The sequence below is a fragment of the Mycobacterium sp. NGS54 genome, assembly GCF_059812465.1.
This window is the reverse complement of record NZ_JCALCS010000003.1, coordinates 505690-562212: the sequence shown is the minus strand read 5'-3', so window position 1 is coordinate 562212 and position 56523 is coordinate 505690. Positions and strand designations below refer to the sequence as shown.

Here is a 56523-nt window from a genome sequence, read left to right as displayed (position 1 = left end):
CTTCGGGCTCATCGGGCTGTCCACCTTCGCGGTCAGCCTGCTCACTTCGCTGGCGATCGCGGCCGGGACGGACTACGGCATCTTCATCGTCGGCCGCTATCAGGAAGCCCGCCATGCCGGCGAGGACCGGGAATCGGCGTTCTACACCATGTACCGCGGGACGGCCCACGTCATCCTCGGCTCCGGTCTGACCATCGCCGGGGCGATGTTCTGCCTCAGCTTCGCGCGGATGCCGTATTTCCAGACCCTCGGCATTCCGTGTGCGGTGGGGATGCTGCTCGCGGTGCTCGTCGCGCTCACGTTGGGCCCCGCGATCCTCACCGTCGGCAGCCGGTTCGGCATTTTCGACCCCAAGCGCAAGCTCGGGGTCCGGGGCTGGCGCCGGGTCGGCACTGCGGTGGTCCGCTGGCCGCTGCCGATCCTCGCGGTCACGTTCGCCGTCGCCCTCGTCGGTCTGCTGACCCTGCCCGGCTACCGGGCCAACTACAACGACCGCGAGTACCTGCCCAGCACCATCCCCGCCAACGCGGGCCTGACGGCCGCGGATCGCCACTTCTCCCAGGCCCGGATGAAGCCGGAGATCTTGATGATCCAGGCGAACCACGACATGCGTAACCCGACCGACTTCCTGGTGCTGGATAGGTTGGCCAAGGGTATCTTTCGGGTCCCGGGGATCTCCCGCGTCCAGGCGATCACCCGGCCCGACGGGACGACGATGGACCACACGTCGATCCCGTTCCAGATGAGCATGCAGAACGCCGCTCAGACGCAGACCATGAAATACCAGCGCGATCAGATGGACAACATGGTCAAGCAGGCCGACGAGATGACCAAGACGATCGCCAACATGCAGCGGATGTACGACTTGATGACGCAGCTCGTCGGCACCACACACCGCATGGTCGGCGACACCGAACAGATGCAGCAGATCACCAACGAGCTCCGGGACCGCATCTCGGACTTCGACGATTTCTGGCGGCCGATCCGCAGCTACTTCTATTGGGAGAGGCACTGTTTCGACATCCCGATCTGCTGGTCGATTCGCTCGATATTCGACGCGCTGGACGGCCTGGACCAGATCGACGAGAAACTCAACACGTTGGTCGGCGACATCAAAGACCTGGATCGGCTGATGCCGCAGATGGTCGCCCAATTCCCGCCGATGATCCAGACCATGGTGAACATGCGGACCATGATGCTGGACATGCACAGCACCATGTCCGGGATCTTCGACCAGATGGACGAGATGAGCGACAACGCGACGGCGATGGGCCACGCCTTCGACGCCTCCAAGAACGACGACTCCTTCTATCTGCCGCCGGAAGTGTTCAAAAACAAAGACTTTCAGCGCGCCATGAAGAATTTCCTGTCCGCCGATGGGCACGCGGCGCGGATGATCATTCTGCATCGGGGTGATCCCGCGTCGGCCGAGGGCATCGCCAGCATCGACAAGATCCGCACCGCGGCCGAGGAGTCGCTCAAGGGAACCCCGCTGGAGGACGCCAAGATCTACGTGGCCGGAACGGGCGCCGTCTTCAAGGACATCTCCGAGGGCGCCAAGTGGGACCTGGTGATCGCCGGAGTCTCCTCGCTGTGCCTGATTTTCATCATCATGCTGATCCTGACCCGTGCGCTGGTCGCCGCCGCGGTAATCGTTGGCACGGTGGCGGTTTCGCTGGGCGCCTCGTTCGGGCTGTCGGTGCTCGTCTGGCAGCACATCCTCGGCATCGATTTGCACTGGATGGTGCTGGCGATGTCCGTGATCGTCTTGTTGGCCGTGGGCTCCGACTACAACCTGTTGTTGGTCTCCCGGTTCAAGCAGGAAATTCATGCCGGTCTGAACACGGGCATCATCCGGTCGATGGGCGGTACCGGCAAGGTGGTGACCAACGCGGGCCTGGTGTTCGCGTTCACGATGGCGTCCATGGTCGTCAGCGACGTACGGATCGTCGGGCAGGTGGGCACCACCATCGGGCTGGGCCTGATGTTCGACACGCTGATCATCCGCGCGTTCATGACCCCGTCCATCGCCGCGTTGCTGGGCCGCTGGTTCTGGTGGCCGATGCGGGTGCGCTCCCGCCCGCTGCGGTTTCCGTCGCAGCCGGTGCAGCCCCATCCGCCGGACCGCTCCCTGGCCTACAGCGACTGATCCGTAGCCGCATCAGCTCCGAATAACAGCCATGCCCACCGTCGCGTTGATCGGATTCCTCGGCGGCCTGATCACCGGCGTCTCGCCGTGCATCCTGCCGGTGCTTCCGGTGGTGTTCTTCTCCGGGGCCGGCAGCACCCGTGACAGCAGCCCGGCGGCCCGGCCGTACCTGGTGATCGCCGGGCTGGTTTGCAGCTTCAGCGCGGTCACCCTGGCCGGCTCGGCTTTGCTGTCGGCGCTGCACCTGCCGCAGGACGCGATCCGCTGGGCCGCGCTGGTGACGCTGGCACTCATCGGCCTCGGGTTGATCTTCCCGCCGCTGGCGCACCTGATCGAGCGCCCGTTCGCCCGCATCCCGCTGCCTTCGCTCGGCTCGAATAGCCTGAGCCGAAACGGTTTTGGGCTGGGCCTGACGTTGGGCGCGCTGTATGTGCCGTGTGCCGGGCCGGTGCTGGCGGCCATCGTCGTCGCCGGCGGCACCGCGTCCATCGGGCCGCCGGTGCTGCTGTTGACGGCGGCGTTCGCGATCGGCACCGCGCTGCCGCTGCTGGTTTTCGCGCTGGCCGGGCGGCGCCTGGCCGAGCGCGTCGCCGCATTCCGCCGCCGGCAACACGTGATCCGGGTCGCCGGCGGAATCACGATGATCGTGCTGGCCGTGGCGCTGGTCTTCAACCTGCCCGCCGCGCTGCAGCGCGCCGTCCCCGACTACACCACCGCGATGCAAAAAGACATCGGGGCCAACCAGATTCGCCACCAGCTGGGCGGCGCGGTGAAGGGCCAGCTGGCCGACTGCACCGACGGCGCCGCGGCCTTGCAGCAGTGCGGGCCGGCACCCGCCGTCACGGGGATCACCGAGTGGCTCAACACCCCGGGCGGCGCGCCAATCGACCTGGCCTCGCTGCGCGGCAAGGTGGTCCTGATCGACTTCTGGGCGTACTCGTGCATCAACTGCCAGCGCGCCATCCCGCACGCGGTGGGTTGGTACGACCGGTATCGCGACGCCGGTCTGGTCGTCATCGGGGTGCACACACCCGAGTACGCGTTCGAACGGGTTCCCGCCAACGTGGCCAGCGGCGCCGCCGCGCTGCACATCGCCTATCCCGTCGCGCTGGACAACGACTACGCGACGTGGAACGCCTACCAGAACCTGTATTGGCCGGCCGAGTACCTCATCGACGCCAACGGGACGATCCGCCACACCAAGTTCGGCGAGGGCGACTACGACACGACCGAAAAGCTGATCCGCGAATTGCTCAGCGCCGCCAACCCGGACGTCAAATTGCCCGCCCCGACGAACGCGGTGGACGCCACCCCGCGGACCAGGCTCACGCCGGAGACCTACCTGGGCGCCGGCAAGGCCGTCAACTACGGCGGCGCCGGCGACTACCGGGCGGGCACCGCCACGTTTGCCTACCCGGCGACGCTGCCCGACGACCGGTTCGCGCTGCGCGGCCGCTGGACGCTGGACGACCAGGGCGCCACCGCCGAGAGCGACGACGCCGCCATCCGGCTCAACTATACCGGCAAGAGCGTCTACGTCGTCGTCGGCGGCACCGGCACCATCACCGCGACAAGGGGCGGCAAGACGACCGCGACACCGATCGGCGGGCCGCCCACGCTGCATCAGATCGTCTCCGACGACACCGCGCACCGCGACCAGCTGGACATGCGGGTCGCTAAAGGCCTGCAAGTGTTTTCGTTCACATTCGGCTGAGCCCGTCCGGCGCGCCGGTGGCTCCGAATAACGGGTGTGGATCAGCCAGAAAGCCGCTCGGTCGCGGTGATCGGCAGCGGCGTCGCCGGCCTCACCGCCGCCTACGTCCTGTCCGGGCGCGACCGGGTCACCCTGTACGAGGCCGACGCGCGACTCGGCGGCCACGCGCACACCCACTATGTGGACGACGGCGACGGCCGGGTCGTCGCCGTCGACTCGGCGTTCCTGGTGCACAACGACCGGACCTACCCCACGCTGTGCCGATTGTTCACCGAGCTCGGCGTCGCGACCCAGGAGTCTGACATGTCGATGTCGGTGCGCGCCGACGACATCGGGCTCGAATACGCCGGCGCCCTTGGTGTTCGGGGCCTGTTCGCCTGCCGGCAGTCGCTGCGGCCCCGCCATCTGCTGATGCTCGCCGAGATCCTCCGCTTCCACCGCGCCGCGACCGGCCTGCTGCAAGACCCAGCCCAGGACGACCTGGAGACCCTCGCGGCCTTCCTGAACCGGCACCGCTTCTCCCCGCACTTCGTCGACTACTTCATCACCCCGTTGGTGGCGGCGGTGTGGTCCTGCGCCGCGGGCGATGCCCTGCACTATCCGGCCCGATACCTGTTCGTCTTCCTCGCCCACCACGGCATGCTGTCGGTCTTCGGTTCCCCGACGTGGCGGACCGTCACCGGCGGCTCGGCGAATTACGTGCGGGCCATCGCTTCCCGCCTGCATCGGGTGTCTACCGGGACGCCGGTGCACTCGCTGCGCCGGCTGATCCACGGGGTGCTGGTGCGCGCGGGCGGGGAGGCGCCGCGGATCTTCGACGCCGCCGTCGTCGCGGTGCACCCCGATCAGGCGCTGCTGCTGCTCGACGGCGCGACCCCGCGGGAGCGCGCCGTCCTGGGCGCCATCGGTTACTCGACCAACCGGGCGCAGCTGCACACCGACGAGTCGGTGTTGCCCCGCCACCGCCGCGCCCGCGCCTCGTGGAACTACCTGGTGACACCCGGAACGGACCACGTGGTGGTCAGCTATGACATCAGCCGGCTGATGCGGCTGGACGCCAAGCGCCGCTATCTGGTCACCCTGGGTGGCGGAGACCGCGTCGACCCCGCCTCGGTGATCGCCGAGATGACCTATAGCCACCCGCTCTACACGCCGGACTCCGTTGCGGCCCAAGCAAAATTGGCCAGCCTCGACGACGATCGGGTGGTGTTCGCGGGCGCCTACCACGGCTGGGGATTCCACGAGGACGGCGCCGCGTCCGGGCTGCGCGCGGCCCGCCGGCTCGGCGCCGATTGGCCCGCCGCAGCCCGGCGCGGGGCGGTGGCCCCATGTTGACGCCGGCGATCTACCGCACCATCATCACCCATTCGCGGCGGGCGCCGGTGCACCACTCGTTCGAATACCGAAGTTACAGCTGGTATGTCGACATCGACGACCTTCCCCGCCTGCCCTGGTGGCTGCGACCGTTTGCAAGATTCCATGCCGAAGACCACTTTTCGGGCGATTCGAGCGGCTCGCTGCGCGAAAGGCTCGGCGCCTTCTTCGCCGACCACGGGCTGCCGGTGCCCGAAGGCCGCGTCACCGCGCTGCTGCAGGCGCGCGTCTTCGGCTACGTCTTCAACCCGCTGAGCATCTTCTGGTGCCACGACCGGGACGGCCGGTTGTGCCATGTGATCGCCGAGGTGCACAACACCTACGGCGAGCGGCACGCCTACCTGTTGCCGCCGGCCGATCTGCCCGTCGCGACGGCGAAGAACTTTTACGTTTCGCCGTTCAATCAAGTCGACGGCTACTACTTGGTGCGGGCGCCGAGACCGGGCGACGAGGTGGACGTCACCGTGGACCTGCACCGAGACCGCCGCCCGGCGTGCCCGGTCTTCACCGCCAGCCTGCGCGGGCTGCGCCGGCCGGCCACCACGAGACAGGTCGCCGTCATGCAGTTCATCGCGCCGCTGGCACCGCTGACGGTGTCCGCACGGATCCGGATAGAGGGGATCAAGTTGTGGTTGCGTCGAGTTCCGGTGGTATCGCGATGAGCGTCGCGACCGTCGAAACACCTACGGCGGCAATTGATCCGGTCCGCTGGCCCGCGGTCGTGCGCGTGCCGTCGGGCCCGCTTGCCGCGGCGTCGGGCGTCGTCGCCGGCCGGCTGCTGCGGCGCGCCGCGGCCCGCCTGCCGCTGCGCCTGGTCTACCCCGACTCCACGGTCGTCGGCGCGGCCGACCCGACGGCGCCGACCCTGTTCATCCACCGGCCCGCGGCGCTGGCGCGCCGCATCGGGCGGTACGGCCTGGTCGGCTTCGGCGAGTCCTACATGGCCGGCGAATGGTCGTCGAACGACCTCACCGGCGCCCTGGCGGTGTTGGCCGCTTCGGTGGCCGACCTGGTGCCGGCCACCCTGCAGTGGCTGCGGCCGCTCGCTCCCGCGTTCCGGCCCCGTTGGCGCGCCCCCAGCCGGGAGCGGGCCCGGCGCAACGTCGCCGAGCACTACGACCTGTCGAACGAGTTGTTCGCCGAATTCCTCGACGAGACAATGACATACTCGGCCGCGCTGTTCGACCGGCTGCCGGCCGCGCCGGAGGACCTGGCCGCCGCGCAACGCCGCAAGATCGACCGGCTGCTCGACGCGGCCGGGGTGCGACGCGGCAGCCGCGTCCTCGAGATCGGCACCGGCTGGGGCGAGTTGTGCATCCGGGCGGCCGCCCGCGGCGCGCGCGTCCGCTCGGTCACCCTGTCGGTCGAGCAGCAGCGGCTGGCGCGGCTGCGGGTCGCCGCGGCGGGCCTGTCGGACCTGGTGGAGATCGAGCTGTGCGACTACCGCGACGTCACCGGCAGCTACGACGCGGTCGTCTCGGTCGAGATGATCGAGGCTATCGGATACCGTTCGTGGCCAACGTATTTCACCGCGGTCGAGCGTCTGGTGCGGCCCGGCGGGCGCGTCGCGATCCAGGTGATCACGATGCCGCACGACCGGATGCTGGCCACCCGCAACACGCACACCTGGATCCAGAAGTACATCTTTCCCGGCGGGCTGCTGCCGTCCCCGGAGGCGATCTCCGCTATCACCGGGCGGCACACCGGATTACGCACCGTCGAGGCGACCTCGCTGCGCGCGCACTACGCCGAGACGCTGCGGCTCTGGCGAGAACGGTTCGTGATGCGGCGAGATGCGCTGGCGTGCCTGGGTTTCGACGAGGTGTTCGCCCGCATGTGGGAGCTGTACCTGGCGTACTCGGAGGCCGGGTTCCGCTCGGGCTACCTTGATGTGTATCAGTGGACGTTCACCCGGGAGGGCGGCCGATGAGCGCATCGAACCTCGTCAATCTCCTGCAGGTCAGCGCCGCCTCGCTGCTGGCGCTGGCCGCCGTGCACACGGTTGCCTTCGCCGTCGGCCGGCGGATCGGGCGCTACAACGTCGTCGACGTGGCGTGGGGCGTGGGCTTCGTCGCCATCGCGGCCGTTGCCGCCGCGCTCGGCCACGGCGACGCGACCCGGCGGTGGCTGCTGCTGGCGTTGGTGGCGATCTGGGGGCTGCGGTTGAGCTGGCACATCCAGCGCAAGACCGCAGGCAAGGGCGAGGACCCCCGCTACGCCGCCCTGCTCCGCGGCGCCACCCTCGCCCAGATCGTCCGCAAGGTCTTTGTGCTGCAAGCCCTGATCACCTGGTTCGTCTCGGTGCCGCTGCAGCTGTCGTCGGTGACGGCTCCCACGGTGGGACCGTTCAGAGCGGTCATGGCGGCGGGGGTGGCGGTGTGGCTGGTGGGATTCGCGTTCGAAGCCGTCGGCGATCAGCAGCTGCGGACCTTCAAGTCCGACCCGGCGAACCGCGGCGCGGTGATGGACCGCGGCCTGTGGGCCTGGACGCGTCACCCCAACTACTTCGGTGACGCGGCGGTGTGGTGGGGGCTGTGGCTGATCACCGTCAACGGCTGGTTGCCTCTGGTCACGGTCGGCTCGCCGCTGCTCATGACGTACTTCCTGGTGCATGTGAGCGGCGCGCGGCTGACCGAGAAGCTGATGGCCGGGCGCCCCGGATTCGACGAATACCGGGAACGGACGGCGTATTTCTTTCCCCGGCCACCGGGATAGGCGGATCGATGGCGGGCGTTAGGCTACCGATCGATGAGCAACGAGCTGGACGCCCTGCTGCGCCAGGTCGCGCGCGGGGACGGCGCCGCCTTCGCGACGGTCTACGACCTCACCAAAGCTCGGGTGTATGGACTGGTGACGCGGGTGGTGCGTGATCCCGGCTACGGCGAGGAAACCACCCAGGAGGTCTACCTCGAGGTGTGGCGCACCGCCGCGCAGTACGACCCCGCGAAGGGGTCACCCCTGGCCTGGCTGCTGACCATCGCGCACCGGCGGGCCGTGGACCGGGTGCGCGCCGAGCAGGCCGGCAGCAACCGCGAATCCCGCTACGGCGCGGCCAGCGCGGAGCCCGCCGCCGACGTCGTCGCGGACTCGGCGATCGCCGGTGACGAGCGCCGCCGGGTGACCCAATGCCTGGAGGGGTTGAGCGACGCGCAGCGGCAGTGCATCGAGCTGGCCTACTACCAGGGGCTGACGTACAGCGAAGTGTCTCAGCGGCTGGCCGCCAACTTGTCGACGATCAAATCGCGCATCCGCGACGCGCTGCGCGGCCTGCGTAATTGCCTGGACGTGCCATGACCGAACCGACCGAATTCGAGCTGCTCGAGCTGGCCCCGCCGTATGCCCTGCACGCGGTGTCGGAGGCGGAGCGGGCCGAGATCGAGCGCCGGGTCGCCGCGGCGCCGCCGCCGGTGGCCCAGGCCTTCAACGACGAGGTCCGTGCCGTCCGCGAGACGATGGCGGTGGTGTCGGCGGCGACCGCGAACGAACCGCCGCCGCGCCTGCGCGCGACCACCCTGTCGGCCGTCGCACCGGACAATGTCCGCCAGATGCCTTGGCGCAGAACCATATTGGCTTCCGCGGCGGCGGCCGTCGTGGTGGGCGCCGCGGCGTTCGGCGCCGGGGTGCTGATGCGTCCCCCGGCGAAGCACACGGTTGCCGAACAGGTTCTGTCGGCCCCGGACGTCCAGACGGTCTCGCGTCCGCTGGCCAACGGGACCGCGACGGTGATGTTCTCCCGCGACCGCAACGCGGCGGTGCTGGTGATGAACAACGTGCCGCCCCCGTCCCCCGGCACCGTCTATCAGATGTGGCTGATCTCGGCCAACGGCCCGACCTCGGCCGGAACGATGGACGCGGCGGCGGTGTCGCCGTCGACGAAAGACACCCTCACCAACATCGGCGCCTCCACCGAACTCGCGTTCACCGTCGAGCCCGGCAAAGGTTCGCCGCAGCCGACCACCCCGATCCTGGCCGAGCTGCCGCTCAGCTAGGCCTTTCTGGTGAGGCCGCCCAGGATCGCGACGAGCACACCCGCGGCGACCAGCCCGGCGCCGGCGACCAGCGTCAGGTCGAGCCAGTCGCGCAGGCCGGCCTCCGCGTGGGCCACCATCACCTCGGCGATCTGGCGGATGTTCCCGGTGGTGCGATTGAGCGCGTCGTCGACGTAGCGGCCGCCGGCCTCGATGCCCGCCCAGCCCGCCCCGCCGACGAGCAGCGCCGAAACACCCAGGCTGGTCAGGGCCTTGCCGCGGCGGCGCGCGGCGGCCAGCGTCAACAGCGCACACAGGCCGCTCAGGGCCGCCGCCCCGGCGCTGATCCACGGCCCCCACCTGGCCAGCGGGCTCAGCTGCCCCGCCCGCGCCGAGGAGGGCATCGACTCCGTGAGCGGAACGGTCAGGTTGGCCGGCACCGTCACGTGGTGTCGGGCCAGCACCTGTTGCATGGCGGCGTCCTTGAGCATCGGCGCCACGTCGATCGCCCATTGGGCGGACCCGTCGGCCGTGAACAGGTAGCGATGCGCCGCCCGGTTCGCGTCGGCGAACAGCGGCGGGAATCCCGGCCCGGCCGTGAAGGCGGCGGCCACACCGTGCACCTCCGCGCCGTCCACGGGGAAATGCCCCCCGCCGTGCGCCGCGATCAGCGCCATGGCCCGGGTGGTGAGCTCGGCCGCCATGGCCGACTGCAAGGCGGGATCGCCGGCCGCGCGCTGCGCCAGGGCGGCGTAGCCGTCCTCGCTGACGAGGTTGCGCTGCGCCCAGGACGCCGGGATCGCTACGGCCAGGGCGAGCGTGGCGGCCAGCCACAGCACCAGGGTCGCGGCGAATCGCACGCCTAGAACCTACTGAATCCCCCGCACGTAGGCGGCCTGCCCGAGGTGCTGGGCGCAGTCGTCGATGATGCTCACCAGCCGCGCGCTCGCCGTGACCGGCGGGTCCCAGTTGGTGTCGACGACGCGGGACAGCTCGTCGGCGGTCACGCTGGCGATGTATTCCAGGGTCAGCTTGTGCACGGCGTGGTAGTAGCCTCTCAGCAGCTCGGCCGGCGCCTTGACCTTCGCCACCTCGTCGGGGCCGTGCCCGTAGCCGGTGTCGTTGCGCGGTAGGTCCAGCCCGAACCGGTCCACCCAGCCGTCGCGGGTCCACACCTGCTCGACGCCGGCCACGTGGGCGAGCTGGATGTCCTGCACCCGTGCGCTGTGCCAGATCAGCCAGGCGATGCTGTTGGCGTTCGGCGTCGGGCGGTAGTCGGACACCTCGTCGGTCAGCCCGTCGGCGAGCTCGTCGACGTGCTCGATCAACCGGGTGAACGCGTCGCGAAGCAACTCTTGTGTGGCGGCGTCACTTTCAGCTCCCATGCGCCCGACCCTACGCGCCGTGCCAGACCGCCTCGACGTTGTTGCCGTCGGGGTCGCGCACGAAGGCGCCGAAATAGCCGGGGTGATATTCGGGCCACAGCCGCGGCTCGTGCAACGACTCGGCGCCCCGTTCCACGGCCGCCCGGTGGAAGGCGCGCACCGCGTCGTCGTCGGCGGCCTCGAAGGCCAGGTGGACCTCGCGGTTGGGGCCCATGCCCGCCCCGTCCGCGATCCAGAACGACGGCTTGCCGTCCCGGCCGTACCCGATGGCCGGGCCGACGTCCATCTGCCGCGAGAACCCGAGGACCGCCAGCACGTGGTCGTAAAAATCCTGCGATTTCGGATAATCGGCGCAATTGATTCCGAAGTGATCGATCACGGAAGAGATCCTGGCACGACGCACCGACGCGGTCGTAGATTGTTTGAATGACTTACGACCTGATCATCCGCAATGGCACCATCGTCGACGGGCTGGGCGGGGAGCCGTACGTCGGCGACGTGGCGGTGCGCGACGGGGTGATCGCGGCGGTCGGGTCAGTGAACGGGGACGGCGCGACGCGGGAGATCGACGCCGCCGGTCTGCTGGTCACGCCGGGTTTCGTCGACCTGCACACCCACTACGACGGCCAGTCCATCTGGTCGGAGCGGCTGACGCCGTCGTCGGCGCACGGGGTGACCACGGTGGTGATGGGCAACTGCGGGGTCGGCTTCGCGCCGTGCCGCCGGGCGGACCACGACGTGCTCGTCGACGTGATGGCCGGCGTCGAGGACATTCCCGGCGTCGTCATGACCGACGGCCTGCCGTGGAACTGGGAGACCTTCCCCGAGTACATGGACGCGCTGGACGCGGGCAAGCGCGATATCGACGTGGCCGCCTACCTGCCGCACTCCCCGCTGCGGGTGTACGTGATGGGTCAGCGCGGCGCGGACCGCGAGCCGGCCACCGCCGAAGACCTCGCCAGGATGCGGGCGCTGGCCAAGGAGGCGATCGAGGTCGGCGCGCTGGGCTTCGCGTCGTCGCGGCTGACCATCCACAAGACCGAAAGCGGTTCGCCCATACCGAGTTACGACGCCGCCCGCGAGGAGATCGAAGAGATCGCGCGGGGTGTGGTCGACGGCGGCGGCGGGCTGCTCCAGTTCGTGCCGGACATCCCGGCCGGCGGCTACCAGCCCGTGCTGCAGACGGTGTTCGACGTGGCCGAGGACGTCGGGTTGCCGGTCACCTTCACTCTGGTCGTCGCCAACGCCGGCGACCCGACGTGGCCGGACGCCATCACCATGATCGAGAAGGCCAATTCGCGGGTGAGCGGTGATGACCCACAGGTGACCGCGCAGCTGCTGCCGCGCCCGATCGGGCTGATCATCGGGCTGCAACTGTCCGCCAACCCGTTCGTGCTCTACCCCAGCTACCGCGAGATCGCGCACCTGCCGCTGGCCGAGCGGGTCGCCGAGATGCGCAAGCCGGAGGTCCGGGCCCGCATCCTGGCCGACAAGCCCGGCGTCGGTCACCCGATTCTGTACGTGGCCCAGATGTGGGACTGGATCTTCCCGCTGGGCGACGACCCCGACTACGAGCCCGACCCGTCGACAAGCGTCGGGGCGCGCGCCCGGGCCCGCGGGGTCGACCCGATGGAGGAGGCCTACGACCGGCTGCTCGACGACGAGGGCCGCGCCATGCTGTTGGTCGCGACCAGCAACCTGCAGGGCAACACGCTGGACACCGTCGGGGAGCTGCTGCACCGCGACGACGTGGTGCTGGGGCTCGGCGACGGCGGCGCGCATTACGGGATGATCTGCGACGCCAGCTACACGACGTACTTCCTGGCCCACTGGGCGCGCGACCGTAAGTCCGGGCGGTTCACCGTGCCGGAGGCCGTGCGCGAGCTGACCTCCGTGCCGGCCCGCGTCGCCGGGTTGGGTGATCGCGGCCGCATCGCCGTCGGCTACAAGGCCGACCTCAACGTCATCGACCACGCCGCCCTGCGGCTGCACAAGCCCGTCATCCGGTACGACCTACCCGCCGGGGGCCGAAGACTGGACCAGACCGCCGAAGGATATGTGACAACGGTCGTTTCCGGTGAAATAATTGCCGAAAATGGCGTTCCGACCGCCGCGCGGCCAGGGAAGTTGGTCCGGGGCCGAAAGCCCATTCCGGTACCTGGTCGATAACGCCACGAAGGGCCCCCCATCCCGGTTAAGTTGGGTCAGTGACAAGCCCGCATTTTGCGTGGTTGCCGCCAGAAATCAACTCGGCACTTATCTTCGCCGGTCCCGGGGCGGCGCCGCTGCTCGCTGCGGCCGCCGCGTGGGACGGGTTGGCCGAGGATCTGGCGTCTTCGGCTTCGTCATTCTTCTCGGTGACAAACGATCTGGCCAACGGTTCGTGGCAGGGTGCGTCGGCGGCCGCGATGATGACCGTGGCGACGCAGTATGTGAGCTGGCTCAGCGCGGCGGCGGCGCAGGCCGAGGCGGCATCGAGCCAGGCCGCGGCCATCGCGGCCGCGTTCGAGACGGCGGTGGCGGCCACCGTGCAGCCCGCGGTGGTCGCGGCAAACCGCTCCTTGGTGAAGGCCCTGGCGTCCACGAACTGGTTCGGGTTCAACATCCCGGCGATCATGGACACCGAGGCGGCCTACGAGGCGATGTGGGCCGCCGACGTGGCCGCGATGTTCGGCTACCACGCCGACGCGACCGAGGCGGTCGCACAATTGGCGCCCTGGCAGCAGGTCCTGCAGAAGCTCGGTTTCAGCTTCGCCAACGGCCGAATGAGTTTCGGTCCCATAACGATGGGCAATTCGAACCTCGGTTTCGGAAACAGTGGCAGCCTGAATGTCGGCTCCGGAAATTCAGGTAATAACAACTTCGGCCTCGGCAACCTCGGAAATAACAACTTCGGCTTCGGCAACAGCGGCAGCAACGACTTCGGGATCGGGCTGACCGGGAGCAATCAGATCGGCTTCGGCGGCTTCAACTCGGGCAGCGGCAATATCGGGTTGTTCAACTCCGGCACCGGCAACGTCGGCTTTTTCAACTCCGGTAGCGGAAACTTGGGCATCGGGAACTCGGGCGTCTCGAATACCGGTTTCCTGAATTCGGGTTCGGTCAATGCCGGCATTTTGAACAGCGGGAACGCCAATACCGGTTTCTTCCAGGGCGAAGGGCTGAGCAGCGCGGAGGCGGCCAATTCCAGCCATTACATGACGGGCGGCGTCAGCGCGGCCAACCTCAGCTCGGGGCTGCTCAACTCGGTCAGCGCGTCGACCGGCAGCCTGGGTCCGGCCGCGGCAGGATCGAGCCTGCTCAGCAACGCCGGCTTCTCCGCGCCGGCCGACGCCTCCGCCCTTGCCAGCGGCCTCGAAGCGGGCCACGCGAATTCCGCGGTCAGCGCGGCGAGTGGTCCCACCGCCACCCCGCCGGCCCTGCGCACCACGACGGGCGCCCCGTCGGGCTTCTTCGCCGCCGGCAACGGCGAACCCGGCGTCCGCAGCCTGCCCGGCCGCGAGTCGAACATCCCCAGCTCCGGCTTCTTCAACAAGGCCGAGCGCGGCCCCGACGCTCCCGCCCCCGGGACCAGGGAGCCGCTGCTAACCGACTAGCGGCCTATCCTCGAAGCCATGCGCACGAAGAAAAAGGTCGACGTCGAGCGGCTGGCCGCGGCGCTCAGCGACTTCCCGTTCGCGTATCTGATCACCGTCGGCGAGGACTATCGCGTGCACACCGTGACGGTCGAGCCGCGGCTGCGCGACCGCGCCGTCCTCGACGTCGGCCTCATCGGTGGCCGCACGCGCACCAACCTGACCCACCGCCGCGACGTCACCCTGCTGTGGCCCCCGCGCGAGCCCGGGGGCTACTCGCTGATCGTCGACGGCAGCGCGCAGGTGACCGAGTCGGCCGACGACACGGTCCGCCTGGGCGTAGTGCCCGAGCGCGCGCTGCTGCACCGCGAGGCCGACTCCCCCAGCGTGGCCAAAGGCTGCCTGCACGACTGCGTCGTGTTCTCGCTGCCGGCCTGACCTTCAGGCGCCGAGTGTGGGCCCTAGGTACACAAACCGCCCCTTGAACTCGTCCATAGGCCCCACGCTCGACGAGCTTGGCCCTCACGCGCCGGATCAACGCGTCCGGCCGCGACAGCATCTCGGCACTGACTCTGACCACACTCCAGCCGGCCGCCTCCAGCAGGGCGATCCGCTCAATGTCCCACGACCGCTGGTATCGGTCCTCCCAATGCTGGATGCCGTCGTATTCCACGGCGACCTTCCACTCCCGCCATCCCAAGTCGACGCGAATGTGCAGATCCGGAAACTCGATCTGTGTCTCCGGCTTGGGAAGCCCGGCACCTACCAGCAACAGCCGGAGTCTCGTCTCCTGCGGGGATTCGGCCCCGCCGTCGACCAGCTCCAACACGCCCCGCAGCCGCCGGATGCCGCGCGTCCTCGGGTGCCGGTCGGCCACCGCGACGACGTCCTCGGGCTTGATACCCGTCGCATTGAGCAACGCGTCGAGGATCGGCACGGCCGTGGCGACGGGCCGGGTGCGACCGATGTCGAAGGCCGTGCGGGCCGGCGTCGTCGCTCGCATTCCCCAGACCCTTCGCATCTCGTCGTCGCCGAGACGGTAGCTGTGGACGACCATCCCAGGCTGACCGTGCCGATCGCCGCGCACGATCTCCGCCGGCGCGCCGGGATCGAGCCACTTCGTGCCGTACACCGCCGCGGCGGAAAGGCCGGCCAACGGCGCACCCGTCGACATCCAGGCCGCGCGTGCTTTGACGGCCGCCGTTAGTTCAGCGCCTTTCGCGATGTAAACATCGCGGAAGACCGCCAGGTATCGAGAGCGCAGTTGATTGCGTGTGACAGCGCCACTTTCGAGCGCTTCGCTGCCCAAAAACGGGTCCATGCCGCCACACTCGCGGACACGAAAAAGCCCGGCCCCCAAAGGGAACCGGGCTTTTTCGTTGACTGCGGACTAGAAGTCCATGCCGCCCATGCCGCCGGTCGGGTCGCCCGCGGGAGCGGCCGCCTTCTCCGGCTTGTCGGCCACGACGGCCTCGGTGGTCAGGAACAGCCCCGCGATGGACGCCGCGTTCTGCAGCGCCGAACGGGTCACCTTCACCGGGTCGGCAACGCCGGCCTTGAGCAGGTCCTCGTACTCGCCGGTGGCGGCGTTCAGCCCCGTACCGGCCTTCGAGTTGCGGACCTTCTCGGCGACAACGCCGGGCTCCAGCCCGGAGTTGAAGGCGATCTGCTTCAACGGAGCCTCCAGCGCCACCTTGACGATGTTGGCACCAGTGGCCTCGTCGCCGGTGAGCTTGAGCTCGTCCAGGGCCGGCGCCGACTGCAGCAGGGCCACGCCGCCACCGGCGACGATGCCCTCCTCGACGGCCGCCTTGGCGTTGCGGACCGCGTCCTCGATGCGGTGCTTGCGCTCCTTGAGCTCCACCTCGGTGGCGGCGCCGGCCTTGATCACCGCAACACCGCCGGCCAGCTTGGCCAGGCGCTCCTGCAGCTTCTCGCGGTCGTAGTCGGAGTCGCTGTTCTCGATCTCGGTGCGGATCTGGGCCACCCGGCCGGCGATGGCGTCCGGGTCACCGGCGCCCTCGACGATGGTGGTCTCGTCCTTGGTGATGACCACCTTGCGGGCCTTGCCCAGCAGCGAGATGTCGGCGGTCTCGAGCGACAGACCGACCTCCTCGCTGATGACCTGACCACCGGTGAGGATGGCCATGTCCTGCAGCATCGCCTTGCGGCGGTCACCGAAGCCGGGGGCCTTGACGGCCACCGACTTGAAGGTGCCGCGGATCTTGTTGACCACCAGGGTGCTCAGGGCCTCGCCCTCGACGTCCTCGGCGATGATCAGCAGCGGCTTCCCGCCCTGGATGACCTTCTCCAGCAGCGGGAGCAGGTCCTTGACGGTCGACACCTTGGAGCTGACCAGCAGGATGTAGGGGTCCTCCAGGACCGCTTCCTGACGCTCGGCGTCGGTGACGAAGTAGCCCGAGATGTAGCCCTTGTCGAACCGCATGCCCTCGGTGAGCTCGAGCTGCAGGCCGAAGGTGTTGGACTCCTCGACGGTGATGACGCCCTCGTTGCCGACCTTGTCCATCGCCTCGGCGATCAGGTCGCCGATCGACTGGTCGCCCGCGGAGATGGCCGCGGTGGCCGCGATCTGCTCCTTGGTCTCGACGTCCTTGGCCGACTTCAGCAAGGTCTCGGTGATCTTCTCGACGGCCTTCTCGATGCCGCGCTTGAGGCCGAGCGGGTTGGCGCCCGCCGCGACGTTACGCAGGCCCTCCTTCACCAGCGCCTGGGCCAGCACCGTGGCCGTCGTCGTGCCGTCACCGGCGACGTCGTCGGTCTTCTTGGCAACTTCCTTGACCAGCTCGGCGCCGATCTTCTCGTACGGGTCCTCCAGCTCGATCTCCTTGGCGATGGACACACCATCGTTGGTGATCGTGGGGGCACCCCACTTCTTCTCCAGGACGACGTTGCGGCCCTTGGGGCCCAACGTCACCTTTACCGCGTCGGCGAGGGCATTGAGGCCCCGCTCGAGGCCGCGACGGGCCTCTTCGTCGTACGCAATTGTCTTGGCCATTGCGAAGTGATTCCTCCGGATTGGGGATGACTACGTTCTGGCCGGGCGCAGTGCCCGCGACGGACGACCAAACTGGTCTCACCGTCCCGACCTAGCACTCACCGGTGGCGAGTGCCAAAGTCATTCTTAGCACTCGCCTATGCCGAGTGCAAGAACGGCCCGGGCGTTATCGCTGCGCGCGTAAACCGTCGACGACGACGTCGGTCACCCGTCCGGCCAGCGCCGGGTCGTAGGCCTCCATCGCCTGGCATCCGACCAGGATCGCCTTCAGATCCCGCATCTCGACGTCCCGGCGCGCGGCGCCCGCTTCCTGCGCGGCGTGCAGCAGCTCGCCGAGCATGGCCTTGAACGCGTCCTCGGCCTCGGGGGCGGCGCAGGCGATGTCGATTCCGTACCCGGCCAGGGCGTCGACCAGTCCGCGGTCGGCCGCGCCCCACTGCAGCACCATGGAGCGCAGGAAGGCGAAGAGCGCTTCCCCCGGGCCCTCGGACTCCAACAGGGCGCGCCCGTCATCGACGAGGCGATGCATCCGGTCCTCGATCACCGCCCGAAACAGCGCCTCCTTCGTGGGGAAGTGCCGGTAGACCGTGCCGGCCCCGACGCCGGCGCGCCGGGCGATCTCGTCGATCGGCACGGTCAGGCCCTCGGCGGCGAACGTGTCGTAGGCGACGTCCAGCACGCGCGCACGGTTGCGCGCCGCATCGGCGCGCAGCGGCCGTGCGGGTTGCGCCACAAGTTCACCTCGGATCGGTTGACAAAGCGGGGCGTGCGTTCCGTATAGTGTGCGTGCAACCGGAGCGCTCGCCCCGTTTACCTTACTAGTTTTAGGAGCTCCCCATGGCCAAGTGGACCGCCGCGGACATTCCCGACCAGACCGGTCGCGTCGCCGTCGTCACCGGGGCCAACACCGGCCTTGGCTACGAGACCGCCCAGGCGCTCGCCGACCACGGCGCCCACGTGGTGCTCGCGGTGCGCAACCTGGAGAAGGGCAAGGACGCCGCGGCCCGGATCGCCGCCAAGAGCCCCCACGCCGACGTCGCGCTGCAGGAGCTGGACCTGACGTCACTGGACTCGGTCCGCGCCGCGGCCGAGCAGCTGCGCTCCGCCCACGACCGCATCGACCTGCTGATCAACAACGCGGGCGTCATGTACACGCCGAAGGAAACCACCGAGGACGGCTTCGAGATGCAGTTCGGCACCAACCACCTCGGCCACTTTGCGCTCACCGGCCTGCTGCTGGACCGGCTGCTGCCCGTCGCCGGCTCCCGGGTCGTCACCGTCAGCAGCATGGGCCATCGCATCCTCGCCGACATCCACTTCGACGACCTGCAGTGGGAGCGGCGCTACAACCGCGTGGCGGCGTACGGACAGGCCAAGCTGGCCAACCTGCTGTTCACCTACGAACTGCAGCGCCGGCTCGCCCCGCATGGCACGACGATCGCCGCCGCCGCCCATCCCGGCGGGTCGAACACCGAGCTGGGCCGCTACACGCCCACGGCGTTCCGGCCGCTCGTCAACGTGTTCTTCAGCGCGATTGCGCAGGACGCGGCCATGGGCGCGCTCCCGACGCTGCGCGCCGCGACCGACCCCGGCGTGCTCGGCGGCCAGTACTACGGCCCCGACGGGTTCGCCGAAACCCGCGGCTACCCGAAAGTCGTCGCGTCCAGCCGGAAGTCGCACGACGCCGAGTTGCAGCGGCGGTTGTGGGAGGTCTCGGAGCGGCTCACCGGCGTGGTCTATCCGCTCGACTGAGGGGGTAACACTGGAGGCATGTCCCTCGCCGTTCCGTCCTACCCACCGCCCCGCTACACCAAGGACGAACCGGAGGTCAGCGCGTGGCTCAAGCGCGCCGACGAGCCGCCCGACCACGAGACCTTCGGGACGAAGTACCACTACCTGGCCAACCAGCAGGCCACCGACGGCGACTACGGCCTGTACCGGGTCGACATCGCCCCGGCCGGCGGCGGCCCGCCGGCGCACTATCACCGGGCGATGTCCGAGGCGTTCTTCGTCCTGTCCGGGACGATGAAGCTGTTCGACGGCAACGAGTGGGTCGACGGCCACCAGGGCGACTTCCTCTACGTCCCACCCGGTGGCGTGCACGGATTCCGCAACGAGGCGGACGCGCCCGCATCGGTCCTGATGCTGTTCGCGCCCGGCGCGCCGCGGGAGGCGTACTTCGAAGGCTTCGCGGCGCTGGCCGACATGACCGACGACGAACGCCGGGAGTGGTTTATCCGCCACGACAACTATTGGGTGCAAGAGCCGGGTTAATGCTCGGCGAACATTCGGTGTCGAGCGGCGAGGACCGGCCGGGCCGCGACGTAGGGTTTGGCCGTGCAGGCCAAGAAGCCGCAGTCGAAGCGGGAAGCGGCGTGGGCGCGGACCAAAATCGAGATGGCGCGCAGCGCCCCGATCAGGGCCGCGGAGCGGGTCAAGCGGGTGAGGCAGGGCAGCCGGCCGCCGGCGCCGAGCGCGTTGGCGCAAGCCGGAATTGGGGCGCCGGCCCGGCACCGGGGCGAGCGAGGCGTGCGGACTCACCGCCACCGGGCCGCGCCGGCCGCTAACCAGCGAATCGGTAATCGCCGTCGACCAGCTCGCGGGTCCGCTCGAAGAACGTCCGGCCGCTGTAGGGCAACTGGGTGACGACTTTTCCGCTGGGGTGCCGGAAGTAGTTGGTGCAGGCGAGCCAGACCTTGCCCGTCATGGCGGCCTGGATCTCGTCGTTGTAGCGGCGCTGCGCCGCGGGCGTGACCTCGATGGTGCGCGCGCCGCGGTCGCCCATGACGTCGAGGATGTGGCGGACGAACGTCGTCTGCGCCTCGTGGATGTACAGGATTGAGTTGACGCCGTTGGTGTTCGGGCCGTACAGCGTGAAGAAGTTCGGATACCCGGCGATCAGCGTGCCGAGGTAGGCCTCGGCGCCCCCGCTCCACTCGTCGCGGAGGTGGCGACCGCCCGACCCGTACACGTCGATGCTCGCCAGGTAGTCGGCGGCCTTGAACCCGGTGCCGTAGATGACGGTGTCGACGCGGTGCTCGACGCCGTCGACGGTGCGCACCCCGCGCTCGGTCAGCTTGGCGATGGCGGTCGTCTCCAGGCTCACGTTGGGCAGGGCGAACGTCGGGTACCACTCGCGCGACATCAGGGGTCGCTTGCAGCCGACGGGGTAGTCCGGCGTCAGCTTCGCGCGCAGCTCGGGATCGGCGACCTTGCGCATCAAATAGCTGCGGGCCAGCTCGGTCGCCTCGCGCGTCTGCGTGGCGTCGACGTCGAAGTCGGACGACTCGTAGGCGTCGAAGGCCTCGTCGCGCAGCTTGCGCGCCATCTCGGGGTGGCGCTCGAACTCCGCGTGCTGCTCGGGCGTGAACGGGAAGTCGAACCGCGGCGCGATCCAGATCGGGGTCCGCTGAAACACGGTGAGGTGCGCGGTCTCTCGCGCGATCGCGGGCACATACTGAATCGCGCTGGCGCCCGTTCCGATGGACGCGACCCGCTCCCCGGCCGTCGGCTTGCTGTGATCCCAACGCGCCGAATGGAATTGGCGTCCGCGGAACCGGCGCGCGCCGGGGATGTCGGGGACGTGCGGCACGTCGAGCATCCCGACGGCGCTGACGACGACGTCGAAGTGGTGCTCGGCGCCGTCGTCGGTGCGCAGCGTCCAGCGCCGCTCCCGGTCCGACCAGCGCACCGTGGCGATCGCGGTGTGGGGGCGCAGCCGCGACGCCAGGCCGTGGTCGGCGGCGACCTTCTCCAGGTAGGCCAGGATCTCGGGCTGGTTGGCGTAGGTCTTGCTCCAGCGCGGGTTGGGCGCGAACGAATACGAGTAGAGGTGCGACGGCACGTCGCAGGCCGCGCCCGGAAACGTGTTGTGCCGCCAGGTCCCGCCGAAGCCGTCGGCCCGGTCGAAGATGGTGAAGTCGTAGCCGCCTTCGGCCAGCTGGATGCCCATCGCGATGCCGCCGGCACCCGCACCGATGATCCCGACGCGCGGCTTCAGCCCCATTGCGCGAAGTACGGTCGCTCGGGGCGGCTCTTTTCCACCAGGATGAACACCACGCCGAAGGGGTCGACGAACCAGGTGGTGCGCACCCGTGCGACGTCGGCGATCCCGCTGACCAGGAAGCGCACCCCTTTGCTCTCCAGTTCGGCGCGGGTGGCGTCGAGGTCCTCGCAGATCAGGCCCACGTGCGAGAGCCCGTGGTCGGTCAGGGCGCGCTCGGCACTCGAGCCGTCGACGTTGAGGTATTCGATGACCTCCAGCACCCGGTCGCCGTCGTCGCCGAACCCGACGATGGCCGCCTTCATGCTCGGGTCGGCGACCAGCTCGCCCATGTCCTCGCGAATGGCGTTACCGCTCATGACGTACGGCGGCGAGAGCACACGCAGGCCCAATACGTCCCGGTAGTACGCCACCGCGGCCTCGCAGTCAGGCACGCACACCCCGGTGTGGGCCAACCCGGTAATCACGTTCTCAACCTTACGTTCCAGGCCGCCGATCGGGGAGGGCCGATAATGGCCGGGTGCGGTCAGTCGAAGAGCATCAGCGAGTCGTAGCGGAGATGATCCGCGCCCGCCCGGCGGTCGCGGTCGCGCTGGCCGAGGCCCAGGGCCTGGTGCTGGCCGGTGACGTCGTGGCGGCGCTGGCGCTGCCGGTGTTCGACAACTCCGCGATGGACGGATACGCGGTGCGCGCCGAGGACGTCGCGGGCGCCACGCCCGAGCACCCGGTGGTGCTGGAAGTGGCCGAGGACATTCCGGCCGGCCGCATCGACGAGCTGGCCCTGCAACCGAAAACCGCGCACCGCATCATGACGGGCGCGCCCCTGCCGGCTGGCGCGACGGCCGTGGTGCCGGTCGAGGACACCGACGGCGGCGTCGAATCGGTGGCGATCCGGGCGCCGCGCCCGGTAGGCGCCCACATCCGGCGGGCCGGCGAGGACGTCGCGCCCGGCACCACCGTCCTGCGCGCGGGCCAGGTGGTCACGCCGGCGGTGCTCGGCCTGGCGTCGGCGCTGGGCATGGCGGAGCTGAAAGTCATTCCGCGCCAACGGGTCCTGGTGATGTCCACCGGCTCGGAGCTGGTGGCGCCGGGGGCGCCGCTGCGGCCCGGGCAGATCTACGAGTCCAACTCGATCATGCTGGCCGGGGCGGTGCGCGAGGCGGGCGCCGAGGTGATCGCCGTCGCGACCGCCGAAGACGATGTCGCGCAGTTCAGTTCGATCCTCGACCGCCACGCGGCCGGCTGCGACCTGATCATCACCAGCGGCGGCGTCAGCGCCGGCGCCTACGAGGTCGTCAAGGACGCGTTCGGGCGGGACGGCGACCAGGGGGTGGAGTTCGTCAAGGTGGCGATGCAGCCGGGCATGCCGCAGGGCATCGGGCGGGTGGCGGGCGCGACGATCGTGACGCTACCCGGCAACCCGGTCAGCGCGCTGGTGTCCTTCGAGGTCTTCATCCGTCCCGCGCTGCGCCGGGCGATGGGCCTGCCCGACCCGGAGCGACCGCACCGGCCCGCGGTCCTGGCCGAATCGCTGACCTCGCCGCGCGGCAAACGCCAGTTCCGGCGGGCGATCCTCGACCGCGAATCCGGCAGCGTCACCAGCTACGGCCCGCCGGCCTCGCACCATCTGCGGTGGCTGGCGTCGGCGAACGCGCTGCTGGACATCCCGGAGGACGTCGTCGAGGTGTCCGCGGGGACCGAGCTCCAGGTCTGGGATCTAAGTTAACCCCCGGGCTCCGTAAGATGGCCGCGTGGCAAGACGCCCCCCCACCGTCGGCCCGACCGCCGAGGACCCGGCCTTCAGCCCGCAGCACGCCCTCGAGTTGATGCGCTCCGCCATTCCGCCGGTTCACCCGGCCGGGCGGCCGTTCATCGCCGCCGGCCTGGGCGCGGCGCTTCTCGGGCGCAACCACCGATGGCTGCGCCGGGCGGGCCTGCTGGCCGCCGGCGCCTGCGCGGGGTTCTTCCGCCATCCCCCGCGGGTGCCGCCCTCGCGGCCCGGCGCCGTCGTCGCCCCGGCCGACGGCGAGATCTGCGTGATCGACGCGGCCGCCCCGCCGGCCGAGCTCGGCATGGGCGACGCGCCGCTGCCGCGGGTCAGCATCTTCCTGTCGCTGCTGGACGCCCACGTGCAGCGCGCCCCGGTGAGCGGCGAGGTGATCGCCGTGCAACACCGGCCGGGCCGATTCGGCTCGGCCGACCTGGCCGCGGCGAGCACCGAGAACGAGCGCACCAGCCTGCGGATCCGGACCGACGCCGGCGCCGACGTGGTGGCGGTCCAGATCGCCGGGCTGCTCGCGCGCCGCATCATCTGCGACGCCCGCGTCGGGGACAAGCTGTCGATCGGCGAGACCTACGGCCTGATCCGGTTCGGCTCCCGGCTGGACACCTACCTCCCGCCCGGGACGGAGCCGCTCGTGAAGGTGGGCCAGCGCGCCGTCGGCGGCGAGACCGTCCTGGCCGAACTGCGATGACCGACAAGCGCCGGGATAGGCGAACCGCGAGCCTGCAACTCTTGCCCAGCGCGATGACGGTGCTGTCCATCTGCGCGGGCATGACGTCGATCAAGTTCGCCCTCGACGGCAAGCCCATACCCGCGATGGCGCTGATCGCCGCGGCGGCGATCCTGGACGCGCTCGACGGACGAGTGGCCCGCATCCTGGGCGCCCAGTCGCGGCTCGGCGCCGAGATCGATTCGCTGGCCGACGCGGTGAACTTCGGGGTGACACCCGCGCTGGTGGTCTACGTGATGCTGCTGTCGAAGTGGCCGGTCGGCTGGGCGGTGGTGCTGCTCTACGCGGTGTGCGTCGTGCTACGACTGGCGCGGTACAACGCGCAGCAGGACGACGAAACCCAGCTCGCCTACCAGCATGAATTCTTCGTCGGGATGCCCGCTCCGGCGGGCGCGGTCTCCATGATCGGCACAATCGGCCTCAAGTTGCAGTTCGGCGAGGGCTGGTGGACGTCGGTGTGGTTCCTCGCGATCTGGATCACCGGGACGTCGATGCTGATGGTCAGCGCGATCCCGATGAAGAAGCTGCACACCGTGGCGATTCCGCCGAACTGGGCGGTTCCCCTGCTGGCGGTGCTCGCGGCCGTCGCGGCGGCCGCGGTGCTGGAGCCCTACATCCTGATCTGGGTGATCATCATCGCCTACCTGTGCCACGTGCCGTTCGCCGTACGCACCAAGCGCTGGCTCGACAAGCACCCGGAGGTCTGGGACGACCAGCCCAAGCAGCGCCGCGCAGTGCGGCGCGCGAACCGCCGGTTGCAGCCGAGCCGCCGGTCGACGACGCGGCTGGGGCTGCGGAAGCCGGGCGGGCGCCTGCGATGATGCCCGACGGCGGCGCCCGTCAGCTCACCCTCACCGCCAGGCTGAACACCTCAGCCGTCGACTCACGCCGCGGCGTCGTCCGCATACACCCGAACGCCGTTGCGGCCCTTGGTATCCGGGAGTGGGACGCGGTTTCGCTGACCGGGTCGCGGACCACCGCGGCCGTCGTCGGCCTCGCCGGCCCGGACACCCCGGTCGGCATCGTGCTGCTCGACGACGTGACGCTGTCCAACGCCGGGCTGCGCGAGGGCACCGCGGTGATCGTCAGCGCGGTCACCGTCTACGGCGCGCGGTCGGTGACACTGTCCGGCTCGTCGATGGCCGCCACCTCGATCACGCCGGTCACCCTGCGCCAGGCATTGCTGGGCAAGGTGATGACCGTCGGCGACGCCGTGTCGCTGCTGCCGCGCGACCTGGGTCCGCCGTTCTCGACCTCCGAGGCCACCCGGGCGCTGGCCTCCTCGGTCGGGATCAGCTGGACCTCGGAACTGCTGACCGTCACCGACGTCGACCCGCAGGGACCGGTCAGCGTGCAGCCGAACTCGTTGGTCAGCTGGGGAACCGGGGTCCCGGCCGTGGCCGGGCCGCGCGAAGAGCTGCCCACCGGCACCCCGGAGATCCTCGTCGAGGAGCTCAAGGGCTCGCAGCCGCAGGCCGCCAAGCTCGCCGAATGGCTGAAGCTCTCACTCGACGAGCCACACCTGCTCGAGAGCCTGGGCGCGACCACCAACCTCGGTGTGCTGGTGTCGGGCCCGGCCGGCGTGGGCAAGGTGACGCTGGTGCGCGCGGTGTGCGACGGCCGCAGGCTGGTCGAGCTCGACGGGCCCGAGGTGGGCGCGCTGGCCGCCGACGACCGGCTGAAAACCGTTGCCGCGGCCGTGAAGAGGGTTCGCGACGGGGGCGGCGTCCTGCTGATCGCCGACGTCGACGCGCTGCTGCCGGCCACCGCCGAGCCGGTGGCCGCCCTGATCCTCGGCGAGCTGCGCGCCGCCGTCGCCACCGGCGGCGTCGCGTTGGTCGCCACCTCCGCGCACCCCGACCAGCTCGACGCCCGGCTGCGCGCCCCCGACCTGTGCGACCGCGAGCTGGGCCTGCCGCTGCCCGACGCCGCCACCCGCGAGGCGCTGGTGGAGGCGCTGCTCAAACCGGTGCCCACCGGCGATCTGAACCTCGACGAGATCGCCGGCCGCACGCCGGGTTTCGTCGTCGCCGACCTCGCCGCGCTGGTGCGTGAGGCCGCGCTGCGGGCGGCCTCGCGGGCCAGCGCCGACGGGCAACCGCCGAAGCTGACCCAGGACGACCTCGTCGGCGCGCTGACCGTCATCCGGCCGCTGTCCCGCTCGGCCAGCGAGGAGCTGACCGTCGGCAACGTGACGCTGGACGACGTCGGCGACATGGCCGAGGCCCGCCAGGCCCTGACCGAAGCGGTGTTGTGGCCGCTGCAGCATCCCGACACCTTCGCCCGGCTCGGCGTGGATCCCCCGCGCGGCGTGCTGCTCTACGGGCCGCCCGGCTGCGGCAAGACGTTCATCGTCCGCGCCCTGGCCAGCACGGGGCAGCTGTCCGTGCACTCGGTCAAGGGTTCCGAGCTGATGGACAAGTGGGTGGGCAGCTCGGAAAAGGCGGTGCGCGAACTGTTTCGGCGGGCCCGCGATTCGGCGCCGTCGCTGGTCTTCCTCGACGAGGTGGACGCGCTGGCGCCCCGGCGCGGGCAGAGCTTCGACTCCGGCGTGACCGACCGGGTGGTGGCCGCGCTGCTGACCGAGCTCGACGGCATCGACCCGCTGCGCGACGTTGTGGTGCTGGGCGCCACCAACCGGCCCGACCTGATCGACCCCGCTCTGCTGCGCCCGGGCCGGCTGGAACGGCTGGTGTTCGTCGAACCGCCCGACCCCGCCGCCCGCGGCGAAATCCTGCGCACCGCGGGCAAATCCATCCCGCTGAGCGACGACGTCGACCTCGACGAGGTGGCCGCCTCGCTCGACGGCTACAGCGCCGCCGACTGCGTCGCGCTGCTGCGGGAGGCCGCCCTGGGCGCGATGCGCCGATCCCTCGACGCCTCCGATGTGACGGCAGCCGACCTCGACGCGGCCCGCAAGACCGTGCGCCCCTCGCTGGACCCCGCGCAGGTGGGGTCCTTACGCGCGTTCGGCAAAACTCTCTAGCACCGCGCGGGCCGACGCCGCGACGTCGGCCTCGAGCCAGGGCGGCATCGGCTCGTCATGCGCGTGGCGACGGACGACGGCATACGGCAGGTCGGCCACCGCGCGCGCGACGGCGTCGACCGATCGCCGGTCGCGTCTTCCGTACAGTTGCTTCGCCAGGACCGAAAGCCGTTCGGTCAGGGGCGCATTCATCGCGGCGAGCGTCTCCCGGAACGCCGCGTCGGGCTCGTCGTCGAGCAGGTCGGTGGGCCGGATGGTCAACAACAGCCGGGCGTCCTCGGGGAGCTCGCGGGCGAAGCCGACGGCGGCCACGGCCATCGCCACCGCCGTGTCGACGGCCGTCTCGCCCTCGGCGCCCAGCGCCCGCGCCTGGAAACGTTCGAGCGCCCGCAGCCACGCCGCTGTCAGGATGCCGTCGCGGTTGCCGAACCGGTGATACAGCGTGCCGGCGGGTGCGCCGCTCGCCTGCGAGATCGCCGCGACGCTCGCCGCCCGCGGTCCCCCGTCGAGCACCAGGGCGCGGGCTGCGTCGAGGATCACATCGGTTTCGTGCTTCCGCGGTGGCGCCATGATCTAGTACATTCCTTCTATATGGAACGATTACCCTATATCGATGAGCATGCCATAACCGTGAACGCGAATCGCGACGACACGTGGTCGGCGCTGCTGCGGGTGATGTGCCGGGACCCGCGCAACCCGTCGACCGTGCCGCCGGGCTTCGTCCTGGACCGGGCGCAGCGCCCGGAGCTGTTCGCGCTCAAGGGCCGCCACCCGTTCGCGGTCTACCGGCTGGTGTTCGAACTGGACGCCGAGTCGGCGGATCGCACCCGGCTGCGCGCGCTGACGTGGGCGGCCTTCCCCGGCATTCACGGCAAGGCCTATCGCGCGCTGGTCATCGGAACCGGCGGACACCGGATCGTAGTGCGCGGGATGCTGAGACGCATCGCGGCGGCGGCGCTCGCCGGGACCGGGGACGACTACACGGACGTCTTCGAAGTCCCCATCCCGCAAGGCGATTCGCGCACCGCCGAACGGGCGCTGCGCGACGCGGTGGGGCGCAAACCGGGCCCGGGTGGAAGCCTGGTGCTGTGGGTCCACCGCCACGTGCTGCGGCTTCGCCTGGGCCCGTACTCCTCGCCGGATCACATCATCGGCTGGCCGATCACCCGCTCGGATGACGACGAGATCGTGCTGACGTCGGGCGGGCCGCTGATACGGGGCCGGCTGACGCTGCGGCGCCGAAATGGTCGCACCATGCTCATCACGGGCGTGCACTACAACCGGACAGCCGCCCGAACGGTGTGGGCCGCGGTCGGCCCGCTGCACCGGGCCGTGGCACCGGGGCTCGTGAAACGCATGGCGGCACACGCGTGAACCGTTCGGCTCGCCGGCTCGTGAGGAACTGCTGTAACCCGGTTGGCTACTAACCAGCATCCGAGATTCGCCGAGCAGAGCAGGACCGGTTTCGTGAAGTTCCCTGATGTCGCCCCGACGACGCGGGTCATGACGGTGGCGATCATGGTCTCGATGGTCGTGTTCCTCGACGGCACCGTCGTGAACCTGGCCTTGCCGGCCACGGAACGCGACATCGGCGGGGGCATGTGCACCCAGCAGTGGGTCGTCGACGGCTACCTGCTGGCCGTGGCGGCCATGGTCCTGCCCGGCGGCGCCATCTCCGACCTGTTCGGGCGGATACCGGTGATGCGCTTCGGGCTGGCGGCCTTCGGGTTGGGCTCGGCGCTGGCGGCGACCGCGGGCACCCCGTCGATGCTGATCACCGGGCGCCTCGTCCAGGGATTGGGCGGCGCCTTCCTGGTGCCCGGTTCGCTGGCCCTGATCAACTCGACGTTCGCGCCCGGCGACCGGGCCGCCGCGATCGGATCCTGGACGGCCTGGACCGGCACCGCCTTCGCGGTGGGGCCGCTGCTGGGCGGGCTGGCCGTCGACTTCCTGGGCTGGCGCTGGATCTACGTCCTGTCGGCGCTCCCCATGGCCGTCGGTTTTGCGCTGACGTATTGGCTGCGCGGGATCCCCGGACCCTCCGGACACGCCCGGCTCGACGTCGTCGGCGCCGCGCTGTCGGCGGTCGGGCTGGCCGCCACGGTGTACGCCCTGATCGAACAGGGCCGGCGGGGCTGGGCCGACGCGCTGGTCCGGGCGGCGCTGGCGGTGGGCATCGCGGCGCTGCTCGCGTTCGTGGCATGGCAGCGCCGCGCGCCCCACCCGATGGTGCCGCTGAGCCTGTTCGCCGCGCGCAATTTCGCCGGGGCCAACCTCGTCACCGCGTTCGTCTACGGCGGCATCACGATGGGTTCGCTGGCGATCGCGCTGTACCTGCAGGAGGTCGCGGGGTACTCGGCCACCGCCTCGGGCCTGATCACGCTGCCCAGCCCGATCATGTCGTTGCTGTTCGCCCGCGGCGTCGGCGGCTTGGCCGCCTGGATCGGCCCGCGCATCTTCCTGATGGCGGGTCCCGCGGTGGCCGGGCTCGGGCTGCTGCTCATCCGCCCCACCGCGCACGGACTGCACGCAATCACCGACGTGTTGCCGGGCCGGATCGTGCTGGCCGTCGGCATGGTCCTTGCCGTCACGCCCCTGACCGTGGTCAATCTGTCCGCCGTCAAGTCCGCGCACAGCGGGATCGCCGCCGCGATCCAGAACGCGACGGGGCGCACCTCCGCGCTGATCGCGGTGGCCTGCGTCGGGGTGATCACCGCCAACCGGCTCACCGATGCCAGCTTTACCCGGCTCATCGTCGTCAGCGCGGCGCTGTTCTTCGTCGGCGCCGCCGTCGGCGGCCTGGCCATCCGCAACGGGCGCGCAGCGGCCGAGCCGCGGGAGGCCGCCCCCGCCGGCCAGCCGCAGCTGGCATCGAGCTAGTTTTTGCAGTAATCTGCAATCTTGCTTATAACTGCATGGTCACGTTAACGTGATCGGGTGACAGCCACCGGAACCACCGCCCAAGCGGTCGACAAATTCATGAACGACCCGATCGAGTTCTTCGGCCAGTCGTACACCCGGATGCACAGCATCGCGCGTTCGGAGCTCGAAGAGCTGCAACGCCAGGCAATGGGCATCCGCTTCCGGGAGCACTACGACTCCATCGAGATGCTGCGCAAACTGGCCGACCGGCTCGGCATCACGGCGCTTAATGAATTCAATGACGTTGTGCCGCTGTTCTTTTCGCACACGGCCTTCAAGTCCTACCCAGCCGCGCTCATCGACAAGAAACGCTTCGACCTGATGACCAAGTGGCTGGACAAGCTGACCAGCTACGACCTGTCCGGCGTAGACACCGCGGGCTGCACCGGGATCGACGACTGGATCGACCGACTCGACGCGCAGACCCCGCTGGAGGTCATCACCTCCAGCGGCACCACCGGCACCATCTCAATCCTGCCCAAAGACAAGCGCGGCGCCCGAAATGGCATGACGTTGTGGAAGATCTGCCTGTTTCAAACCTTCGGCCGAGAACCCACCGAAACAGAACTCAACCCCGTGGTGGACGTGGTGTGGCCCAACTTCGCCAACGGCAAGCTCGGTCATCTGCGCATCGCCAACATGATCAAGCGCGGCTTCACCGGCGGTGACGAAACCAGGTTCCACGCGCTCTACCCCTTCGCGGTCGACACGGATCTGATGTTCCTGGCCTCCAAGATGCGGGCGGCCGCGTCCCGCGGCGAACTGGATCGGCTCGAGATCGATCCCGCACTTGCCGCCCGCAAGGACGAGTTCGTCGCAATGCAGGCGCGCCAGGCCCAGGACATGGATGCGTTCTTCGCCCGCATCACCGAACAACTGCGCGGCAAGCGGGTGTTCATGACCAGCACTTTCCACGTGATGTACGACATCGCCAAGGCCGGCCTGGAGCGCGGGGTGCGCAATGTCTTCGCGCCCGACTCGGCGATCCTCACCGGTGGCGGGATGAAAGGCGTTGCGCTGCCGGACGATTTCATGGACGTCATCAAGGACTTCCTCGGCGTCGACCGGATCCAGATCGGTTACGGCTTCTCCGAGTCGAGCACCTTTCACTGGGGTTGCAGCGAGGGCCGCTACCACGTCGCACCGTGGGTCGTCCCGTTCGTCCTCGATCCCGACACCAGTGAGCCGCTCCCCCGCGCCGGGGTGCAGACCGGCCGCGCGGCCGTCTATGACATCCTGCTGCGCGCGCACTGGGGCGGCGTCATCTCCGGCGACGAGGTGACGATCGACTGGGACCTGCAGTGCCCCTGCGGGCAGGCCAGCGTCGCGTTCGAGAAGGACATCATGCGTTACAGCGAAAAGAAAGGGATCGAAGACGACCGGATCACTTGCGCCGCAACGCAAGAGGTGCACGACGAGGCGGTCAACTTTATGAAGGGCGTGGACCTGTGATCGCCTACACCGTCCCGCTGTTCTTGCGGGGACGCATCATCAACGACGACCTCGTTCCTTTCGACACCCGCCTCGGTGCCGCGCAGTTCCAAGCACCGGACATGAGCAAGTACGTCGAGCAGCTGCCGCTCAAAAGCCCCGCGGAGATGACCGACCTCTACGACGTGGGCTTCGACGAGATCCTCGACGTGCTCGAAGCGCTGGGTGACGCGCTTCACTTCGAGTCGAACCTGCACCTGCAGGAGGCGTACGAAGCGTCGCTGGTGGCCAACGTGTTGCCGGCCGACATGCTGCAGAACAGCTATCGCGTTCTGCGGCCACTCTTTTCCCGCGATAACGTCACCGAAATCGCCGACAGCCAGGTCGGGCTGGACTACCTCAACGGATGGGTCCCGCACAAACTCCACGACGGCCGCGAACTGCGCGTGCGGGCCTTCGGTTCCCGCGTTCTGCACATCCCGGCGGGCAACGGCGGGCTGGTCTCGGCCGTGACGATCCTGCGTTCGGTGATCACCCGGTCCGACGTGATCGTCAAGGCGCCGTCCAACGATCCGTTGACCGCGATCGCGATCGCGCGCACCCTGGCCGACGTCGCGCCGGATCACCCGATCACCCGGCACCTCGTGGTGGGCTATTGGAAGGGCGGCGACGTGGCCGTTGAAGAGGCGCTGTACCACCCGCGCCGCATCGAAAAGATCGTGGCCTGGGGCGGCCTGGCGTCGGTCAAGCACGTAACCCGTTACATTCAGCCCGGTTTGGAGCTCATCGCGCTGGATCCGAAACGCAGCGCCACCATCATCGGCCGCGAAGCGTTCGCCGACCAAGCCACCATGCACGAGGTGGCCCGCCGCGCCGCGACAGACATCGGCGTCGCCAACCAGGAAGGCTGCGCCAACGCCCGGGTCATCTACGTGCTCAGCGGGACGGACGCCGAGGGGCTGGCCAACGCCAACCGGTTCGGCGAATTGGTCTACCGGGAGCTGGTGGCGTTGCCCGCGGTTGTCAGCACCCCGCCGCGGTATCCGAGCCGCGAGCTGCTGGATCACCTGGAGTCCTCGCGCATGGCCGACGATTTCTACCGCGTCATCGGCGGCGAGCGGCGCGAGGGCGCCATCGTCGTCTCGCAGTTCGATCAGCCCGTGGACTACTCGCCGATGCTGTCCGGGCGGGTGGCTAACATCGTCCCGGTGGACAACATCGACCAGGTCACGGCGGCGGTGAACTCCTACACGCAGACGATCGGCATTTACCCGGAGTCCCTCAAGCGTCGGCTGCGAAACACGTTGCCGCTGTTCGGCGCCCAGCGGCTGACCAGCCTGGGCTACGCCTGCAGCGTTGCGGTCGCCGCGCCGCAGGACGCCCTCGAGCCGATCCGGCGGATGTGCAAATGGATCGTCGACGAGGAATGCGACCCGGACGTGGTCATTCCGCTGTGGCGGTTGGCACCGGCATGACGGAACGCCCGACGGCCATGCAGGTCGTCGACGGAATCGACCTGTCGGGCAAGACGTGCATCGTCACCGGCGCGTCCTCGGGGTTGGGCCGCGAGTCAGCGCGCGCGCTGGCCGCCGCCGGCGCGCACGTCGTCCTGGCCGCCCGCAACCGCGATGCCTTGGCGCAGACTTCCCAGTGGATAGCGGCCGAGGTGGCCGACGCCCGGACCTCGACGGTGCAGCTAGACCTGACCGCGCTGGCCAGCGTCCGCGCGGCGGCGGGCGCCATCCGTCAGATCGCTCCGGTGATCGACGTCTTGATGAACAACGCGGGCGTCATGTTCACTCCGTTCGGCCGGACCCGCGACGGCTTCGAAACACAAATCGGCACAAACCATTTCGGCCACTTCGAACTCACCCGGCTGCTCACCCCGCAACTCGCCGCCGCCGGCGGCGCCCGCATCGTCATCCTGTCCTCCGGCGGCCACGTCATGGGCGACGTCGACTTCGACGACCCCCACTGGGAGAGCAGGCAGTACGACAAGTTCGTCGCCTACGGCGCGTCGAAGACAGCGAACATCCTTCATTCGATCGAAGCGGACCGGCGGCTCCGCGAGTCTGGCATCCGCGCCTACGCCGTCCACCCGGGCACCGTGGCCACCTCCCTGGCGCGGTACATGTCCCGTGCGGATTTCTCCGACCTACGCAGAATGGTCTCGGCCAGCGCCGCCGCCCGCGGCGAATCGGCGGAGGGCCGCCTCGACCTCACCACTCCCGAACAGGGTGCGGCCACCCAGGTGTGGGCCGCGGTCAGCCCGGAACTGGCGGACAAGGGGGCGCTGTACCTGGAAGACTGCGGGGTCAGCGACGCGGTCGCGCCCCACGCGCGCGACGAACAGCGCGCGGCGGACTGGTGGATCCTCTCCGAGAAGTTGTGTGACAGAACGTGAACAGACACCAGCGGCGAAAGCTCGAGGTGCGGGACAAAATCCTCTCGGCCGCCTTCGAGCTGTTCCTGCGGAAGGGCGTTGCGGCCACGACCATCGAGGAAATCTGCGAGAGCGCCGACGTCGCCAATCGAACGTTCTTCAACCACTTCGCGACCCGTCAGGACATGATCCGGGCGTTGGCGCAACTGCGACTGGTCAATCTGCACGACGTCGTGTTCGATCGCGGCGATCAGCCGATCCCGGCGCGCCTGGCCGGTGTGTTCGACGACATCGCCACCACGCTGGTCGGGTCGGGTGACACCTACCGCGAGATGATCGGGGAGATGATGGCCGTCAGCGGCTACGGCATCCAGCGCGGCTTCAACCTGCACGACACATTCGTCGAGCTGGTCAAGGAGGGGGTAGCGCGCGGTGAGGTCAATCCGCGGCACGACCCAGAAACCCTGGCCGACATCATCGTTGGCGCCCTGTCCGGGGGCATCGTCAACTGGACGGCCGACCGGACGTATTCGTTGGAGACCAACCTGCACAACCTCGGTGTCGCACTGGCCGAGTTGCTGAGCACCTGACACGAGCTCACGGCTCCGGCAGCGGCGTCCAGTCGGCCGACAGCCGGGAGCTGAACCGCGGCGGCCGCCGATCCAGGAAGGCGCTGACCCCCTCGCGGGCGTCGGCGGTGCCCATCACGCGATGGTGCAGCTGGGTTTCCAGCGACGCCACCTGTCGCGGGGTGTAGTTGTGGATGGCGGCATCCCACAGCAGTCGCTTGCACAACGCCGCGGACATCGGGGCGACGTGGGCCGCGATGTCGCGGGCCATCTCCACCGCGTGGCCGAGCACCCGCTCGGCGGGCAGCGCCCGGTTGGCGACGCCCAGCGCCACCGCCTCGGCGCCCGTGAAGGTGCGCCCCGTCAGCAGCACCTCGGCGGCCACCCCCAGGGTGGCCAGATGCGCCAGCGTCCAGTGCGACATGCAGTCGGGTATCACGCCCCGGCGCACTTGCACCACACCGTATTTGGCGTCCTCGGCAACCAAGCGGATGTCGGCCTGCAGGGCGATCGTCAGGCCGATCCCGATCGCGTGACCGTTGAGCGCGGCGATCACCGGCTTGCGCAACTCGAACGCGGGCGGGTCGATCGGCGACGCCGAGAACGCGCTGGCGTCCGCCGGCGCGTCGAACGGCGAAATGTTGCCCGAGAAATCCGCCCCGACGCAAAAGGCGCTGCCCGCACCGGTTACCACGATGGCGCGGACGTCGTCGTCACCGTCGCAGTCGCGGTACGCCCGGCTGAGCAGGGCGCCCATCTCGGCGGTGTAGGCGTTGAGATGTTCGGGGCGATTCAGCGTCAGCACCGCCACGCCCTCGTCGATGTCGATCGTCACGTCGGCGCTCATCGCCTTGCCCCCCTATTCGGACAGCTGGAACTCGACCAGGTCGGCAAGCGCGTCCACGGCCTCGCGCAGCGCGGTGAAGCGATCGGCGGCCGACGGCGCCGACAGCACGGAGTACCGGTCGGCGGCGCCGATCGGGATGCGAGATGCCAACGCGAACAGGCGTTGTCCGGGATCGGTTTCGCGCGGGCCCAGCAGGACCTCGCGCTCCGGCAGCCGGACATCGCGCGCTTGCGCGATCCGTTCGAACACGGCGATCACCCGATCCTCGAGGTCGAGCAGCTGCGCGCCGGTGACCGGGGCGCCCGGTTCGTCGGGCCAGAGCGCCACGGTCGCACGCGGATACGGGTCGTCGGGCAGCCACTCGCGCACCCGGATCCGCTCGCCGGTGCGACAACGCAGCGCATAGCGGCCGGCGCCGAGGTCGGCGTGTTCGTCGATCCGCGACAGGACGCCGGCGTCGCAACGCGCGTCGCCGCCGCCGACCTCGCGGCCCTGCGCGATCAGCACGACACCGAACGGCTCGTCGCGGTCGAGGCAGCGCCGCACCAACGCGGCGTAGCGCGGCTCGAAGATGCGCAGCGGCAGCTCCTGGCCGGGCAGCTGCGCCGACTCGAGCGGAAACATCGCCCGCTCAAGGGGTTCGGCGTCACCCATCAGATGTCCAGCTCGGCCACCAGCGCGTCGACGACCGCGCGCAGGTCGCCGTCGTGCTCCTCGGCCACCCGTCGCTGCCGCTGATACGACGCGCCGCCGCGGTAGATGTCGGAGACCGCGGCCAGTTCGTCGACGCAGTGCAGCGACTTGGCGATCGGCTCCAGCCGGGTCAGCACGTCGTCGAGGTCCTCGGTGACCAGCCGCTCGTTGCTCTCGGCATCCAGGATGATCACCGCGTCCAGGCCGTATCGCGCTGCGCGCCACTTGTTTTCCTGGACATGCCAGGGCGGCATGATCGGCAGCGAGTCGCCGGCGTCCAGCCGGCGGTCCAGGTCCACCACGAGGCAGTGCGTCAGGGCGACCAGCGCGCCGAGCTCACGCAGGTTGGGCACGCCGTCGCACACCCGCACCTCGAGCGTGCCCAGGTGCGGCGACGGCCTGATGTCCCAACGGATCTCGTCCATGTGGTCGATGATGCCGGTCTTCTTCTGGTCGTAGACGAAGCCTTCGAACTCCGCCCAGGTCTGAAAGTGAAACGGCAGCCCGGCGGTCGGCAGCTGCTGAAACATCATCGCGCGATTGCTGGCGTACCCGGTGTCCTCCCCGGCCCACCACGGCGACGACGCCGACAGCGCCAGCAGGTGCGGGTAGTAGTTGAGCAGCGACGTCATGATCGGCATCACCTTGTTGGCCGACGAGATGCCCACGTGCACATGCACTCCCCAGATCAGCATCTGCCGGCCCCACCACTGGGTCCGCTTGATCAGCTCGGCGTAGCGCGGCGCGTCGGTGAGCTTCTGCGACGACCACTTGGCGAACGGGTGCGTCCCGGCGCAGAACAGCTCCATGCCGCGGTCCCGGACGATCCTGCGGGCGGGCCCCAGGGTCTCGCGCAGGTCCTCCATCGCTTCCCCGGCGCATTCACAGATGCCGCTGACGACCTCCACGGTGTTGCGCAGCAATTCCTTGTGCACGCGCGGGTTCTGGCCGATCTCGGCGATCACCGCGGGGGCCTCGTTGCTCAGGTCACGGGTCTTGGCGTCGATGAGCGCGAACTCCCACTCCACGCCGATCGTCGGCCGCGGCGAGCGGGCGAAATCGATGTGAGCGCGGGCCCTGCTAGCCGGCACCGATGACACCGCACGCCACCCGCTTGCCGGCGTCACCGGTCGTCATCGTCATCTGGTCGGGGCCCGGCGTTCCGTTGGTCTGGTTGTAGCGCTCCGACGGGATGTTGGCGAAGTTGTCGGCGCCGGCGTGTATGACGATCGCGGTCTTCTCGCCGGTCAGCAGGTCCTCCATCGCGAAGGCGTCCGTGGAGGTCACCAGCATGCCGACCCCGTCCTTGCGAACCTGAAGCGAGGTCAGGTCGCCGCTGGCGGGCTCGGTGGAATGCCCGGGCGCCTGGAAGTGCCCGCCGGCGGACAGAAAGTCGCCGGGCGCCCCGCCGGTCGGGGCCGTCGAATTGGCCTCGCACTTGCCGACCTTATGGATGTGCACGCCGTGGAAGCCGGGCGCGAGGTGGCCGGGGCCGCTCGTCGCGATCGTGATGGTGGCGTAGCCGTTGCTGAAATCGAACTTCGCGGTCGCCACCTCGACCCCGTCGGGACCCTTCAGTTGGGTGGTGATGCTCCGCCCGGCGGGCTGCTGCTGCTGATCGCCCTCGGTGCCCGCGCTCGCCGTCGGCGCGCTCGACCCGGTCCACACCGCGGGTGTGGTGCCGGGGACGGTCGAGGCGTGTTGCGGCGATGCGCACCCCGCCACCAATGCGATTGCGGACACGGCGGCGGCAGCGGCATTGCGGTGCTTGGACATAGCGAGCAGCCTATCCCGAGCACTCCCAGATTTCCGAGCAGCGGTCTTCAGCCCGTCACCAGGACGATGACGCCGGGCGGCTGGTCCTTGAGCGCCGGAATCCGCGGCTGAACGGGCGCCCCCAGCTTCTGGCCCACCGCGTCCGCGGTGGCGTGCTCGCCCTCGGCATCGGTGTAGTACACGGTCGTGGCCGTGACGTCGGGGATCGTCAGGTTTCCGACGTCGGTCACCTTGAACCCGGCGCCCGTCAGCTGATCCTTGGTCTTTGCGGCGACGCCCTCTTTGGACGAGATGTTGTAGACGTGCACCTCGGCCTGGTTCGCTGGGGCGGCGCTGGTGGTCGCGGCCGCCGCGCTGGTGGTGCTGGTGACGCTGGTAGCCGCCGACGACGACTCGTCATCGGACTTGCCGGAGGAACTGAGCGCCTGCCACCCGAGCAGCAGGAAGATGACGCCCAGGAACAACAGCACCATCACCATGGCCCGAAGGGGAAGGCCCGTGGAGTCGGGCACACGCTCTTTCATCGAGCCCCACTGTAGCGAGTCAGGTCACCTCGAAGCCGAGTCGGCGGGCGGCCCGCGCCTTTTGCCGGCTCGCGCGCAGCCGCCGCAGCCGCTTCACCAGCATCGGGTCGGCGGCCAGCGCCTCGGGCCGATCGACCAGCGCGTTGAGCACCTGGTAGTACCGCGTCGCCGACATCGAGAACAGCTCCTTGATGGCGTCCTCTTTGACCCCGGCGTATTTCCACCACTGGCGCTCGAACGCCAGGATGTCGTGTTCGCGACGGGTGAGGCCATCGGCGATTTCAGCGTCGTCCCCCGATCGATTTGCCCGCGCCATGGCGCTGTCCATATCCGCTTCCCCTGGACCCTTCCGGCGATTCTCAACGTGCTCGAATGACATGACTTACATAGGCGTTTCAAGGGCATGTTGCGCGCGAATATTGAACCACGCCGCGAACCCTCAAGCCGCAATCCAGACCCGCGAGTCGGCCGATTGGCTGCGATTGCCCGGCTCCCCCGGAGGCCGCGGCGGGTCACGAATAAGCTAGCCGATCATGGCAGTCGTACCCATACGCATCGTCGGAGATCCCGTCCTGCACGCCCCGACGACGCCGGTGGCCGTCGCCGCCGATGGTTCGCTGCCGGCCGACCTGCCCGAGCTGATCGCCACCATGTACGACACGATGGACGCCGCACACGGCGTCGGGCTCGCCGCCAACCAGATCGGCTACGGCCTGCGGCTGTTCGTCTACGACTGCTCCGAGGACCGCGGCCTGACCGACCGCCGCCGCGGCGTCGTCGTCAACCCGGTCCTGGAAACCTCCGAGATTCCCGAGACCATGCCCGACCCGGGCGACGACGACGAGGGCTGCCTGTCGGTTCCGGGCGAGTCATTCCCCACCGGCCGGGCGAAGTGGGCGCGGGTGACCGGACTCGACGCCGACGGCCGCCCGATCACCATCGAGGGCACCGGCCTGTTCGCGCGGATGCTGCAGCACGAAACCGGGCACCTGGACGGCTTCCTGTACCTGGATCACCTCATCGGCCGGCACGCGCGCGCCGCGAAGCGGGCCGTGAAGTCACACGGCTGGGGCGTTCCGGGACTGTCGTGGCTGCCGGGCGAGGGGCCGGACCCGTTCGGTCACTGATGGTCTCGTGGCCGGACCTGGGAACGCGGGTGACGGTTCGCTACCGGCTCCCGGCCGGATCGGTCCCGCCGCTGACCGACGCGGTCGGACACCTGCTGGCGGTCGATCCGCTGGTGCGGGTGCGCACGAAAACGGGCACGGTGGTGCAGTTCGCGCCCGCCGACGTCGTCGCGCTGCGGACGCTGACCGACGCGCCGGTGCGCACCTCCGACATCCGGGCGCTCGAGCATGCGGCCGCGGCGGCCAGGCCCGGCGCCGAACGGGCCTGGGTCGACGGCTGGCTGCTGCGCGCCGAGCCGGGAGCCGGGCTGGACACCAATTCGGCTGTGCCACTCGATATTTCGGCGCACGCTGCCGCCGTCCCAGCGATCGTCGACTGGTATCGGCAGCGGGACCTGACACCCTGGCTCGCGATTCCCGACCGCCTGCTGAGGATCCCGCCCGGGGTGCCCTGCGAACACAGCGACCAAATCCTCGTGCGCGACCTGGCCAGTGTCACGCCGGGACCGCTGCCCGACGGCACCCGGTGGGTGCGCCTGTCGGCCGACGGCCCGGCGCGTCGCGACTGCGAGGTGCTGCGGGTCGGCGACGACGACGCCGACAACCTCGCGCTCGCCGCGTCCCTCGGCTTCCGGCCGCACCACCGCCGTAGCTACATCCGCGCGATCGATACCGTCTAGCCATGCCCGACGGCACGGTGCGGCTGGCCACCTGGAACGTGAATTCGATTCGCACGCGCCTGGACCGCGTCCTCGACTGGCTGGCCCGCGCCGACGTCGACGTGCTCGCGATGCAGGAAACCAAGTGCGCCGACGGCCAGTTCCCCAGCCTGCCGTTCTTCGAACTCGGCTACGAGGTCGCCCACGTCGGCTTCAACCAGTGGAACGGCGTGGCCATCGCCTCACGCGTCGGCCTCGACGACATCGCGATCGGCTTCGACGGCCAGCCCACGTGGACGTCCAAACCGGAGGTGGCCGCCACGGCGGAAGCCCGCGCGCTGGGCGCCACCTGCGGTGGCGTGCGGGTGTGGAGCCTGTACGTGCCCAACGGCCGCGCCGTCGGCGACCCGCATTACACCTACAAGCTGAATTGGCTTGCCGCGCTGCGGGATGCGGCGCAAGGCTGGCTGCGCGACGACCCCGCGGCACCGATCGCGCTGGTCGGCGACTGGAACATCGCCCCGACGGACGAAGACGTGTGGAGCACCGAATACTACGCCGGCGCCACCCACGTCTCCGAGCCGGAGCGCCGCGCGTTCGACGCGATCGTCGACGCGCAATTCACCGACGTGGTAAGGCCTTTCACGCCGGGCCCGGCCGTCTACACCTACTGGGACTACACCCAGCTGCGGTTCCCGAAGAACCGGGGCATGCGCATCGATTTCATCCTCGCGTCGCCGGCGCTGGCCGCCCGCGTGACCGCCGCGCAAATCGTCCGCGACGAACGCAAGGGCAAGGCCCCGAGCGATCACGCGCCGGTGCTGATCGATGTGAGCCAGGTTTAAGATCCGTGTGAGCCCGGTTGAAGAAGTTGCTCGTTGTACGCGCGTTTGTAACGTGGCAGGCTTTCGCCCTATAGATGCAGAGAACAATTTCGTTGTTGCTGTTAACCTCGCGTTCAACGGATACACGGGTTGCCACGCGGTTCCCAGTGAGAGCGATGAGATACCAGGGAGTGATCATGGGTGTCGTCGGTGGGGCAGTACGCAGCGTGGGCAAAACGGTGGGTCGCGCGGCCGACGCGACCACGGCGGCCGCGGGCGCCGTGGGAGGCGCCGCGGTCAACGGAATAGTCGGCGGTGTCACGGGAGCCGCCGAGGGCGTCAAGCGCGGCATCAGCAGCGGTAGTCACTCGACGCCGGCCGCCGCCCTGGCGCTCGGCGCGATCGGCGTCGCCGGTCTGGTCGAGTGGCCGGTGCTGCTGGCCGTCGGGGGCGGGGCGCTCCTGTTGCACCGGATGAATCGCAAGCCCGGCAACGGCGCGGCGACGAAGGCGAACCTCAAGCCGGTGCCCTCCGAGCCGTCGAAAAAGGCGGTGCCGCAAAAGGCCGCCAGCAAGCCCGCGGCCAAGAAGGCGGCCGGGCGTCGCGCCGGTTCCGCCGAATTGCGCAGCACCAACTAAGGATCGTCCGGGGAGCCCTTGAGCATCGTCACGTCGTTACCACGATCGACGCCGCTGCGGGCTCTGACCGGACTGGCACAAGAGGCCCTTCACATCGCGGCGATTCCGCTGCGCGAGGGCGCCAGGGCGCTCACCGGCGATCTTCCCGCCGAAACGCTGAGCCGGCGCTGTTGGCGCGGAAAGGACCGGGCCTGGATCGAGGTGCGCGGCCTCGAAGACGCGAGCTCGGATGAGTTGGGCCGGGCAGTGCTCGACGGCCTGCGCGACCACGCCGGCGTGACGTCGGCCAGCCTGAACCACCCGTTGTCGCGCGTCGTCGTCACCATCGGCGACCCGGACACCTCGCTGCGTGACCTGTGCCGCGTCGTCGACGACGCCGAAAAACGTTGCCGCTCAACCAACAAGGCGCCCGCGACGGCTTTGCCGGGCGACGGCGTGGTGGCGGCGACCCGGGCCGTGACCGTGGCCGCCAACGCGGCCGGGCTCGGCATCGCACTGGCCGGTCGCGCGCTGCACTGGCCACGGTTGCCGATCGGCGTCCAGGCGCCCATCGTGGCGATCGACTACCAGCCCTGGCTGCGGCGCCTGCTCGAGGACCGCATCGGCGGCCCCGCGACGGACACCGTGCTGACGCTGGCCATGGCGGCGGCCGAAACCGTCACCCTCGCACCGGCGTCGCTGTCGGTGGGCCTGCTCATGCAATCGATGAAGGCTGCCGAATGCCGCGCCGAGGCCCGGGCCTGGCGCCGGCACGAACCCGAGCTGGCCCGCCACGCCGACCAGCCGCCCACCGACGCGTCATCGCCGAGGCCACCGCGGGCGCGGGTGGTGGAGCGCGGCGCAGCCGGCCGCTTCGCGCTCGTCCAGGCGCTCGGCGCGGGACTGGTCGCCGTGACCACCCGCAACCCGAACATGGCCGCCACCGCGGTGCTGGTGACCGCCCCCAAGGCCAGCCGCACCACCCCGGAGGCGTTCGCCGCCGCCCTGGGACGCGGGTTGGCCGACCGGCACGCCGTCCTGTCGCTGCGGCCGGACGCGCTGCGCCGCCTCGACCGCGTCGACGCGATCGTCATCGACCCCCGGGTGTTGTGCACCACCGGCATGCGGGTGGCCCGCATCCGCGGCGCCGACGACCGCGAGCTGTCCGCGGCGTGGAACCGCGCCCAGCTGGTGCTGCAGAACAACGGCCAACGGCCCGGCTGGCACCGGGTGCCCGGGATGTCGGCCAGCGAGCCGCACGCGGCGGTCGAGGCGCTTTTCCGCCCCACCCACGACCCGTTGGCGTCGGCCGTGGTCGCCGAGGCGCACCGCACCGGGGCGGACCTGGTGTCGGTCGACGTCGATTCGCTGGGCGAGCTGCGGCCCGCCTTCGACGAAATCACCCCGCTCGGCAACGGCTCGATCGACGACGCCCTCACCCACGCCGTCGCCGAGCTGCAACGGGCGGGTCGCACGGTCGCCGTGCTGTCATCGGCTGGCGCACGGGCGCTTTCGGCCGCGGACGTGGCGCTGGGCGTGCTGCCGCGGCCCGGCGGCGGGGCGCCGCCCTGGTGCGCGGACCTGCTGCTGCCCGACCTGGCGGCCGCCTGGCGGGTCCTGCACGCGCTGCCGGCCGCCAAGGCCGCCACGCAGCGCGGGGTCGGGATATCGGCCGGCGCGACGGCCATGGGATCGCTACTGATGATCCCGGGCGTCCGCGGCCTCGGGCCCGGTCCGGTCACCACCGGCGCCGCGGCCGGCGCGCTGTCCGGCTACCTGCTGGCGCGCGGGATCATGACCGCGGACGCGCCGCGGCCGGCCGCCGTTCACGAATGGCACGCGATGTCGGTCGAGCAGGTGCGCAAGGCCCTGCCACCGCCCCCGTCGGAGGTGGACGCCTCGCCCGCAGGGCAGGCTCCGGCTCCGCCCAACGCGGTCTGGCAGCTCCTCAAGGCCGTCCGCGCCGAGCTGACCGACCCGCTGACCCCGGTGCTGGCGCTGGGGTCGGCGGCCAGCGCGGTGCTCGGGTCGCCAGTCGACGCCGTGCTGGTGTTTTCGGTGCTGACCGGCAACTCCATCCTGGCGGCCAGCCAGCGGCTGCGCGCCGAGAACCGCCTCGACCGCCTGCTGGCGCAGCAGGTCCCGCCGGCCCGCCGGGTCGACACCGGTCCGGACGGCGAGCGGACCTACACCGACGTCATCGCGGCGCAATTGCGCCCCGGCGACGTCATCGAAATCCGGACGCACGAGGTGGTGCCCGCCGACGCCCGGATCCTCGAGGAGGTCGACGTCGAGGTCGACGAGTCGACGCTGACCGGCGAGTCGCTGTCGGTGGAGAAGCAGGTCGACGCCACGCCGGGCGCCGAGCTCGCCGAGCGCCGCTGCATGCTGTACGCCGGGACCACCGTCGTGGCGGGCACCGCGGTCGCCGTGGTGACCGCGGTCGGGGCCGACACCCAGGAGCGCCGGGCCGCCGAGCTGGTGTCCGGCGACACCTCGTCCGACATCGGCCTGCAGCACCAGCTCAGCCAGCTCACCAACCGGGCGTTCCCCGTCAGCGTCACCGGCGGCGCGCTGGTCGGCGGGCTGGGTCTGCTGCGCGGGACGGGCCTGCGCCAGGCGGTGGCCAGCGGCATCGCCATCGCCGTCGCCGCGGTCCCCGAAGGGATGCCGCTGGTGGCGACGCTGGCGCAGTCCGCGTCCGCGCGACGGCTGACCAAGTACGGCGCGCTGGTCCGCGTTCCGCGCTCGGTGGAGGCGCTCGGCCGCATCGACGTGGTCTGCTTCGACAAGACCGGCACGCTGAGCGAGAACCGGCTGCGGGTCGCGGAGGTCCGCCCGGCGCCGGGGCACTCCCCCGAGGAGGTGCTGCGCCACGCCGCGCACGCCGCCCCGGCCGCCAACGGCAGCCCGCACGCGCACGCCACCGACGCCGCCATCGTCGAGGCGGCGCTGCGTTCGCTCGACGGCTCGGCGCCCAGCGGGGAAGCCGACGCGCACCTGCCCTTCCGCTCCGGGCGGTCGTTCTCCGCCTCGGTCACCGGCACCGAACTGACCGTCAAGGGCGCGCCCGAAGTGGTGCTGGCCGCCTGCGAGAACACCGGCTCGAAGATTCAGAAAGTGGTCGGCGAACTGGCCGCCGGCGGCCTGCGGGTGATCGCGGTGGCGCAGCGCCGGCTGACGGCGCAGCAGGCCGAGGCGATCCGGGACGACCCGGACGACATCGCGGACTTCTGCCGCGACGGGCTGACCCTGACCGGCTTCCTCGGCCTGTCCGACACGCCGCGCCCCGAGGCGGTCGGCCTGCTGGCGAACCTGCGCCGGCAGGGGGTCGGCGTCAAGCTGATCACCGGCGACCACCCCATCACCGCGCTGGCGATCGCCCGGGAACTGGGCCTGTCCGTGACCGACGAGCAGGTGATCAGCGGCTCCGAGTGGGACGCGCTGTCGCGCAAGGACCAGGAGCGCGTCGTGACCGAGCGGGTGATCTTCGCGCGGATGACACCCGAGAACAAGGTCCAGGTCGTCCAGACGCTGGAGGGTGCCGGCGTGCTGTGCGCGATGGTCGGCGACGGCTCCAACGACGCCGCCGCCATCCGGGCCGCCACCGTCGGCATCGGCGTCGTGTCCGGCGGCAGCGACCCGGCCCACATGGCGGCCGACGTGGTGCTGGTGGACGCCCGCATCGAGGCACTGGTGCAGGCCATCGAGGAGGGACGCCAGCTCTGGCAGCGGGTGCAGGCGGCGGTGTCCGTGCTGCTCGGCGGCAACGCCGGCGAGGTGCTGTTCGCCGTCATCGGCAGCGCGATCACCGGCACGTCGCCCCTGAACACCCGGCAGCTGCTGCTGGTGAACATGATGACCGATGCGCTGCCGGCCGCCGCCCTGGCGGTCAGCGAGCCGAGCACGCCGATCGATCCGGGCATCCGAGGCCCCGACCAGCCCGCGCTGTGGCGCGCGGTGGCCATCCGCGGCGTCACCACCGCCGCGGCGACGACGGTGGCGTGGGCCATGGCCAGCGTCACCGGGCGCCCGCAGCGGGCCTCGACCGTGGCGCTGGTCGCGCTGGTCGGCGCCGAGTTGGGCCAGACGCTGCTGGATTCTCACGCCCCGCTGGTGGTGCTGACGGCGGTGGGCTCGCTCGGCGCGATGGGAACGCTGATCAGCATCCCGGTGGTCAGCCAGTTGCTCGGCTGCACACCGCTTGGTCCCGTCGGCTGGGGACAGGCTCTGGGGGCAGCCGCCGGGGCGACCGTCGCGATAGCCGTTCTGAACCGGGTTTCGGACGGTTGGGGCAGCCCGCACACGCTGCCACCAGGACCTGACTCGACGAACGGCGAGCCGGCCGATCGGACTGCCGAATCTCAACCACCCCGACCCGCCACAGCAGCGCATAGAGTTGCACCACGGGCACCTTCAGCACCAAAGCGATCGACGAAACCAGGGGGTCGGACACGGAGTCGGTCGTCGACATAGGTCCGACGTTGGTCGCAGTACCCGGCGGGGCGGCAAACCCTTCGTTACCGAAAGGCGAATCATGGCCGAAAAGACAACGCGCAAGGGGACCTCGCAGCGCGAAGCCGTGGAGAAGATCCGCGAGGGCGAAACGTTCGTGGTGAACGTGCCGGTGGTGGGCCAGGTGGAGATCCCGCGCCCGGAGCAACTGGCCTACTACGGCGGCCTGGCCGCCCTGGCGGCATTCGAACTCATCGACTGGCCCGTCGCCCTGGTCATCGCCGCCGGGCACGTGCTGGCGAGCAACCACCACAACCGGCTCCTCGAGGAGCTCGGCGAGGCCATGGAAGAGGCCTAGGCACTCCCCGCGCCGTCGAACTCCAGCGTGACCCGGGTGCCTCCCGGGGTGCGGACGGTGGCGACGCGGTCGGCTAGCCCGCCGATCAGGGTGAGGCCCCGCCCGCGCCGGCGGCTGCGCAGGCTGGCGGACGAATCGCCGACCCAGCTACCGGTATCGCTGACAGTGACCGCGACGGTGTCCCCGTGCACGAAGGCCTCGACGGAGACCGTCCGCCGCGGCTCGCAGCGGCTGCCGTGTTCGATCGCGTTGGTGACCACCTCCCCCGTCGCCAGCAGGATGTCCTCCTCGCGGCCCGGCACCGTGGCGATGCTGTCCAGCCACCCCCGCAGCTGCCGGCGCGCGACTGGGATCTGCGCCGGCACCGCCGGCAGCACCGTGGCGAAGCTGCCCGCGGCCGTGTGGCTCGGGCGCAGGGCGAGCACCACCACGTCGTCGCGATAGCCCGCCGGCGGGGTCATCCGCGCCAGCAGCTCGGCACACACCGATTCGACCGGCAGATCGGCGCAAAGGGCGGCCGCGGCCTTCAGGCGGGCGAACCCCTCGTCGAGCGTCTCGCCGGCGCGTTCGATGAGTCCGTCGGTATAGAGCAGGATCAGGCTGCCCGGCGCCAGCTCGGCCGTCGCGGCGTCGTGGGCGGACGGGTTGTCCGAGCCGTTGTCCGCGACGGCCACCGGGGGCCGCCGACCCGACTCGAGGTAGACCGGATCACCGTCGGGGGGAACGAGCAACGGGTACGGGTGCCCGGCGCAGCTGTAGCTGACGGTGGTGCCGCCCGCGCCGATATCGACCAGTGCGTAGGCCACCGTCGCGCACCGGGCGCCGGTGACGCTGGCGGCGTAGCGGTCCAGCGCGCCCAGCACCGCGACCGGCTCGGCCGCGCTGAGCGCCGAGGCCGCCACCGCGGCGCGCAGCCTGCTCATCACGATCGCGGCGGCCAGGCCGTGCCCGACGACGTCGCCCACCGATATGCCGATCTGGCCGGCGCGGCCCAGCGGCGTGACCGAGTACCAGTCGCCGCCGACGCGCATCGCCTCCCCGGCCGGCTGGTAGACGGCCGCCACGACGGCCGCGGTCGAGCCGCGATCCAAGTCGAGCAGGTGCTCCTGGAAGTCGACGGCGATCCGGTGCTCGCGCGCCATGACGCGCACCCGGTCCACCGCCGACTGGGTGAGCGCGGCCATCCGGCGGAACGTGTCGAGTTCCGCCGCATCGAATTGGCGCGGCGTCGGCCACAGCAGTGCCAGCACGCCGATAACGCGACCTCCGTTGTCCCGCAACGGATGAGCGACGCACGCGCGGACGCTTGCGGCGGTGTCGCGCACCGCGTGCTCATAGCGCGGGGGCAGGTCGAAGGTGTCCATGACGACCATCGGCTCTCCGGTGTTCACCACGTCGACGCCGAGCAGCGGGGCGTCGAGCGCGGCGACGTGGTAGCGGTCCCGCACCTCGGCGGGCACGTCGCCGGCGTACTCGAACCGGACGTGGCGCTCGCCGTCGAACAACCCGATCGTCACGGCGGGGGGATCCGCCGAACCGGGGCCCGCGTCGATCAGCGCGCGCAATATTCCGGCCACCGAGTCGGTCGCCTGCAGCGCGGAGTCGAGCGGCGCCAGGTCGAGCGGCGCCTCGCGCCGCAGGCGATCGCGCTCGCGGGTGACCGCGGACAGCCGCGACGCCACCCGGTCCACCAGCTCCTGCGACCGGAAGGGCTTGGGCAGGTAGTCGTCGGCACCCGCGGCGAAGCCCTCGTCGACGGCCTCCGCGCCGGCCCGCGCCGACAGCATCAGGACCGGCGTCGCCGCCAGGTCCGGATCCGCGCGAAGCGCCGCGACCAGGTCGAAGCCGCTGAGGCCCGGCATCATGATGTCGGTCACGATCGCGTCGGGGCGCAGCTCCCTGGCCGCCGCCAGCGCCGACTGCCCGTCGGCCACCAAAACCGTTTGCCAATGCGGCGATAGCACGCGCTCGAGGTGGGCTCGCATGTCGGCGTTGTCGTCGGCGACAAGCACCAATTGGCGCGGCCCGTCAGGCGCGGCGGCCGCGCCGTCAGGCGCGGCGGCCGCCGCGCCCGGGTCCGCGACGGGGGTCAGCCACTGACGCGCCTCGGCCACGTACGGGTTGCTCGGGTTCGGCGTCCCCCCGGGGGGCTGGGGTGCGCCCGCGACCGATCGCGGCAGCCGGATGGTGACCGTGGTGCCGCGATCCGGTTCGCTCTCGATCTCCACCGTTCCGCGTTGCAGCTCGACCAGGCCGCGCACCAGCGACAGCCCGATGCCGGCGCCCTCCACGCTGCGGCCGCGGATGTTGTCGGCCCTATAGAAGCGTTCGAACAGGCGGTCCAGGTCCTCCGGGCCGATCCCGACCCCGGTGTCCCGCAACGTGATTCGGCAATCCGCCGCCTCCGCGCGCACCTCGACCGTGATCGACCCGCGCAGCGTGTACTTGACGGCGTTGGAAAGCAGGTTGAGCACGATGGTTTCCCACATGCCCGGGTCGACGTCGGCAAGCGCCGGGCCGCAGTCCAACACGAGGTCCAGGCCAGCCCGCTGGCACAGCTCGGTGAACGACAACGCGATGTGCTCGGTGAGCGCGCCGACGTCGGTGCACACCAGTTTCGCGTCCGCCCGGCCCGCCTCGAGGCGCGAGAAATCGAGCAGCGAGTCGACCAGGCGCTGCAGGCGCCGTGCGTTGCGGGCCGCCGTGGTCAGTCGATCCTCCAGCGCGCTTTCCGGCGGCGCATCGGACAGCGCATCCTCCAGCGGACCGAGCAAAAGCGTTAGCGGCGTGCGGAATTCGTGGCTGACGTTGGTCAGAAACGCCGTCTTGGCGCGGTCCAACTCGGCGAGCGCGTCGGCCCGCAGCCGCTGCTGTTCGTAGGAGTTGATCCGCGCGAATGTCGCCGACAGCTGGTCGGCCAGCAGCTGGCAGAAGCCGCGGTACTGCTCGTCGAGCGGGCAGCGCGGGTTGATGCCGACCACCAGCGCCCCGGCGGTGGTGGTCTCGCCCAGCGGCAACACCAGCGCCCGCTCCGGACAGTCGCCACCGAGGATCGCCTCGATCCCGGGAACCGCCGCAGTTACGTTGCCGATCTCCGACTTCGACCCCGAATCGGCCAGCGCCCGAAGCGATCGCGGCAGGACCGGCAGCACCGACGCCGTCGCGCCCCGCAGGGCGAGCTCGCCGTCCGCGTCGGCGACATAGGCGGCGATGAACGGCACGTCCGCGGGCTGGGCCGCACACACCGCGGCGGCCGCGGCCACGGCGTCGTCGATGCTCTGGGTACCCATGGCGGCGGAGGTCACGTCGTTGAGCAGGTGCAGGCGCCGCTCCCCCATCACCCGCTCGGTCGTTTCGTTGACCGCGCAGAAAATCCCGGAGACGTCGCCGCCGTCGCCCATCAGCGGGCCGTAGGTGAAGGTGAAATACCGCTCCAGCCGCCGGCCTTCGACCACCATCGTCAGCAGCAGGTCGTCGGACCAGGTGGCCTTGCCCGTCGCGATGACGCTCGCCAGCATGGGGCTGATCGAATCCCAGATGTCCCACCACACTTCCCGGCCGGGCCGGCCCAGCGCGGACGGGTGTTTGTCGGACAGCGCCGAGATGTACGCGTCGTTGTAAACCAGGAACAGATCCTGCGACCCCAGCCACAGCACGATCGGGAACCGCGACGTCAACGCCGTCACCGTCGCCGCCCGGAACTCGGCCGGCCACCCCTGCGGCGATCCCAAAGGGTGTGCGGCCCAGTCGAACTCGGCAAACCGGCGGCCCATCTCGCCACCCAGGGCGACCGCGGCCGCGAGGTCGGCCGGCAGCGGGTTCATTGCCGGCGTTCGCGTTGCAGCGCGTCGGAAAGCGTCGGATAGACCTCGAGGATGCGATCGAGCTCCGTGACCTGGATCGGCCGCAGAACCTGGTCGTTGTCGGCCACCAATCGCACCGACGTGCCGGCTTCCTTCCCGCCCTCGTGGCAATCGAGCACCGCGTTCAACGCCGCGCTTCCGAAAAACGTCACCGATTGCAGGTCGACGATCACCAACCGGGCCGGGTGCTTCGCGGCCGCCTGCAGCGCGGCGACCAGATGGGGGGTGAGCTGGTCGACGGTGCTGGAATCGACATCGCCTTTGACCCGAACGAGTACGGCGTCCTCCCGGGCCTCGTGGTCAACCGCCAACAGTTCCATGCCTTCCACCACCTCGAGCAAGCCGAAGTCCCTCCCTGGGCGTCACCGCGACGGCCCCGAATCGGCAGCATGCCCAGGAAAGAATGTTTCGAAGCCTAGCGATTACCCGGAAGTCTCCGGCGGAATGCGTTCGTGCACGGTCAGCAGCAGATGGTCGAACTGACTTTGGACGGCGGCGCTGGGGGCGGGCAGCGTCGTGACCTCGGCGAGCAATTGCTTTGCCAGCGAACGCAGCTTCACATTGGTCTCCTGCGAGCGCCACTGCAGCACGCGGAAGGCCTGCTCGGCGCTGACGCGGTACACGTACATCAGCACGCCCTTGGCCTGTTCGATGGCCGCGCGGTTCTCGAACAGGTCCGGCAGCGCCTCGTCGAGCACTTCCTGGCGGGCCTCGTCGAAGGTGTCGGTGAGGTCGATGTAATACCCGGCCGTGCCCACCACGGCGCCGGAATCGTTCAGCATGCGGTCGGCCACCACGATCGCGTCGTGCACGTTGCCCGCGGTGTCGAGGAAGCGGTGGCGGCTGGAAAACGACTCCTCGGACCGCAGGGCGTAGTCCAGCAGGTCCTGGACGTGGGCCCGATCCTCGGGATGCTTGTGCGACAACAGCAGTTCCGTCGTCGGCGCCACTTGGCCGGGTGCGTAACCGTGCATCCTGGCCACCTCGTCGGACCATTCCCAGCGCTGACCGACGAACCAGAAGCGGAAGGCGCCGACGTTCAGGTACCTGGTCGCGGCTTCGATTGCACCGGTCGGCTGCGTCGGGCTCTCGGCGGGTTGCACGTTTGCATCCTCCCACCAGGTGGGTACTCGCGGCTACCGCCAAGGGGGTAACGTCGCGGACGGACCAATCCATTAGACGCGGGAGCGCACGCCGAGTGCGCTGAGAGGACGGCTCGGGGCCGTCGACCGTACGAACCTGACCGGGTAATGCCGGCGTAGGGAGATGAGAATGACCACCACTATCGAGCCGTCCGTCACCACCGGACCCATCTGGGGCAGCAGCAAGGCCTACCGCGAGCTCGACGGCGGCGCGCGGGTGCCCTTCCGCAGGGTCAACCTGTCCACCGGGGACCACTTCGACCTCTACGACACGTCCGGGCCCTACACCGACCCGGACGCGGCGATCGACCTGGCGGCCGGGCTGCCGGCGCGGCCCGGTGTGGTCCGCGACCGCGGCACCCAGCTGCAGCGGGCCCGCGCCGGCGAGATCACGGCCGAGATGGCGTTCATCGCCGCCCGCGAGGGCATGCCCGCCGAACTGGTGCGCGACGAGGTCGCCCGCGGCCGCGCGGTGATCCCGGCCAACCACAACCACCCGGAGAGCGAGCCGATGATCATCGGCAAGGCGTTCGCGGTCAAGGTCAACGCCAACATCGGCAATTCGGCGGTGACGTCGTCGATCGCCGAGGAGGTCGACAAGATGGTGTGGGCCACCCGCTGGGGCGCCGACACCATCATGGACCTGTCCACCGGCAAGAACATTCACGAGACCCGCGAGTGGATCCTGCGCAATTCGCCGGTGCCGGTGGGCACCGTGCCGATCTACCAGGCGCTGGAGAAGGTCAACGGCGATCCGACCGAGCTCACCTGGGAGATCTACCGCGACACCGTGATCGAACAGTGCGAGCAGGGCGTGGACTACATGACCGTGCACGCCGGCGTGCTGCTGCGGTATGTGCCGCTGACCGCCAAGCGCGTCACCGGCATCGTGTCCCGCGGCGGGTCGATCATGGCGGCCTGGTGCCTGGCTCATCACCAGGAATCGTTCCTGTACACCAACTTTGCCGAACTGTGCGACATCTTCGCGCGATACGACGTCACCTTCTCGCTCGGCGACGGGCTGCGGCCGGGCTCCATCGCCGACGCCAACGACGCCGCCCAGTTCGCCGAGCTGCGCACCCTGGGCGAGCTGACCAAGATCGCGAAAGCCCATGGCGCACAGGTGATGATCGAGGGCCCAGGGCACGTCCCGATGCACAAGATCGTCGAGAACGTGCGGCTGGAAGAGGAGCTGTGCGAGGAGGCCCCGTTCTACACGCTGGGCCCGCTGGCCACCGACATCGCGCCGGCCTACGACCACATCACGTCGGCGATCGGCGCGGCGATCATCGCCCAGGCCGGCACCGCGATGCTGTGCTACGTGACGCCCAAGGAGCACCTGGGGCTGCCGGACCGCAAGGACGTCAAGGACGGCGTGATCGCCTACAAGATCGCCGCCCACTCGGCCGACCTGGCCAAGGGGCACCCCCGCGCCCAGGAGCGCGACAACGCTTTGAGCACAGCACGTTTCGAGTTCCGTTGGAACGACCAGTTCGCGCTGTCGCTGGACCCCGACACCGCGCGGGAGTTCCACGACGAGACGCTGCCGGCCGAACCCGCCAAGACCGCGCACTTCTGCTCGATGTGCGGTCCCAAGTTCTGCTCGATGCGCATCACGCAGGATGTCCGCGACTACGCGGCCGCGCACGGCCTCGACAGCGAGGAAGCCATCGAGGCAGCCATGGCCGAAAAGTCGCAGGAGTTCGCCGAGCACGGCAATCGGGTGTATCTGCCGATCACGCAGTGAATTTCCTGCCTTTAGCCGCGCCGGGCGCCACGCCGTTGCGCGTGCTGACCGTCGCCGGCTCGGACTCGGGCGGCGGCGCGGGGATGCAGGCTGATGTGCGCACCTGCACGCTGCTCGGGGTTCATGCGTTGTGTGCGGTGACCGCGGTGACCGTGCAGAACTCGGTGGGCGTCAAGGGTTTTCACAAGGTTCCCGGCGACGTCATCGCCGCCCAGATCGAGGTGGTATGTCACGACATCGGGCTGCAGGCGGCCAAGACCGGCATGCTGGCGTCGGGCGAGATCATCGAATCGGTCGCCGCGGCCTGGCGGCATCACGGCGGCGACGCGCCCCTGGTGGTCGACCCGGTGTGCGCGTCGATGCACGGCGATCCGCTGTTGGATCCCGCGGACCTGGCTTCCCTTCGGGGCGAGCTCTTTCCGTTGGCCACGCTGGTGACACCGAACCTGCACGAGGTGCGACTGCTGCTCGATATCGATGTTGTCGACTCGCAGACTCAGCGGGAGGCGGCTCGCGCGCTGCATGCCCTGGGACCCAAGTGGGCGCTGGTGAAGGGAGGCCACCTGCAGGGTTCGGCGACGAGCACGGATCTTCTGTTCGACGGCACCGACTTTCATGAGTTCACCTCGCCGCGGGTGGACACCATGCACGACCACGGCGCCGGAGACACGTTGGCCGCGGCGACGGCCTGCGCGCTGGCCCACGGCTACACCGTCCCGGGCGCGGTCGCGTTCGCGAAGGGGTGGGTGACCGAATGCCTGCGCGCCTCCTATCCGCTCGGCCACGGCCACGGCCCCGTCTCTCCGTTGTTTCGGCTGAACTTATGAACCTCGAGGCGATCGCGGGCGTGGCGCACGAACCCCCGGGGCCACCGGCCGGTGTCGTGGTGTTGACCCACGGAGCCGGTGGCGACCGGGAATCGCCCCTGCTGCAACAGGTTTGCGATGAGTGGGCCCGGCGCGGCTGGCTCGCGGTGCGCTACAACCTGCCGTACCGCCGGCGCCGGCCCAAGGGCCCTCCGTCCGGTTCGGCGGCCGGCGACCGCGAGGGAATCGTCGAGGCGATCACGTTGTGCCGCGGACTATCCGCCGGCCCGCTGATCGCCGGCGGGCACTCCTACGGCGGCCGGCAGACGTCCATGGTGGTGGCTGCCGGCGAGGCGCCGGTGGACGTCTTGACACTGTTCTCGTATCCGGTCCACCCCCCGGGCAAGCCGGAGCGCCCGCGCACCGAACACCTCCCCGACATTCGGGTGCCCACCGTCTTCACCCACGGGACGTCCGATCCGTTCGGCACGCCCGACGAATTGCGCGCCGCCGCAGCGCTGATCGCCGCGCCGACCGAGGTCGTCGAGGTCACCGGCGCGCGCCACGACCTGCGCTCGAAGACCCTCGACGTGCCCGCGCTCGCGGTCGAGGCCGCGCTGCGGCTGGTTCGCTCAACATGATCTTCGAACCATGACGTGATTTAGACAGTTAAGACTGGACAGTTTTGACTGGCTAATTTAGGATTGGGTCATGGACGGCATCACCGACTCGGCCGTGGCGGCCGCCCGCGATCTGCGGGTGCTGTTCAGCCGGCTGCGGCGCCGGCTGCGGAGTCTGGGGGTCGACGAGGACCTCACGCCGTCCCAGACCGCGGTGCTCACCCGCCTCTGGAAAGAGGGAGCGTCGTCGGCCAGCGCGCTGGCCGGTGCCGAAGGGGTGCGGCCGCAGTCGATGGCCACGATCGTGGCCGCGCTCGAGCAACGCGGGCTCATCGACCGCACGCCCGACCCCGAAGACGGCCGCCGCCAGGTGGTTTCGCTGACCGCCAAGGGCCGGCGGCGCGCCGAGAGCGATCGCCGGTTGCGGGAGGAATGGCTGGCGCGCGCCATGCAGGAGCGGTATTCCGAACGGGAACGCCGCGTCATCCTCGACGCGCTGTCGCTGCTCGAGCGTCTGACCGAGTGACGAGACGAGGAGATACCGCAATGGAATTGGGCGTTCACTTCATCGATTTTCTGCCGGGGGATCCGGCTAAGCTAGGCCCGACGCTGGCCGACGCGGCCAGGGCCGCCGAGCAGGGCGGGGCCACGCTGTTCACTCTGGCCGACCACTTCTTCCAGATGGAAGCCGTTGGGCGAGCGGAGGATCCGTTCCTCGAGGGCTATACGTCGCTGGGATTCCTGGCCGGGCAGACGACGACCATCGGCCTGGCCCTGCTGGTCACCGGGGTCACCTACCGCTACCCGGGCCTGCTGGCCAAGACGGTGACGACGCTGGACGTGCTGTCGGCGGGCCGGTCCATGCTCGGCCTCGGCGCGGCGTGGTACGACCGCGAACACGCCGGCCTCGGGGTTCCGTACCCGCCGCTCGGCGCGCGGTTCGAGATGCTGGAAGAGGCGCTGCAGGTCTGCCTTCAGATGTGGAGCGACAACGATGGGCCCTACAACGGCAAGCATTATCGGCTGGCCGAGACGATCTGTGTGCCGCAACCGATTCGGCGACCGCCGATCCTGATCGGCGGCGACGGCGAGAAGAAGACACTGCGGTTGGTCGCCCAGTACGCCGACGTCTGGAACAGCACGACGAGCGACGTCGAGGCGCTCAAGCACAAGGTCGACGTGCTGAACCGGCACTGCGACGCGGTGGGCAGGGATCCCGGCGAGATCCGCAAGACCGTCGGCTTTTTCGACGATCCCTTCACCGATACCGACGCGTACCTGAAGACGGTCGAGCTTTATGCCTCGCTCGGGGTCGAGATGATCAACACCGGTCCCGTGCCCGGCAACCCCGACCCGGTCGGTTTCATTCGCCGGCTCGGCGACGAGGTGGTTCCCCGGATCGCCGAAATCGCCGGAGCCTAGCCGGGATAGCGCGAGTAGCAGGCGTCCATGTTGCCGGCCACGCCGCCGCGGAACGCCGCGATCCGGGTGAAGCCGGCCGGCACGCTGGTGCCGTCGGCGTCGCTGGCGACCAGGTGGTTGATCAGCAGGCCGGAGACGGCCTCGTCGAGATCGCCGGCCGTCAGCACCAGCTGCTTCTGGGACGGCAGCTCGATGGGTTCGGCCATCTTGCGATGCACGACGCCGGTCAGGCACGCCGTGCGCAGCGCCGTCCACGGGCTCTGCATCGCCAGGCCGCGTTCGTGCTGCACCGCCAGCGCGTACCTCGACATCACCATCGACAGCGCGGTGTCGTCACCCTGCGGCAGGGTGCGCTCGTTCTCGGCGGCGACCTTGCCCGCCTTCGCCAGCCCGGGCAGGTCGATCACGATGGTGTTGGTCGCCGGACAGTACGACGCCGGCGGGCTGGCCTTGGCGTCGGGGCAATCGGCCGGCTTGTAGGACAGCGTCGGCGGGCTCTTGGGGGAGAAGATCTTCCCCAGCAGCTCCATCAGCGTGGACAACGTGTCCTCGTTGATCGGGACCTCCCCGGTCTCGGGGTCGCCGCTGGTGTCGGTCCGCAGGGCGGTCGGCAGGTCGCCGCGGCGCTGTGCGATTTCCTGCTTGTTGATCCCCGCGCACGCCGAGGCGCCGTCGATGAAGCCCATCTGGAAGGCGCTGATCCGGTCCAGGGCCGAACCGTGTTCGTCGTCGTTGGTGGTGTCGGCGTCCAGGACCGGGTCGCGGGTGGTGATGATTCCGGCCAGCACGTGGTCGAGCCCGTCGGCGGTGCTCAGCGTGAAGCGCGGCGACTTGCCGTCGGCCACCCAGAACAGATACACGCCCGCGAAGCAGTCGGCCTGCTGTTCGCGGACGATGGTCGGGTCCGTTCTGGTGACCAATTTCGCCATCTGCTGCAAGGCGTGCCCGAATTCGTGCGCCAACACGCCGTTCACGGACATGTCACCGAAATAGCGTTGCGCGATGGCCATGAACACGCCGCGATCCCAGGCGATCAGGTTGCAGCGCGACGTGAA

General features: G+C 69.9%; 53 protein-coding genes, 2 pseudogenes and 1 riboswitch (2 of these 56 cut by a window edge). Of the genes and pseudogenes, 34 read left to right on the top strand and 21 right to left on the bottom strand.

All coding sequences use genetic code 11. The features are described from left to right. The 8 genes in view from AC5Y5E_RS11585 to AC5Y5E_RS11550 are tightly spaced (at most 36 nt apart) and all read left to right on the top strand, a layout consistent with a single transcriptional unit that may run on beyond the window. A protein-coding gene (locus tag AC5Y5E_RS11585) for an MMPL/RND family transporter (protein ID WP_499903118.1) crosses the window boundary here: on the top strand, positions 1-2149 show its 3' portion. Its footprint begins 740 nt before the window's first position; the window shows 2149 of its 2889 coding nt (coding positions 741-2889); its start codon lies beyond the left edge, outside the window; its stop codon occupies positions 2147-2149. Between the two features lie 31 nt (positions 2150-2180). Continuing rightward, entirely contained in the window at positions 2181-3863 is a 1683-nt protein-coding gene (locus AC5Y5E_RS11580; protein WP_499903117.1) for a cytochrome c biogenesis protein DipZ, read from the top strand. Between the two features lie 36 nt (positions 3864-3899). Next, positions 3900-5198, top strand: coding sequence for an NAD(P)/FAD-dependent oxidoreductase (locus AC5Y5E_RS11575; RefSeq protein WP_499903116.1), 1299 nt, complete (start codon positions 3900-3902; stop codon positions 5196-5198). After that, on the top strand, positions 5192-5899 hold the full coding sequence (locus tag AC5Y5E_RS11570) for a DUF1365 domain-containing protein (protein ID WP_499903115.1): 708 nt from the start codon (positions 5192-5194) through the stop codon (positions 5897-5899). Before AC5Y5E_RS11575 ends, AC5Y5E_RS11570 begins: the two co-directional genes overlap by 7 nt. After that, positions 5896-7167 carry a class I SAM-dependent methyltransferase gene (locus tag AC5Y5E_RS11565; protein ID WP_499903114.1) on the top strand — a complete coding sequence of 424 codons (1272 nt, stop codon included), beginning with the start codon at positions 5896-5898 and terminating at the stop codon, positions 7165-7167. The genes AC5Y5E_RS11570 and AC5Y5E_RS11565 overlap by 4 nt, the downstream gene beginning before the upstream one ends. Next, on the top strand, positions 7164-7952 hold the full coding sequence (locus tag AC5Y5E_RS11560) for a DUF1295 domain-containing protein (RefSeq protein WP_499903113.1): 789 nt from the start codon (positions 7164-7166) through the stop codon (positions 7950-7952). The genes AC5Y5E_RS11565 and AC5Y5E_RS11560 overlap by 4 nt, the downstream gene beginning before the upstream one ends. 33 nt (positions 7953-7985) lie before the next feature. Further along, the gene (locus tag AC5Y5E_RS11555; protein ID WP_499903112.1) at positions 7986-8531 is read left to right on the top strand and encodes a sigma-70 family RNA polymerase sigma factor; all 546 of its coding nucleotides are present in this window, start codon (positions 7986-7988) and stop codon (positions 8529-8531) included. Continuing rightward, complete coding sequence (locus AC5Y5E_RS11550) at positions 8528-9226, top strand: anti-sigma factor (RefSeq protein WP_499903111.1); 699 nt, start codon at positions 8528-8530, stop codon at positions 9224-9226. The genes AC5Y5E_RS11555 and AC5Y5E_RS11550 overlap by 4 nt, the downstream gene beginning before the upstream one ends. Here the strand turns inward: AC5Y5E_RS11550 and AC5Y5E_RS11545 are convergent. Genes AC5Y5E_RS11545 through AC5Y5E_RS11535 form a run of 3 tightly spaced genes read right to left on the bottom strand, consistent with a single transcriptional unit; the run spans position 9223 to position 10969 of the window. Next, the gene (locus AC5Y5E_RS11545) at positions 9223-10065 is read right to left on the bottom strand and encodes a hypothetical protein (protein ID WP_499903110.1); all 843 of its coding nucleotides are present in this window, start codon (positions 10063-10065) and stop codon (positions 9223-9225) included. The two genes, AC5Y5E_RS11550 and AC5Y5E_RS11545, sit on opposite strands and share 4 nt — an antisense overlap. A gap of 9 nt (positions 10066-10074) precedes the next feature. Continuing rightward, the gene (locus tag AC5Y5E_RS11540) at positions 10075-10590 is read right to left on the bottom strand and encodes a mycothiol transferase (protein ID WP_499903109.1); all 516 of its coding nucleotides are present in this window, start codon (positions 10588-10590) and stop codon (positions 10075-10077) included. A gap of 10 nt (positions 10591-10600) precedes the next feature. Continuing rightward, positions 10601-10969, bottom strand: a complete 369-nt coding sequence (locus AC5Y5E_RS11535; RefSeq protein ID WP_499903108.1) for a VOC family protein — start codon at positions 10967-10969, stop codon at positions 10601-10603. 47 nt (positions 10970-11016) lie between these two features. Between AC5Y5E_RS11535 and AC5Y5E_RS11530 the strand changes: the two genes are divergently transcribed. From AC5Y5E_RS11530 to AC5Y5E_RS11520, 3 genes are read left to right on the top strand one after another with little or no spacing between them, the layout of a single operon-like run. Further along, positions 11017-12759, top strand: coding sequence for an N-acyl-D-amino-acid deacylase family protein (locus AC5Y5E_RS11530; protein ID WP_499903107.1), 1743 nt, complete (start codon positions 11017-11019; stop codon positions 12757-12759). 38 nt (positions 12760-12797) lie between these two features. Then, complete coding sequence (locus AC5Y5E_RS11525) at positions 12798-14186, top strand: PPE family protein (protein WP_499903106.1); 1389 nt, start codon at positions 12798-12800, stop codon at positions 14184-14186. 18 nt (positions 14187-14204) lie between these two features. After that, the gene (locus AC5Y5E_RS11520; protein WP_499903105.1) at positions 14205-14603 is read left to right on the top strand and encodes a pyridoxamine 5'-phosphate oxidase family protein; all 399 of its coding nucleotides are present in this window, start codon (positions 14205-14207) and stop codon (positions 14601-14603) included. Positions 14604-14613: 10 nt separating this feature from the next. Here AC5Y5E_RS11520 and AC5Y5E_RS11515 read toward each other — a convergent pair. The 3 genes and pseudogenes from AC5Y5E_RS11515 to AC5Y5E_RS11505 all read right to left on the bottom strand — a co-directional run. After that, positions 14614-15486: pseudogene (locus tag AC5Y5E_RS11515) on the bottom strand (type IV toxin-antitoxin system AbiEi family antitoxin); the annotation flags it as partial. A 69-nt stretch (positions 15487-15555) separates the two neighbouring features. Beyond that, positions 15556-17181 carry a chaperonin GroEL gene (groL, locus tag AC5Y5E_RS11510; RefSeq protein ID WP_499903104.1) on the bottom strand — a complete coding sequence of 542 codons (1626 nt, stop codon included), beginning with the start codon at positions 17179-17181 and terminating at the stop codon, positions 15556-15558. Between the two features lie 166 nt (positions 17182-17347). Beyond that, positions 17348-17914, bottom strand: coding sequence for a TetR/AcrR family transcriptional regulator (locus AC5Y5E_RS11505; protein ID WP_499903103.1), 567 nt, complete (start codon positions 17912-17914; stop codon positions 17348-17350). Between the two features lie 104 nt (positions 17915-18018). Here AC5Y5E_RS11505 and AC5Y5E_RS11500 point away from each other — a divergent pair, with 104 nt between their 5' ends. Both AC5Y5E_RS11500 and AC5Y5E_RS11495 read left to right on the top strand, forming a co-directional pair. Further along, positions 18019-18933, top strand: a complete 915-nt coding sequence (locus AC5Y5E_RS11500; RefSeq protein ID WP_499903102.1) for an SDR family NAD(P)-dependent oxidoreductase — start codon at positions 18019-18021, stop codon at positions 18931-18933. An 18-nt stretch (positions 18934-18951) separates the two neighbouring features. Beyond that, on the top strand, positions 18952-19455 hold the full coding sequence (locus AC5Y5E_RS11495) for a cupin domain-containing protein (protein WP_499903100.1): 504 nt from the start codon (positions 18952-18954) through the stop codon (positions 19453-19455). On the opposite strand, the gene AC5Y5E_RS11490 is transcribed toward AC5Y5E_RS11495, so the two are convergent. From AC5Y5E_RS11490 to AC5Y5E_RS11480, 3 genes are all read right to left on the bottom strand, one after another. Next, complete coding sequence (locus AC5Y5E_RS11490) at positions 19452-19619, bottom strand: hypothetical protein (RefSeq protein ID WP_499903099.1); 168 nt, start codon at positions 19617-19619, stop codon at positions 19452-19454. The two genes, AC5Y5E_RS11495 and AC5Y5E_RS11490, sit on opposite strands and share 4 nt — an antisense overlap. A gap of 125 nt (positions 19620-19744) precedes the next feature. Next, positions 19745-21187, bottom strand: a complete 1443-nt coding sequence (locus AC5Y5E_RS11485; protein ID WP_499903098.1) for a flavin-containing monooxygenase — start codon at positions 21185-21187, stop codon at positions 19745-19747. Continuing rightward, on the bottom strand, positions 21178-21651 hold the full coding sequence (locus AC5Y5E_RS11480; protein ID WP_499878832.1) for a VOC family protein: 474 nt from the start codon (positions 21649-21651) through the stop codon (positions 21178-21180). Before AC5Y5E_RS11480 ends, AC5Y5E_RS11485 begins: the two co-directional genes overlap by 10 nt. 53 nt (positions 21652-21704) lie before the next feature. Between AC5Y5E_RS11480 and moeA the strand changes: the two genes are divergently transcribed. Genes moeA through AC5Y5E_RS11460 form a run of 4 tightly spaced genes read left to right on the top strand, consistent with a single transcriptional unit; the run spans position 21705 to position 26683 of the window. Beyond that, a complete protein-coding gene (moeA, locus tag AC5Y5E_RS11475) occupies positions 21705-22910 on the top strand; it encodes a molybdopterin molybdotransferase MoeA (RefSeq protein WP_499903097.1) in 1206 nt (401 codons plus the stop codon). Between the two features lie 25 nt (positions 22911-22935). Beyond that, positions 22936-23658: a phosphatidylserine decarboxylase gene (locus AC5Y5E_RS11470; RefSeq protein WP_499903096.1), complete on the top strand. Its 723-nt coding sequence runs from the start codon at positions 22936-22938 to the stop codon at positions 23656-23658. Continuing rightward, entirely contained in the window at positions 23655-24518 is an 864-nt protein-coding gene (gene pssA / locus AC5Y5E_RS11465) for a CDP-diacylglycerol--serine O-phosphatidyltransferase (RefSeq protein WP_499903095.1), read from the top strand. Before AC5Y5E_RS11470 ends, pssA begins: the two co-directional genes overlap by 4 nt. Beyond that, positions 24518-26683 (top strand): AAA family ATPase, encoded by a 2166-nt coding sequence (locus AC5Y5E_RS11460; protein WP_499903094.1) that lies wholly within the window; start codon positions 24518-24520, stop codon positions 26681-26683. The genes pssA and AC5Y5E_RS11460 overlap by 1 nt, the downstream gene beginning before the upstream one ends. Here the strand turns inward: AC5Y5E_RS11460 and AC5Y5E_RS11455 are convergent. Further along, positions 26657-27253, bottom strand: coding sequence for a TetR/AcrR family transcriptional regulator (locus tag AC5Y5E_RS11455; protein WP_499903093.1), 597 nt, complete (start codon positions 27251-27253; stop codon positions 26657-26659). The two genes, AC5Y5E_RS11460 and AC5Y5E_RS11455, sit on opposite strands and share 27 nt — an antisense overlap. Positions 27254-27274: 21 nt before the next feature. On the opposite strand from AC5Y5E_RS11455, the gene AC5Y5E_RS11450 reads away from it, so the two are divergent. From AC5Y5E_RS11450 to AC5Y5E_RS11425, 6 genes are all read left to right on the top strand, one after another. Then, on the top strand, positions 27275-28057 hold the full coding sequence (locus AC5Y5E_RS11450; RefSeq protein ID WP_499903092.1) for a DUF2867 domain-containing protein: 783 nt from the start codon (positions 27275-27277) through the stop codon (positions 28055-28057). Between the two features lie 93 nt (positions 28058-28150). Continuing rightward, a complete protein-coding gene (locus AC5Y5E_RS11445) occupies positions 28151-29563 on the top strand; it encodes an MFS transporter (protein ID WP_499903091.1) in 1413 nt (470 codons plus the stop codon). A gap of 57 nt (positions 29564-29620) precedes the next feature. Then, positions 29621-31057, top strand: coding sequence for a long-chain-fatty-acid--protein ligase (locus AC5Y5E_RS11440; protein WP_499903090.1), 1437 nt, complete (start codon positions 29621-29623; stop codon positions 31055-31057). Continuing rightward, positions 31054-32511, top strand: coding sequence for an acyl-CoA reductase (locus AC5Y5E_RS11435; RefSeq protein ID WP_499903089.1), 1458 nt, complete (start codon positions 31054-31056; stop codon positions 32509-32511). Before AC5Y5E_RS11440 ends, AC5Y5E_RS11435 begins: the two co-directional genes overlap by 4 nt. Beyond that, on the top strand, positions 32508-33440 hold the full coding sequence (locus AC5Y5E_RS11430; protein ID WP_499903088.1) for an SDR family NAD(P)-dependent oxidoreductase: 933 nt from the start codon (positions 32508-32510) through the stop codon (positions 33438-33440). Before AC5Y5E_RS11435 ends, AC5Y5E_RS11430 begins: the two co-directional genes overlap by 4 nt. After that, on the top strand, positions 33437-34009 hold the full coding sequence (locus AC5Y5E_RS11425) for a TetR/AcrR family transcriptional regulator (RefSeq protein ID WP_499903087.1): 573 nt from the start codon (positions 33437-33439) through the stop codon (positions 34007-34009). Before AC5Y5E_RS11430 ends, AC5Y5E_RS11425 begins: the two co-directional genes overlap by 4 nt. 7 nt (positions 34010-34016) lie before the next feature. Here AC5Y5E_RS11425 and AC5Y5E_RS11420 read toward each other — a convergent pair whose 3' ends face one another. Genes AC5Y5E_RS11420 through napA form a run of 6 tightly spaced genes read right to left on the bottom strand, consistent with a single transcriptional unit; the run spans position 34017 to position 38156 of the window. Continuing rightward, the gene (locus AC5Y5E_RS11420) at positions 34017-34835 is read right to left on the bottom strand and encodes an enoyl-CoA hydratase-related protein (RefSeq protein WP_499903086.1); all 819 of its coding nucleotides are present in this window, start codon (positions 34833-34835) and stop codon (positions 34017-34019) included. 12 nt (positions 34836-34847) lie between these two features. After that, complete coding sequence (locus AC5Y5E_RS11415; protein WP_499903085.1) at positions 34848-35489, bottom strand: LON peptidase substrate-binding domain-containing protein; 642 nt, start codon at positions 35487-35489, stop codon at positions 34848-34850. Then, positions 35489-36619, bottom strand: coding sequence for a glutamate--cysteine ligase (locus AC5Y5E_RS11410; RefSeq protein WP_499903084.1), 1131 nt, complete (start codon positions 36617-36619; stop codon positions 35489-35491). The genes AC5Y5E_RS11415 and AC5Y5E_RS11410 overlap by 1 nt, the downstream gene beginning before the upstream one ends. Beyond that, positions 36609-37304: a superoxide dismutase[Cu-Zn] gene (gene sodC, locus AC5Y5E_RS11405; protein ID WP_499903083.1), complete on the bottom strand. Its 696-nt coding sequence runs from the start codon at positions 37302-37304 to the stop codon at positions 36609-36611. Before sodC ends, AC5Y5E_RS11410 begins: the two co-directional genes overlap by 11 nt. Before the next feature lie 47 nt (positions 37305-37351). Continuing rightward, positions 37352-37828, bottom strand: coding sequence for a LytR C-terminal domain-containing protein (locus tag AC5Y5E_RS11400; RefSeq protein ID WP_499903082.1), 477 nt, complete (start codon positions 37826-37828; stop codon positions 37352-37354). Positions 37829-37847: 19 nt separating this feature from the next. Next, the gene (napA, locus tag AC5Y5E_RS11395) at positions 37848-38156 is read right to left on the bottom strand and encodes a nucleoid-associated protein NapA (RefSeq protein ID WP_066931013.1); all 309 of its coding nucleotides are present in this window, start codon (positions 38154-38156) and stop codon (positions 37848-37850) included. Positions 38157-38361: 205 nt separating this feature from the next. On the opposite strand from napA, the gene AC5Y5E_RS11390 reads away from it, so the two are divergent. From AC5Y5E_RS11390 to AC5Y5E_RS11370, 5 genes and pseudogenes are all read left to right on the top strand, one after another. After that, entirely contained in the window at positions 38362-38955 is a 594-nt protein-coding gene (locus AC5Y5E_RS11390) for a peptide deformylase (protein WP_499903081.1), read from the top strand. Further along, positions 38955-39635, top strand: a complete 681-nt coding sequence (locus AC5Y5E_RS11385; RefSeq protein ID WP_499903080.1) for a GNAT family N-acetyltransferase, cg3035/Rv0428c family — start codon at positions 38955-38957, stop codon at positions 39633-39635. Before AC5Y5E_RS11390 ends, AC5Y5E_RS11385 begins: the two co-directional genes overlap by 1 nt. A gap of 17 nt (positions 39636-39652) precedes the next feature. After that, entirely contained in the window at positions 39653-40459 is an 807-nt protein-coding gene (locus AC5Y5E_RS11380) for an exodeoxyribonuclease III (RefSeq protein WP_499903293.1), read from the top strand. Between the two features lie 176 nt (positions 40460-40635). Beyond that, positions 40636-41076, top strand: coding sequence for a hypothetical protein (locus AC5Y5E_RS11375; RefSeq protein WP_499903079.1), 441 nt, complete (start codon positions 40636-40638; stop codon positions 41074-41076). Between the two features lie 639 nt (positions 41077-41715). Next, positions 41716-45267: pseudogene (locus tag AC5Y5E_RS11370) on the top strand (cation-translocating P-type ATPase); the annotation flags it as partial. Here the strand turns inward: AC5Y5E_RS11370 and AC5Y5E_RS11365 are convergent. Then, complete coding sequence (locus AC5Y5E_RS11365; RefSeq protein WP_499903292.1) at positions 45233-45529, bottom strand: Rv1535 domain-containing protein; 297 nt, start codon at positions 45527-45529, stop codon at positions 45233-45235. The pseudogene AC5Y5E_RS11370 and the gene AC5Y5E_RS11365 overlap by 35 nt on opposite strands. A 63-nt stretch (positions 45530-45592) precedes the next feature. Here AC5Y5E_RS11365 and AC5Y5E_RS11360 point away from each other — a divergent pair, with 63 nt between their 5' ends. Continuing rightward, positions 45593-45868, top strand: coding sequence for a hypothetical protein (locus tag AC5Y5E_RS11360; RefSeq protein WP_499903078.1), 276 nt, complete (start codon positions 45593-45595; stop codon positions 45866-45868). Here the strand turns inward: AC5Y5E_RS11360 and AC5Y5E_RS11355 are convergent. The 3 genes from AC5Y5E_RS11355 to AC5Y5E_RS11345 form a co-directional block, all read right to left on the bottom strand. Then, positions 45865-49692: a SpoIIE family protein phosphatase gene (locus tag AC5Y5E_RS11355; protein WP_499903077.1), complete on the bottom strand. Its 3828-nt coding sequence runs from the start codon at positions 49690-49692 to the stop codon at positions 45865-45867. The two genes, AC5Y5E_RS11360 and AC5Y5E_RS11355, sit on opposite strands and share 4 nt — an antisense overlap. After that, positions 49689-50051 carry an STAS domain-containing protein gene (locus AC5Y5E_RS11350; protein ID WP_499903291.1) on the bottom strand — a complete coding sequence of 121 codons (363 nt, stop codon included), beginning with the start codon at positions 50049-50051 and terminating at the stop codon, positions 49689-49691. The genes AC5Y5E_RS11355 and AC5Y5E_RS11350 overlap by 4 nt, the downstream gene beginning before the upstream one ends. A gap of 102 nt (positions 50052-50153) precedes the next feature. After that, on the bottom strand, positions 50154-50795 hold the full coding sequence (locus AC5Y5E_RS11345) for a PAS and ANTAR domain-containing protein (RefSeq protein WP_499903290.1): 642 nt from the start codon (positions 50793-50795) through the stop codon (positions 50154-50156). Positions 50796-50902: 107 nt separating this feature from the next. Next, positions 50903-51013, top strand: a riboswitch (TPP riboswitch). On the opposite strand from AC5Y5E_RS11345, the gene thiC reads away from it, so the two are divergent. From thiC to AC5Y5E_RS11320, 5 genes are all read left to right on the top strand, one after another. Beyond that, positions 51004-52620 carry a phosphomethylpyrimidine synthase ThiC gene (gene thiC / locus AC5Y5E_RS11340; protein ID WP_499903076.1) on the top strand — a complete coding sequence of 539 codons (1617 nt, stop codon included), beginning with the start codon at positions 51004-51006 and terminating at the stop codon, positions 52618-52620. It overlaps the preceding riboswitch by 10 nt. Then, entirely contained in the window at positions 52617-53447 is an 831-nt protein-coding gene (gene thiD, locus AC5Y5E_RS11335) for a bifunctional hydroxymethylpyrimidine kinase/phosphomethylpyrimidine kinase (RefSeq protein ID WP_499903075.1), read from the top strand. The genes thiC and thiD overlap by 4 nt, the downstream gene beginning before the upstream one ends. Next, positions 53444-54067 (top strand): alpha/beta hydrolase family protein, encoded by a 624-nt coding sequence (locus tag AC5Y5E_RS11330; protein WP_499903074.1) that lies wholly within the window; start codon positions 53444-53446, stop codon positions 54065-54067. The genes thiD and AC5Y5E_RS11330 overlap by 4 nt, the downstream gene beginning before the upstream one ends. Before the next feature lie 70 nt (positions 54068-54137). Further along, the gene (locus AC5Y5E_RS11325; protein ID WP_499903073.1) at positions 54138-54572 is read left to right on the top strand and encodes a MarR family transcriptional regulator; all 435 of its coding nucleotides are present in this window, start codon (positions 54138-54140) and stop codon (positions 54570-54572) included. Between the two features lie 20 nt (positions 54573-54592). Continuing rightward, entirely contained in the window at positions 54593-55468 is an 876-nt protein-coding gene (locus AC5Y5E_RS11320) for an LLM class F420-dependent oxidoreductase (protein WP_499903072.1), read from the top strand. Here the strand turns inward: AC5Y5E_RS11320 and AC5Y5E_RS11315 are convergent. Next, on the bottom strand, positions 55465-56523 hold the 3' portion of the coding sequence (locus AC5Y5E_RS11315; protein ID WP_499903071.1) for a neutral zinc metallopeptidase. The gene runs 399 nt beyond the window's last position; only the last 1059 of its 1458 coding nucleotides appear in the window; its start codon lies beyond the right edge, outside the window; its stop codon occupies positions 55465-55467. The two genes, AC5Y5E_RS11320 and AC5Y5E_RS11315, sit on opposite strands and share 4 nt — an antisense overlap.

Coding starts and splice junctions, on each gene's coding strand:
- AC5Y5E_RS11330 (WP_499903074.1), top strand. CDS start 53,444: ATGAACCTCGAGGCGATCGCGGGCGTGGCGCACGAACCCCCGGGGCCA.
- AC5Y5E_RS11355 (WP_499903077.1), bottom strand. CDS start 49,692: ATGAACCCGCTGCCGGCCGACCTCGCGGCCGCGGTCGCCCTGGGTGGC.
- AC5Y5E_RS11375 (WP_499903079.1), top strand. CDS start 40,636: ATGGGTGTCGTCGGTGGGGCAGTACGCAGCGTGGGCAAAACGGTGGGT.
- AC5Y5E_RS11400 (WP_499903082.1), bottom strand. CDS start 37,828: ATGAAAGAGCGTGTGCCCGACTCCACGGGCCTTCCCCTTCGGGCCATG.
- AC5Y5E_RS11550 (WP_499903111.1), top strand. CDS start 8,528: ATGACCGAACCGACCGAATTCGAGCTGCTCGAGCTGGCCCCGCCGTAT.
- AC5Y5E_RS11385 (WP_499903080.1), top strand. CDS start 38,955: ATGGTCTCGTGGCCGGACCTGGGAACGCGGGTGACGGTTCGCTACCGG.
- AC5Y5E_RS11390 (WP_499903081.1), top strand. CDS start 38,362: ATGGCAGTCGTACCCATACGCATCGTCGGAGATCCCGTCCTGCACGCC.
- AC5Y5E_RS11560 (WP_499903113.1), top strand. CDS start 7,164: ATGAGCGCATCGAACCTCGTCAATCTCCTGCAGGTCAGCGCCGCCTCG.
- napA (WP_066931013.1), bottom strand. CDS start 38,156: ATGGACAGCGCCATGGCGCGGGCAAATCGATCGGGGGACGACGCTGAA.
- AC5Y5E_RS11360 (WP_499903078.1), top strand. CDS start 45,593: ATGGCCGAAAAGACAACGCGCAAGGGGACCTCGCAGCGCGAAGCCGTG.
- AC5Y5E_RS11570 (WP_499903115.1), top strand. CDS start 5,192: ATGTTGACGCCGGCGATCTACCGCACCATCATCACCCATTCGCGGCGG.
- AC5Y5E_RS11565 (WP_499903114.1), top strand. CDS start 5,896: ATGAGCGTCGCGACCGTCGAAACACCTACGGCGGCAATTGATCCGGTC.
- AC5Y5E_RS11555 (WP_499903112.1), top strand. CDS start 7,986: ATGAGCAACGAGCTGGACGCCCTGCTGCGCCAGGTCGCGCGCGGGGAC.
- groL (WP_499903104.1), bottom strand. CDS start 17,181: ATGGCCAAGACAATTGCGTACGACGAAGAGGCCCGTCGCGGCCTCGAG.
- AC5Y5E_RS11495 (WP_499903100.1), top strand. CDS start 18,952: ATGTCCCTCGCCGTTCCGTCCTACCCACCGCCCCGCTACACCAAGGAC.
- AC5Y5E_RS11520 (WP_499903105.1), top strand. CDS start 14,205: ATGCGCACGAAGAAAAAGGTCGACGTCGAGCGGCTGGCCGCGGCGCTC.
- AC5Y5E_RS11415 (WP_499903085.1), bottom strand. CDS start 35,489: ATGGGTGACGCCGAACCCCTTGAGCGGGCGATGTTTCCGCTCGAGTCG.
- AC5Y5E_RS11450 (WP_499903092.1), top strand. CDS start 27,275: ATGGAACGATTACCCTATATCGATGAGCATGCCATAACCGTGAACGCG.
- sodC (WP_499903083.1), bottom strand. CDS start 37,304: ATGTCCAAGCACCGCAATGCCGCTGCCGCCGCCGTGTCCGCAATCGCA.
- AC5Y5E_RS11580 (WP_499903117.1), top strand. CDS start 2,181: ATGCCCACCGTCGCGTTGATCGGATTCCTCGGCGGCCTGATCACCGGC.
- AC5Y5E_RS11430 (WP_499903088.1), top strand. CDS start 32,508: ATGACGGAACGCCCGACGGCCATGCAGGTCGTCGACGGAATCGACCTG.
- AC5Y5E_RS11365 (WP_499903292.1), bottom strand. CDS start 45,529: ATGTCGACGACCGACTCCGTGTCCGACCCCCTGGTTTCGTCGATCGCT.
- pssA (WP_499903095.1), top strand. CDS start 23,655: ATGACCGACAAGCGCCGGGATAGGCGAACCGCGAGCCTGCAACTCTTG.
- AC5Y5E_RS11540 (WP_499903109.1), bottom strand. CDS start 10,590: ATGGGAGCTGAAAGTGACGCCGCCACACAAGAGTTGCTTCGCGACGCG.
- AC5Y5E_RS11500 (WP_499903102.1), top strand. CDS start 18,019: ATGGCCAAGTGGACCGCCGCGGACATTCCCGACCAGACCGGTCGCGTC.
- AC5Y5E_RS11460 (WP_499903094.1), top strand. CDS start 24,518: ATGCCCGACGGCGGCGCCCGTCAGCTCACCCTCACCGCCAGGCTGAAC.
- AC5Y5E_RS11420 (WP_499903086.1), bottom strand. CDS start 34,835: ATGAGCGCCGACGTGACGATCGACATCGACGAGGGCGTGGCGGTGCTG.
- AC5Y5E_RS11350 (WP_499903291.1), bottom strand. CDS start 50,051: ATGGAACTGTTGGCGGTTGACCACGAGGCCCGGGAGGACGCCGTACTC.
- AC5Y5E_RS11530 (WP_499903107.1), top strand. CDS start 11,017: ATGACTTACGACCTGATCATCCGCAATGGCACCATCGTCGACGGGCTG.
- AC5Y5E_RS11485 (WP_499903098.1), bottom strand. CDS start 21,187: ATGGGGCTGAAGCCGCGCGTCGGGATCATCGGTGCGGGTGCCGGCGGC.
- AC5Y5E_RS11455 (WP_499903093.1), bottom strand. CDS start 27,253: ATGGCGCCACCGCGGAAGCACGAAACCGATGTGATCCTCGACGCAGCC.
- AC5Y5E_RS11325 (WP_499903073.1), top strand. CDS start 54,138: ATGGACGGCATCACCGACTCGGCCGTGGCGGCCGCCCGCGATCTGCGG.
- AC5Y5E_RS11320 (WP_499903072.1), top strand. CDS start 54,593: ATGGAATTGGGCGTTCACTTCATCGATTTTCTGCCGGGGGATCCGGCT.
- thiC (WP_499903076.1), top strand. CDS start 51,004: ATGACCACCACTATCGAGCCGTCCGTCACCACCGGACCCATCTGGGGC.